The 56,696-nt window shown below is 72.5% G+C and carries 56 protein-coding genes (2 of these 56 running past the window's edge); 31 read left to right on the top strand and 25 right to left on the bottom strand.

Going from position 1 to position 56,696, the window contains the following annotated elements; translation table 11 throughout:
* On the top strand, positions 1-51 hold the final stretch of the coding sequence (locus O7614_RS09405) for a DUF2332 domain-containing protein (RefSeq protein ID WP_278138079.1). 885 nt of this gene lie to the left of the window's left edge; the window shows 51 of its 936 coding nt (coding positions 886-936); the start codon falls outside the window, past its left edge; it ends in the stop codon at positions 49-51.
* Positions 52-71: 20 nt separating this feature from the next.
* Here O7614_RS09405 and O7614_RS09410 read toward each other — a convergent pair whose 3' ends face one another.
* The gene (locus O7614_RS09410) at positions 72-938 is read right to left on the bottom strand and encodes an alpha/beta hydrolase (RefSeq protein ID WP_278138080.1); all 867 of its coding nucleotides are present in this window, start codon (positions 936-938) and stop codon (positions 72-74) included.
* A gap of 119 nt (positions 939-1,057) precedes the next feature.
* Between O7614_RS09410 and O7614_RS09415 the strand changes: the two genes are divergently transcribed.
* Together O7614_RS09415 and O7614_RS09420 are read left to right on the top strand one after the other, a co-directional pair.
* Positions 1,058-1,312, top strand: a complete 255-nt coding sequence (locus O7614_RS09415) for a DUF5522 domain-containing protein (RefSeq protein WP_278138081.1) — start codon at positions 1,058-1,060, stop codon at positions 1,310-1,312.
* A gap of 98 nt (positions 1,313-1,410) precedes the next feature.
* Entirely contained in the window at positions 1,411-1,959 is a 549-nt protein-coding gene (locus tag O7614_RS09420) for a hypothetical protein (protein WP_278138082.1), read from the top strand.
* A gap of 19 nt (positions 1,960-1,978) precedes the next feature.
* Here the strand turns inward: O7614_RS09420 and O7614_RS09425 are convergent, their stop codons facing one another.
* Positions 1,979-2,668, bottom strand: coding sequence for a metal-dependent transcriptional regulator (locus tag O7614_RS09425; RefSeq protein WP_278138083.1), 690 nt, complete (start codon positions 2,666-2,668; stop codon positions 1,979-1,981).
* A gap of 100 nt (positions 2,669-2,768) precedes the next feature.
* Here O7614_RS09425 and O7614_RS09430 point away from each other — a divergent pair, with 100 nt between their 5' ends.
* From O7614_RS09430 to O7614_RS09440, 3 genes are read left to right on the top strand one after another with little or no spacing between them, the layout of a single operon-like run.
* Positions 2,769-3,629: a sulfurtransferase gene (locus tag O7614_RS09430; protein WP_278138084.1), complete on the top strand. Its 861-nt coding sequence runs from the start codon at positions 2,769-2,771 to the stop codon at positions 3,627-3,629.
* A 48-nt stretch (positions 3,630-3,677) separates the two neighbouring features.
* Positions 3,678-4,859, top strand: coding sequence for an acetoin utilization protein AcuC (locus O7614_RS09435; protein ID WP_278138085.1), 1,182 nt, complete (start codon positions 3,678-3,680; stop codon positions 4,857-4,859).
* Between the two features lie 14 nt (positions 4,860-4,873).
* The gene (locus tag O7614_RS09440) at positions 4,874-7,429 is read left to right on the top strand and encodes a bifunctional GNAT family N-acetyltransferase/acetate--CoA ligase family protein (protein ID WP_278138086.1); all 2,556 of its coding nucleotides are present in this window, start codon (positions 4,874-4,876) and stop codon (positions 7,427-7,429) included.
* Positions 7,430-7,438: 9 nt separating this feature from the next.
* Here the strand turns inward: O7614_RS09440 and O7614_RS09445 are convergent, their stop codons facing one another.
* The 4 genes from O7614_RS09445 to sigB all read right to left on the bottom strand — a co-directional run bounded on the left by O7614_RS09445 (position 7,439) and on the right by sigB (position 9,853).
* Entirely contained in the window at positions 7,439-7,846 is a 408-nt protein-coding gene (locus O7614_RS09445) for a VOC family protein (RefSeq protein ID WP_278138087.1), read from the bottom strand.
* The gene (locus O7614_RS09450; RefSeq protein ID WP_278138088.1) at positions 7,846-8,349 is read right to left on the bottom strand and encodes an SRPBCC family protein; all 504 of its coding nucleotides are present in this window, start codon (positions 8,347-8,349) and stop codon (positions 7,846-7,848) included. Before O7614_RS09450 ends, O7614_RS09445 begins: the two co-directional genes overlap by 1 nt.
* Entirely contained in the window at positions 8,346-8,723 is a 378-nt protein-coding gene (locus tag O7614_RS09455) for a metalloregulator ArsR/SmtB family transcription factor (RefSeq protein ID WP_278138089.1), read from the bottom strand. The genes O7614_RS09450 and O7614_RS09455 overlap by 4 nt, the downstream gene beginning before the upstream one ends.
* Positions 8,724-8,848: 125 nt before the next feature.
* A complete protein-coding gene (gene sigB, locus O7614_RS09460; RefSeq protein WP_278138090.1) occupies positions 8,849-9,853 on the bottom strand; it encodes an RNA polymerase sigma factor SigB in 1,005 nt (334 codons plus the stop codon).
* Positions 9,854-10,097: 244 nt separating this feature from the next.
* Between sigB and O7614_RS09465 the strand changes: the two genes are divergently transcribed.
* Positions 10,098-10,886 carry a sporulation protein gene (locus O7614_RS09465; protein WP_278142200.1) on the top strand — a complete coding sequence of 263 codons (789 nt, stop codon included), beginning with the start codon at positions 10,098-10,100 and terminating at the stop codon, positions 10,884-10,886.
* A 138-nt stretch (positions 10,887-11,024) separates the two neighbouring features.
* On the opposite strand, the gene dtd is transcribed toward O7614_RS09465, so the two are convergent.
* Together dtd and O7614_RS09475 are read right to left on the bottom strand one after the other, a co-directional pair.
* Entirely contained in the window at positions 11,025-11,447 is a 423-nt protein-coding gene (gene dtd, locus O7614_RS09470) for a D-aminoacyl-tRNA deacylase (protein WP_278138091.1), read from the bottom strand.
* A gap of 58 nt (positions 11,448-11,505) precedes the next feature.
* The gene (locus tag O7614_RS09475) at positions 11,506-12,990 is read right to left on the bottom strand and encodes a methyltransferase (protein ID WP_278138092.1); all 1,485 of its coding nucleotides are present in this window, start codon (positions 12,988-12,990) and stop codon (positions 11,506-11,508) included.
* Between the two features lie 252 nt (positions 12,991-13,242).
* Between O7614_RS09475 and O7614_RS09480 the strand changes: the two genes are divergently transcribed.
* Both O7614_RS09480 and O7614_RS09485 read left to right on the top strand, forming a co-directional pair.
* Positions 13,243-13,710, top strand: coding sequence for a hypothetical protein (locus O7614_RS09480; protein WP_278138093.1), 468 nt, complete (start codon positions 13,243-13,245; stop codon positions 13,708-13,710).
* 84 nt (positions 13,711-13,794) lie between these two features.
* Positions 13,795-14,379, top strand: a complete 585-nt coding sequence (locus tag O7614_RS09485; RefSeq protein ID WP_278138094.1) for an HhH-GPD-type base excision DNA repair protein — start codon at positions 13,795-13,797, stop codon at positions 14,377-14,379.
* Between the two features lie 3 nt (positions 14,380-14,382).
* Here the strand turns inward: O7614_RS09485 and O7614_RS09490 are convergent, their stop codons facing one another.
* A complete protein-coding gene (locus O7614_RS09490; RefSeq protein WP_278138095.1) occupies positions 14,383-14,694 on the bottom strand; it encodes a hypothetical protein in 312 nt (103 codons plus the stop codon).
* A gap of 13 nt (positions 14,695-14,707) precedes the next feature.
* A complete protein-coding gene (locus O7614_RS09495; protein WP_088946797.1) occupies positions 14,708-14,995 on the bottom strand; it encodes a hypothetical protein in 288 nt (95 codons plus the stop codon).
* A 104-nt stretch (positions 14,996-15,099) separates the two neighbouring features.
* On the opposite strand from O7614_RS09495, the gene O7614_RS09500 reads away from it, so the two are divergent.
* Positions 15,100-15,459, top strand: coding sequence for a DUF3099 domain-containing protein (locus O7614_RS09500; protein WP_278138096.1), 360 nt, complete (start codon positions 15,100-15,102; stop codon positions 15,457-15,459).
* Positions 15,460-15,487: 28 nt separating this feature from the next.
* On the opposite strand, the gene O7614_RS09505 is transcribed toward O7614_RS09500, so the two are convergent.
* Complete coding sequence (locus O7614_RS09505) at positions 15,488-16,387, bottom strand: PfkB family carbohydrate kinase (protein WP_278138097.1); 900 nt, start codon at positions 16,385-16,387, stop codon at positions 15,488-15,490.
* Positions 16,384-17,319 carry a pseudouridine-5'-phosphate glycosidase gene (locus tag O7614_RS09510; RefSeq protein WP_278138098.1) on the bottom strand — a complete coding sequence of 312 codons (936 nt, stop codon included), beginning with the start codon at positions 17,317-17,319 and terminating at the stop codon, positions 16,384-16,386. Before O7614_RS09510 ends, O7614_RS09505 begins: the two co-directional genes overlap by 4 nt.
* 88 nt (positions 17,320-17,407) lie before the next feature.
* Here O7614_RS09510 and O7614_RS09515 point away from each other — a divergent pair, with 88 nt between their 5' ends.
* The 3 genes from O7614_RS09515 (at position 17,408) to O7614_RS09525 (ending at position 20,224) form a co-directional block, all read left to right on the top strand.
* On the top strand, positions 17,408-17,626 hold the full coding sequence (locus tag O7614_RS09515; RefSeq protein WP_007456912.1) for a DUF3039 domain-containing protein: 219 nt from the start codon (positions 17,408-17,410) through the stop codon (positions 17,624-17,626).
* A 40-nt stretch (positions 17,627-17,666) separates the two neighbouring features.
* Positions 17,667-18,311 (top strand): trimeric intracellular cation channel family protein, encoded by a 645-nt coding sequence (locus O7614_RS09520; RefSeq protein ID WP_278138099.1) that lies wholly within the window; start codon positions 17,667-17,669, stop codon positions 18,309-18,311.
* 179 nt (positions 18,312-18,490) lie between these two features.
* Positions 18,491-20,224 (top strand): DEAD/DEAH box helicase, encoded by a 1,734-nt coding sequence (locus O7614_RS09525; protein ID WP_278138100.1) that lies wholly within the window; start codon positions 18,491-18,493, stop codon positions 20,222-20,224.
* 412 nt (positions 20,225-20,636) lie between these two features.
* On the opposite strand, the gene O7614_RS09530 is transcribed toward O7614_RS09525, so the two are convergent.
* Positions 20,637-20,870, bottom strand: coding sequence for a hypothetical protein (locus tag O7614_RS09530; RefSeq protein WP_030337431.1), 234 nt, complete (start codon positions 20,868-20,870; stop codon positions 20,637-20,639).
* Between the two features lie 245 nt (positions 20,871-21,115).
* The gene (locus O7614_RS09535) at positions 21,116-22,711 is read right to left on the bottom strand and encodes an RNA polymerase sigma factor (RefSeq protein ID WP_278138101.1); all 1,596 of its coding nucleotides are present in this window, start codon (positions 22,709-22,711) and stop codon (positions 21,116-21,118) included.
* Positions 22,712-23,000: 289 nt separating this feature from the next.
* Here O7614_RS09535 and O7614_RS09540 point away from each other — a divergent pair, with 289 nt between their 5' ends.
* Positions 23,001-23,822 (top strand): inositol monophosphatase family protein, encoded by an 822-nt coding sequence (locus O7614_RS09540; RefSeq protein WP_278138102.1) that lies wholly within the window; start codon positions 23,001-23,003, stop codon positions 23,820-23,822.
* 25 nt (positions 23,823-23,847) lie between these two features.
* Here the strand turns inward: O7614_RS09540 and O7614_RS09545 are convergent, their stop codons facing one another.
* Complete coding sequence (locus O7614_RS09545; protein WP_278142201.1) at positions 23,848-24,363, bottom strand: LytR C-terminal domain-containing protein; 516 nt, start codon at positions 24,361-24,363, stop codon at positions 23,848-23,850.
* Between the two features lie 433 nt (positions 24,364-24,796).
* On the opposite strand from O7614_RS09545, the gene O7614_RS09550 reads away from it, so the two are divergent.
* Both O7614_RS09550 and O7614_RS09555 read left to right on the top strand, forming a co-directional pair.
* Positions 24,797-25,093 (top strand): DUF4193 domain-containing protein, encoded by a 297-nt coding sequence (locus O7614_RS09550; RefSeq protein ID WP_007075406.1) that lies wholly within the window; start codon positions 24,797-24,799, stop codon positions 25,091-25,093.
* 116 nt (positions 25,094-25,209) lie between these two features.
* A complete protein-coding gene (locus tag O7614_RS09555; RefSeq protein ID WP_278138103.1) occupies positions 25,210-26,061 on the top strand; it encodes a hypothetical protein in 852 nt (283 codons plus the stop codon).
* 93 nt (positions 26,062-26,154) lie between these two features.
* On the opposite strand, the gene O7614_RS09560 is transcribed toward O7614_RS09555, so the two are convergent.
* On the bottom strand, positions 26,155-26,682 hold the full coding sequence (locus O7614_RS09560) for a DUF3093 domain-containing protein (RefSeq protein ID WP_278138104.1): 528 nt from the start codon (positions 26,680-26,682) through the stop codon (positions 26,155-26,157).
* Between the two features lie 90 nt (positions 26,683-26,772).
* On the opposite strand from O7614_RS09560, the gene dut reads away from it, so the two are divergent.
* From dut to O7614_RS09580, 4 genes are all read left to right on the top strand, one after another.
* Positions 26,773-27,309, top strand: a complete 537-nt coding sequence (dut, locus tag O7614_RS09565) for a dUTP diphosphatase (protein WP_278138105.1) — start codon at positions 26,773-26,775, stop codon at positions 27,307-27,309.
* A gap of 25 nt (positions 27,310-27,334) precedes the next feature.
* Complete coding sequence (locus O7614_RS09570; protein ID WP_278138106.1) at positions 27,335-27,997, top strand: DUF3710 domain-containing protein; 663 nt, start codon at positions 27,335-27,337, stop codon at positions 27,995-27,997.
* A gap of 116 nt (positions 27,998-28,113) precedes the next feature.
* A complete protein-coding gene (locus O7614_RS09575; protein WP_278138107.1) occupies positions 28,114-28,494 on the top strand; it encodes an OB-fold nucleic acid binding domain-containing protein in 381 nt (126 codons plus the stop codon).
* A gap of 25 nt (positions 28,495-28,519) precedes the next feature.
* Positions 28,520-29,203, top strand: coding sequence for a DUF3159 domain-containing protein (locus O7614_RS09580; protein WP_278138108.1), 684 nt, complete (start codon positions 28,520-28,522; stop codon positions 29,201-29,203).
* A gap of 35 nt (positions 29,204-29,238) precedes the next feature.
* On the opposite strand, the gene O7614_RS09585 is transcribed toward O7614_RS09580, so the two are convergent.
* Together O7614_RS09585 and O7614_RS09590 are read right to left on the bottom strand one after the other, a co-directional pair.
* The gene (locus tag O7614_RS09585) at positions 29,239-29,928 is read right to left on the bottom strand and encodes a TrkA family potassium uptake protein (RefSeq protein WP_278138109.1); all 690 of its coding nucleotides are present in this window, start codon (positions 29,926-29,928) and stop codon (positions 29,239-29,241) included.
* A 3-nt stretch (positions 29,929-29,931) separates the two neighbouring features.
* On the bottom strand, positions 29,932-30,597 hold the full coding sequence (locus O7614_RS09590; RefSeq protein WP_278138110.1) for a TrkA family potassium uptake protein: 666 nt from the start codon (positions 30,595-30,597) through the stop codon (positions 29,932-29,934).
* 164 nt (positions 30,598-30,761) lie between these two features.
* Here O7614_RS09590 and O7614_RS09595 point away from each other — a divergent pair, with 164 nt between their 5' ends.
* The 4 genes from O7614_RS09595 (at position 30,762) to dxs (ending at position 37,295) form a co-directional block, all read left to right on the top strand.
* Positions 30,762-32,858, top strand: coding sequence for an APC family permease (locus O7614_RS09595; RefSeq protein WP_278138111.1), 2,097 nt, complete (start codon positions 30,762-30,764; stop codon positions 32,856-32,858).
* Positions 32,851-34,092 (top strand): class I SAM-dependent RNA methyltransferase, encoded by a 1,242-nt coding sequence (locus tag O7614_RS09600; protein ID WP_278138112.1) that lies wholly within the window; start codon positions 32,851-32,853, stop codon positions 34,090-34,092. The genes O7614_RS09595 and O7614_RS09600 overlap by 8 nt, the downstream gene beginning before the upstream one ends.
* 13 nt (positions 34,093-34,105) lie before the next feature.
* Complete coding sequence (locus O7614_RS09605) at positions 34,106-35,266, top strand: anhydro-N-acetylmuramic acid kinase (protein WP_278138113.1); 1,161 nt, start codon at positions 34,106-34,108, stop codon at positions 35,264-35,266.
* Between the two features lie 82 nt (positions 35,267-35,348).
* Positions 35,349-37,295: a 1-deoxy-D-xylulose-5-phosphate synthase gene (gene dxs / locus O7614_RS09610; protein WP_278138114.1), complete on the top strand. Its 1,947-nt coding sequence runs from the start codon at positions 35,349-35,351 to the stop codon at positions 37,293-37,295.
* Between the two features lie 357 nt (positions 37,296-37,652).
* On the opposite strand, the gene O7614_RS09615 is transcribed toward dxs, so the two are convergent.
* Positions 37,653-38,807: a hypothetical protein gene (locus O7614_RS09615; protein WP_278142202.1), complete on the bottom strand. Its 1,155-nt coding sequence runs from the start codon at positions 38,805-38,807 to the stop codon at positions 37,653-37,655.
* A 191-nt stretch (positions 38,808-38,998) separates the two neighbouring features.
* Here O7614_RS09615 and O7614_RS09620 point away from each other — a divergent pair, with 191 nt between their 5' ends.
* Both O7614_RS09620 and O7614_RS09625 read left to right on the top strand, forming a co-directional pair.
* A complete protein-coding gene (locus O7614_RS09620; RefSeq protein WP_278138115.1) occupies positions 38,999-41,176 on the top strand; it encodes a hypothetical protein in 2,178 nt (725 codons plus the stop codon).
* Positions 41,176-42,978: a hypothetical protein gene (locus tag O7614_RS09625; RefSeq protein ID WP_278138116.1), complete on the top strand. Its 1,803-nt coding sequence runs from the start codon at positions 41,176-41,178 to the stop codon at positions 42,976-42,978. Before O7614_RS09620 ends, O7614_RS09625 begins: the two co-directional genes overlap by 1 nt.
* Here the strand turns inward: O7614_RS09625 and O7614_RS09630 are convergent, their stop codons facing one another.
* Entirely contained in the window at positions 42,979-44,871 is a 1,893-nt protein-coding gene (locus O7614_RS09630) for a hypothetical protein (RefSeq protein WP_278138117.1), read from the bottom strand.
* An 82-nt stretch (positions 44,872-44,953) separates the two neighbouring features.
* Here O7614_RS09630 and O7614_RS09635 point away from each other — a divergent pair, with 82 nt between their 5' ends.
* Positions 44,954-46,240 (top strand): PQQ-binding-like beta-propeller repeat protein, encoded by a 1,287-nt coding sequence (locus O7614_RS09635; protein ID WP_278138118.1) that lies wholly within the window; start codon positions 44,954-44,956, stop codon positions 46,238-46,240.
* A 4-nt stretch (positions 46,241-46,244) separates the two neighbouring features.
* Positions 46,245-47,531, top strand: coding sequence for a PQQ-binding-like beta-propeller repeat protein (locus tag O7614_RS09640; RefSeq protein WP_278138119.1), 1,287 nt, complete (start codon positions 46,245-46,247; stop codon positions 47,529-47,531).
* Here O7614_RS09640 and O7614_RS09645 read toward each other — a convergent pair whose 3' ends face one another.
* A complete protein-coding gene (locus O7614_RS09645; protein ID WP_278138120.1) occupies positions 47,532-48,644 on the bottom strand; it encodes a peptidase C39 family protein in 1,113 nt (370 codons plus the stop codon).
* Between the two features lie 142 nt (positions 48,645-48,786).
* Here O7614_RS09645 and O7614_RS09650 point away from each other — a divergent pair, with 142 nt between their 5' ends.
* The 3 genes from O7614_RS09650 (at position 48,787) to O7614_RS09660 (ending at position 51,200) form a co-directional block, all read left to right on the top strand.
* Positions 48,787-49,455 (top strand): response regulator transcription factor, encoded by a 669-nt coding sequence (locus O7614_RS09650; RefSeq protein WP_278142203.1) that lies wholly within the window; start codon positions 48,787-48,789, stop codon positions 49,453-49,455.
* Positions 49,452-50,615 carry a HAMP domain-containing sensor histidine kinase gene (locus O7614_RS09655; RefSeq protein ID WP_278138121.1) on the top strand — a complete coding sequence of 388 codons (1,164 nt, stop codon included), beginning with the start codon at positions 49,452-49,454 and terminating at the stop codon, positions 50,613-50,615. The genes O7614_RS09650 and O7614_RS09655 overlap by 4 nt, the downstream gene beginning before the upstream one ends.
* 165 nt (positions 50,616-50,780) lie before the next feature.
* Complete coding sequence (locus O7614_RS09660; RefSeq protein ID WP_278138122.1) at positions 50,781-51,200, top strand: VOC family protein; 420 nt, start codon at positions 50,781-50,783, stop codon at positions 51,198-51,200.
* Between the two features lie 57 nt (positions 51,201-51,257).
* Here the strand turns inward: O7614_RS09660 and O7614_RS09665 are convergent, their stop codons facing one another.
* From O7614_RS09665 to O7614_RS09680, 4 genes are all read right to left on the bottom strand, one after another.
* Complete coding sequence (locus O7614_RS09665; RefSeq protein WP_278138123.1) at positions 51,258-52,058, bottom strand: hypothetical protein; 801 nt, start codon at positions 52,056-52,058, stop codon at positions 51,258-51,260.
* Between the two features lie 169 nt (positions 52,059-52,227).
* A complete protein-coding gene (locus O7614_RS09670) occupies positions 52,228-54,288 on the bottom strand; it encodes a 3-hydroxyacyl-CoA dehydrogenase NAD-binding domain-containing protein (RefSeq protein WP_278138124.1) in 2,061 nt (686 codons plus the stop codon).
* Positions 54,285-55,481 carry a thiolase family protein gene (locus tag O7614_RS09675; protein WP_278138125.1) on the bottom strand — a complete coding sequence of 399 codons (1,197 nt, stop codon included), beginning with the start codon at positions 55,479-55,481 and terminating at the stop codon, positions 54,285-54,287. Before O7614_RS09675 ends, O7614_RS09670 begins: the two co-directional genes overlap by 4 nt.
* Positions 55,482-55,755: 274 nt before the next feature.
* On the bottom strand, positions 55,756-56,696 hold the 3' portion of the coding sequence (locus O7614_RS09680) for a ribonuclease D (protein WP_278138126.1). 379 nt of this gene lie beyond the right edge of the window; 941 of the gene's 1,320 nt are visible here — the last part of the coding sequence; the start codon falls outside the window, past its right edge; it ends in the stop codon at positions 55,756-55,758.

Raw genomic sequence — 56,696 nt, forward strand, 5'->3', positions numbered from 1 at the left:
CCGTTGGCCTGGACGAGAGGCCACGGCCAGGCGATGACCTGGTTCGGCTGAGCGACTTCTCCCCGCTCATGTCACCACCGTCGCGTCTCCCCCCGGTGGAGACTCAAGAACGCCGCCACCGGCGCCGTGAACGCCTCGGCGTCGTCCAACCACGGGTAGTGCCCCGCGCCCGCCTGCACGACCAGCTCGGCCTGTGGGATCAGCTCTGCCAGCTGGGCGATCAGACCCGGCGGCGCGCCCAGGTCGACCTCACCGGTCAGCAGCAGCACGGGGCCCCGATGTGCGGCGAGCGCGGCACGGGTGGCCGGCGGGTCGAAGGCACCGTCGGCGGCGAAGATCTGCGCCGCCTCGTCGTTGCGCTGGCCAGCCTCGGCGGCCTGGTGCGCTTGCGCCGACGTGTCCCAGCGGCCGTAGAAGAACGGACCTATCGCCTGCCAGGCGTGCCGGCTGGACCGGCCGGCCACCATGGAGTCGAGTGCCGCCGCGGCCGCCGGGAACCACGGCTCGGCCGCCCGCACCCGGGTGACCTCCTCGCGTAGCGCGGCCGTCGCCGTCAGCCCCACCGCCCGGGTGCTGGGATTGACCAACGCGAGCCGATCCACCCGCTCGGGGTGTCGGGTCACGTACTGCATCGCCAGGTTGGCGCCCGCGGAGTGCCCGAGCAGATCGAGCCGGTCCAACCCCAGGTGTACGCGCAGCGCCTCCACATCGTCGACCATCCGGTCGCAGCGGTAGGTGGACACGTCTGCCGGGACGGCCGAGCGGCCGGTGCCGCGCACGTCGAGGATGACCAGCGTCCGGTGCGCGCCCAAACCGCCAAGATCACCGAGGTACGCCGAGTCGCGCATCGGGCCGCCGGGCAGGCAGACCAGTGGTTCCCCACCCCCGATCGTCCGGTAGGCGAGCGTGGTCCCGTCGAACGCGGCGAACGTGGTCATGAGCGCACCATTCCAGAACACCACGGTCCGCGTGAACCGATCCGGACCGCCCTGCGTTCGACCAACCACCTCTCGGTCCTGCCCCGTCACGGAGGGGGGCCTGTCCCTAGACTGCGGCGGTGACCGGAGAGCGGAAACCCCTGGCCGGCAGGCCGCTCACCGAGCCGCACCCGTCCCGGCTGTCGCCGGAACACCCCGACCGGGCCCGGATCCTCGCGGCGCACGCCGCCGCACTCGACGCCGGGGAGGCCGGCTACCTCGACCCGGCGAGTGGGCTGTTCGTGCTCAGCGCCGGCTTCCTGGCCCGTCGCGGCACCTGCTGCGGGCGGGGTTGCCGGCACTGCCCGTACGTGGACGATCCACCGTCGGAATAGGCGTCGGCGGGGGCTTCCGCCCGACACCGACACCCCGTACGGTTTCCGACGGACATCCGGCGGGCGCCGTCCGCCGTCGGTCGGCGAGAGGGTGGGACGTGCGCAGTCGGATCGTGGTCGCCGGGCTGGCCGGGCTGCTGGTGAGTGGCTGCGCGGACGAGGCCGAGCCGGTGGCGGTGCCGCCACCGGTGCCGATCGCCGTGGACGTGGCCGCGGCCTCCTCGGGCGGGGCCTGCCGACTGCTGGACTTCGCGGTCATCGAACAGCTGGTCAAGGTGCGCTTCGACGTGGCGGCGGCCAGCGAACAGGGCGACACGCACACCTGTGTGGTCCGGGCTGCGGGAGCGACGCTGCCGGAGCTGACGTTGAGTGTGTCCGAGACCACGATCGACAAGACCACCTTCGGTGCCGACGTGGTGCCCGACAAGGCGGCGAAGGTCACCGGGCTGGGCCAGCAGGCGTACCGGCGGACCACCGCCGCCGCGAGTGGGCACGGTCCGGTCGCCGAGGTGGGTTGGCTGGCCACCGACGGGCGGTTGGCCACGGTGAGCTGGACCTCGGCCCGTGGCAGCGAACGCTCGGCAGCGGAGAAGCTGACCGGCGACCTGACCGCACTCGCGAAGAAGGTCGACACCAGGGCGTTGTGACGCCCGGGTGCCCGGTTGGTCAGTTGGCGGCGACGAAGACCCGGGAGGCGACCTCGCGGGGCAGCCGCACCCGGTCCCCGGAACGGTCGATGGACACCCCGTCGCGCTCCTGCGCCACGGTCACGGTCGCGCCGGGGTCGACACCGGCGGCGTGCAGCTGGCGCAGCACGTCACCGTCGGTCTGCACGCTCTCGCAGATCCGGCGGACCACGACCGGCCCGGAGAGGCCCGGGAAGGCCAGGTTGCGCTCGCCCTCGGCGGCATCGGTGGCTTCCGCCTCCGGCGAACCCAGCTCTTCCAGACCCGGGATCGGGTTGCCGTACGGGGAGCGGGTCGGCCGGTTGAGCAGGTCGTAGACCCGCTTCTCCACGGCGTCGCTCATCACGTGCTCCCAGCGGCAGGCCTCTTCGTGGGCCTCCTCGTAGGGCATCCCGATGACGTTCACGAGCAGCAACTCGGCGAGGCGGTGCTTGCGCATCACCGACACGGCCGTGCCGCGACCCAGCGCGGTGAGCGTGAGGTGTCGGTCACCCTCGACGGTGAGCAGGCCGTCGCGCTCCATCCGGGCGACGGTCTGGCTCACGGTGGGGCCGCTCTGCCGTAGCCGCTCGGCGATGCGGGCACGCAGCGGCGGCACCCCCTCCTCTTCCAGCTCGAGGATGGTGCGCAGGTACATTTCGGTCGTATCGACCAGGTCGTGAGACTTCATAACGTCAGCGGCCCTCCGATGCACGATGTTACCCCGGTGAACGACCGGCGACCGCCGCCGAACCGCGAGCCGTCGACACGGATGGTGTTTGATGGTCGCCATGTCCGGTCCCCAGGAGCCGTTGGTCGAGGTCGATCGCCTTGCCGCCGCGCTCGACGATGTCGATCCGCCCACCCTGCTCGACGTCCGCTGGCGGCTCGTCGGCCCGCCCGGCCGTGACGACTACCTCGCCGGCCACCTACCCCGCGCGGTCTTCGTCGACCTGGACACCGTGCTCTGCGGCGCTCCGGGTGCCGGTGGTCGGCACCCGCTGCCCGACCCGGCGGCCCTGCAGGCCGGGCTCCGGGCTGCCGGCGTCCGCGCCGGTCACCCCGTCGTGGTGTACGACGGCGGCGATGGTCTTGCCGCCGCCCGGGCCTGGTGGACGTTGCGCTGGGCGGGGCACTCCCCGGTGAGCGTGCTGCACGGTGGCTACCCGGCCTGGGTCGCGGCCGGTCTGCCCGTCTCCACCGACGTGCCCGCCCCGCCCCCCGGCGATGTCGTGGTACGTCCCGGTGGTCTTCCGGTCCTCGACGCGGGACAGGCCGCCACGCTGGCCGCCACGGACGACGCCGTGCTGCTCGACGTACGGGCGGCTCCCCGTTACCGGGGTGAGGTGGAGCCGATCGACCCGATCGCGGGGCACGTGCCGGGGGCGGTGAACCTGCCCGCCGCCGAGTACGTCGGCCCGGACGGGCGCTTCCCGGCCGCCGACGTGTTGGGCGAGCGGTTCGCCGCCGCCGGGGTGACCGGGGAGCGGGCCGTCGGGGCGTACTGCGGCTCCGGGGTGACCGCCGCGCAGGCGGTGCTCGCGCTGCACCTGGCCGGTCGCGCGGACGCGGCGCTCTACGTTGGATCGTGGAGCGACTGGGTGGCCGATCCGGCTCGCCCGGTCGCCGTCGGGCAGACACCTGGCCGTTGACCAGCGCGTGCGGTGGGCCTGCGGCGGTCCCCGTGCGACGATGGGCTCATGTCCGACGACACGGTGGTGGTGTGGGACGAGTCGCTGCTCGCCTACGACATGGGTGACCATCCGCTCGACCCGGTCCGGGTGGAGCTCACCTTCGCGCTCGCCCGCGAGTTGGGCATCCTGGATCGCCCCGGGGTGCGGATGGTCAAGCCGGAGATCGCCGACGACGCGGTGCTCACCCGGGTGCACGACCCCGCCTACCTGGCCGCGGTGCGGGCCGCGCCGCGCGACCCGCTCTTCGCCGGTTACGGGCTGGGCACCTCGGACAACCCGGTGTTCGAGGGCATGCACGAGTCCAGTGCGTTGATCGCCGGTGCGACGGTGGCTGCCGCCGAGGCGGTCTGGCGCGGGGACGCGCGGCGGGCGGTGAACGTGGCCGGTGGCCTGCACCACGCGATGCCCGCCCGGGCCTCCGGCTTCTGTGTCTACAACGACCCCGCGGTGGCCATCGCCCACCTGCTCGACCTCGGTGCCGAGCGGATCGCGTACGTGGATGTCGACGTGCACCACGGCGACGGTGTGCAGCAGATCTTCTGGGACGACCCCCGGGTGCTGACGGTCAGCCTGCACGAGACCCCACTGGCGCTCTTCCCGGGCACCGGGTTCCCGGACGAGACGGGTGGGCCGGGCGCGCAGGGCACCGCCGTCAACATGCCGCTGCCCCCGGGTGTCGACGACACCGCCTGGCAGCGGGCCTTCCACGCGATCGTGCCGTCGGTGCTGCGCGCGTTCCGGCCGCAGGTGCTGGTCAGCCAGTGCGGCGCGGACGGGCACCGACTGGATCCGCTCGCCGACCTGAACCTGACGGTGGACGGGCAGCGGGTCACCTACCTGGCGATGCGGGCACTCGCCGACGAGCTGTGCGACGGTCGCTGGGTGGCCACCGGCGGCGGCGGATACGCGCTGGTCGAGGTGGTGCCCCGGGCCTGGAGCCACCTGCTGGCCGTGGCCACCGGCGCGCCGATCGACCCGGCCACGCTCACCCCGCCCGCGTGGCGGGACCTGGTCGCCTCCCGTCGGCTCGGCCGGGAGGTGCCGTTGCGGATGACCGACGACGCGGACCCGTCGTACGAGCCGTGGCAGCCGACCGGCGAGCCGAACGCGGTGGACCGGGCGATCGCGGCCACCCGCAAGACGGTCTTCCCGCTGCTCGGGCTCGACCCGCACGATCCGCGGGACTGAGCCGGGCCGTTTCGGTGACGATCCTGGACCAGCCCGTCGACGTGCTGCTCAGCGACGGCAGCACCGTCCAGTTACGACCGATCGACCCGGCCGACGCGCCGGGCATCGTGGCCATGCACAGCCGGTTCTCCGAGCGCACCCGCTACCTTCGGTACTTTTCGCCGTACCCGCGCATCCCGGAACGGGATCTGATCCGTTTCGTCACCGTCGACCACCGCGACCGGGAGGCGTTCGTGGTGCTGGCCGCCGGTCAGATCGTCGCGGTCGGCCGGTACGAGCGGCTCGGCCCGCAGGCCCCGGAGGCGGAGGTGGCCTTCGTGGTGGAGGACGCCTACCAGGGCCGGGGCATCGGCTCGGTGCTGATGGAGCACCTGGCCGACGCGGCCCGTCGCAACGACATCATGAGCTTCGTCGCCGAGGTGTTGCCGGCCAACGGGACGATGCTGCGGGTCTTCGCCGACTTCGGCTACCAGGTCCAGCGCGAGTACGCCGACGGCGTGGTGCACCTGAGCTTCCCGATCGCGCCCACCGAGGCGACCCTGGAGGTGCAACGCGGCCGGGAGCACCGCACCGAGGCCCGCTCGATCGCCCGGCTGCTCGCCCCACGGGGCATCGCCGTCTACGGTGCCAGCGCCACCGGTCAGGGCGTCGGCGCGGCGGTGCTCGGGCACCTACGGGACGGTGGTTTCACCGGTGCGGTGGTGCCGGTGCACCCGAGCGCGTCGACAGTGGCCGGCCTGCCCGCGTACCCCTCGGCTGTCGAGGCCGGCACGCCGGTGGACCTGGCGGTGGTGGCGGTCCCGCCGGAGGCGGCGACCGCGGTCGTCGCCGACGCCGCCGCGGCGGGGGTGCACGGCCTGGTGGTCATCTCGGCCGGCTTCGCCGAGGCCGGAGCGGAGGGCGCGGCCACGCAACGGGCGCTGGTCCGCGCGGCGCACGCCGCCGGTATGCGGGTGATCGGCCCGAACTGCCTGGGCGTGGCCAACACCGACCCGACGGTACGCCTCAACGCCACCCTCTCCCCGGCACTGCCGCCGGCCGGACGGGTGGGCATCTTCAGCCAGTCCGGCGCGTTCGGGGTGGCGTTGCTCGCCGAGGCGGACCGGCGTGGCCTCGGGCTGTCCAGTTTCGTGTCGGCCGGAAACCGGGCCGACGTCTCCGGCAACGACCTCCTCCAGTACTGGCAGGACGACCCCGGCACCGACGTGATCATGCTGTACCTGGAGACCTTCGGTAACCCGCGCAAGTTCGCCCGGTTGGCCCGGCGCATCGGCCGCGCCAAACCGGTCGTCGCGCTCGCCTCGCCGGCCCGCCCGGTGGGGGTCGGTGACACCGCCGGGCCGGACGAGGTGGCGGTGGCCGCCCTCTTCGCCCAGTCCGGGGTGATCCGGGTGGACACCGTGCCGGAGTTGCTCGACGTGGGTGTGCTGCTGGCCAACCAACCGTTGCCGGCCGGCGGTCGGGTCGGCGTGGTCGGCAACTCCTCGGCCCTGACCGGCCTGGCCGCCACCGCCTGCGTCGGGCAGGGCCTCACCGTGGTCGACGGTTATCCCCGCGACGTCGGGCCGAGCGCCGGTGCCGCCGAGTTCGCCGCCGCTCTCGCCGAGATGGCCGGCGACGAGCGGGTGGACGCCCTGGTCGTGGTCTTCGCTCCGCCGCTGCCCGGGCAGCTGACCGAGGTGGACGCCGACGTGACCGCCGCGCTACCGGCGGCCCTGGCACTGGGTAAGCCGACCGTGGCGACGTTCCTGGTCGGGCGGCTGCCGCCGGGCGTGCCCGCGTACGGGGGAGTGGAGGAGGCCGTGCGGGCCCTCGCCCGGGTGCACAGGTACGCCGAGTGGTTACGCCGTCCGCCCGGGGTGGCGCCCGAGTTGCCCGGCGTCGACCGGGCCGCCGCCCAGGCCGCGCTCCGCGCCGACGGCACCGACCCGGGCGCGCTGTTGGCCGCGTACGGCATCGACGTGGTGGCCTCGGTGCCCGTCGACTCGGCCGACGCGGCGGTCGACGCGGCCGCGCGGCTGGGCTTCCCGGTGGCGCTCAAGGCGGCCGCCCCCGGGCTGCGGCACCGGCTCGACCTCGGCGCGGTCCGGCTCGACCTGCCCGACGAGCCGACAGTGCGTCGGGCGTACGCCGAGCTGGCGGCGACCTTCGGAGCGGACGCGCTGGTCCAGCCGATGGTGCCGCCGGGGGTGGCCTGCGTGGTGGAGTTGGTGGAGGACCCGGCGTTCGGGCCGGTGGTCGGCTTCGGTCTCGGCGGTGTCGCCACCGAGTTGCTGGGTGATCGGGCCTGGCGGGCGGTTCCGCTGACCGACACGGACGCGGCCGAGCTGGTCGACGAGCCCCGGGCGGCGCCGTTGTTGCGCGGGCACCGGGGTGCCGCACCGGTCGACCGGGCGGCCCTCGCCGACCTGCTGCTGCGGGTGGGGCAGCTCGCCGACGAGCAGCCCCGGGTGCGTTCGTTGACCCTCAACCCGGTGCTGGCCCGCCCGGATGGCATCTCCGTCCTGCACGCCCAGGTACGCGTCGGCGGTGTGGCCGCCCGCCCCGACACCGGCCCCCGCCGCCTCTGAGTGCGCCGGTCAGGCGCGGCTGGAGATCTGTTGGACGCCCCACGAGTTGCCGTCCGGGTCGGTGAAGAAGACGAAGCCGACGTTGTCCAGCGGGTCCGGCACCGGCCGGGGGTTCTGCCCCACCGTCTGGATCTCGCTGACCTCCACGCCGCGTTCGACCAGCTCCGCGTGGGCGCGCTTGAGGTCGGGCACCACCAGTTGCAGGCCCTTGAGGGAACCCGGCGGCATCTCCGGGACGACGCCCTTGCCGATCACGATCGAGCAGCCGGAGCCGGGCGGGGTCAACTGCACGATGCGCGCCTCGTCGCTGATCACCGTGTCGTGGTCCACGGTGAAGCCGAGCTGGTCGGCGTAGAACTTCTTGGCCCGGTCCAGGTCGGTGACCGGCACGATCACCACTTCCAACGTCCAGTTCATCATTGCTCTCCTCGTGTCGTCGTTGTCGATCGCAGCAGGTCGGCGAGCCGCGTGAAGCTCTGCCCAACGCCCCGGGTCATCGGGTAGCGCAGCACGACGTCCCGCCCCTGAGCGGTGGCGTAGCGCAGCGTTGTGGTGACCGTCGTCCGGCCGGCCAGCTCGGTGAACTCGTGGCTGACCAGCGTCTCGCCCGGGTAGGACTGGTCGTCGAACAGCTCGGTGCAGACCAGCCGGTGCGGTGCCTCGACCTGCCGGTAGGCCCCAGCCTGGACCATCCGGGCGCCCTCTGGGCCCTGCGACACGAACCGCCACCGCCCGCCGACGCGCAGGTCGACGTCGCACTCCACCAGGTTCCAGCCGCGCGCGCCGTACCACCGGACCAGCAGTTCGGGTTGGGTGAAGGCGGCGAACACCAGCCGCGCCGGTGCCTCGAACAGCCGACTCAACACGATTTCCCGGTCACCCGGAGTGTGCACGACGAGCGGGTCGTCGACGGCGCTCACCCGCGCGACCCGTTCGGGTGGGAGTGTCGACCGGTGGTGTCGGTCTGGTCGGTGGCCTGGATGTCATCGAGCAGCGCGTCGAGGCGCTGATAGCTCTCCGCCCAGTAGCCGCGGTAGTCGGCGAGCCATGCTGTCGCCTCCCGGAGCGGGCGGGCCTCCAGCCGGCACGGCCGGCGCTGGGCATCGCGCCCTCGGCTGACGAGGCCAGCGCGCTCCAGCACCTTGAGGTGCTTGGAGATCGCCGGCTGGCTCATCGCGAAGGGTTCTGCCAGCTCCGTCACGCTCGCCTCCCCGGCCGCGAGCCGAGCCAGGATGGCCCGTCGGGTCGGGTCGGCCAACGCCGCGAACGTCGCATCCAGCAGTTCGGTGCTCACCACGTATAACCTCCCGGTTTCATAACCATGTGGTTTGTATCGTGGATCGACGTCACCGGTCAAGCACCCCGACAGCATGGAAGGCCCCGGCGAACCGCCAGGGCCTTCCATGGGAACCGGGTGCGTCAGCAGGCGTACGCCTCCAGGCGCTGGGCGCGCTCCGGTGCGCGCAGCTTGAGCAGCGTCACCTTCTCGATCTGCCGGATCCGCTCCCGGGACAGCCCGAACTCCCGGCCGACCTCGTCCAGCGTGCGCTGCCGGCCGTCGTCCAGACCGAACCGGAGCCGGATGACCGCCTGCTCCCGCTGGGACAGGGTGGCCAGCACCACACTGACCTCGTTGCGCAGCTCACCCTGGGCGGCGGCGTCGCCCGGCTCGGTACGCGGATCCACCGATGCCACGAAGTCACCCAGCGCGCTCTCGCCGTCGTCGCCGACGGCCTGGTCCAGGCTGACCGGCTCCCGGTCGTAGGAGATCAGCTCGATGACCTGGATCTCGGGGATCTCCAGGGCGCGGGCGACCTCGGCGACCGTGGGTTCGCGACCCAGCGTCACCGACAGCTCGCGGCGGGCCCGGACCATCCGGTTGACCTGCTCGACCATGTGCACCGGGATGCGGATGGTGCGGGCCTGGTCGGCCATCGCGCGGGTGATCGCCTGCCGGATCCACCAGGTCGCGTACGTGGAGAACTTGTAGCCCTTGGCGTAGTCGAACTTCTCCACCGCCCGGATCAGGCCGAGGTTGCCCTCCTGGATCAGGTCCAGGAACGCCATGCCGCGACCGGTGTAGCGCTTGGCGATGCTGACCACCAGCCGCAGGTTCGCCTCCAGCAGATGGTCCTTCGCGGCCCGGCCCTCCGCGACGATCAGCTCCAGATCGGCCCGCAACTCGGCGGAGACCGGCGTGCAGGTCGCCAGCTTCTCGTCGGCGAACAGGCCGGCCTCGATCCTCCGGGCCAGGTCGACCTCCTGCGCGGCGGTCAACAGCTTCGTCCGGCCGATCCCGTTGAGGTACGCCCGGACCAGGTCGGTGGAGATGCCACGCTCGTCGGTGGCGTCCAGGTCGGTGAGGACCTCGGAGGCCCCGTCGGTGTCGGTCGTGGTGGCCGGGCGCGTATGGTGTTCCGTCATCTGCAGGACCATCTCTGTCTCTCCCCGTTTCCACGTCTGTGCCGTGTCTCCGGCCCAGCGGTGCCGGTGTGAGACACAGCTTGGCGGGCGGGGCGTAAAACGGGAGTGAGGCGATCGGGCACCCGACAGGAATTGGGTCGGGTCGCTGGTGCGGTGTGTCGTCCGGGTGTGCGGTTGCCCGCCACGGTTACGTTGCGGACGGTCGGCCAGCTCGGGTCGGCGAGGACGACAGATGGAGGACGGCGTGGTCTTCAAGCGGCTCATGAAGGCGATGGGCGTCGGCGGCCCGTCGGTGGAGACGGTGCTGGCCAACCCGAACTGCCGCCCGGGCGGCGAACTGGAGGGCCGCATCCAGGTGATCGGCGGCGACCACCAGGTCGACATCGACCAGGTGCACCTCGGCCTGGTCACCCGGGTCGAGGTGGAGAGCGGCGACAACGACTACGACACCACCCAGGAGTTCCACCGCCAGCAGGTCACCGGCGCGTTCCGGCTGGAGCCGGGGCAGCGCCACGACATCCCGTTCCGCTTCGCCGTGCCGTGGGAGACGCCGGTCACCGAGCTGTACGGGCAGCACCTGCACGGCATGACGATGGGACTGCGTACCGAGTTGGAGGTCGCCCGCGCGGTCGACAAGGGCGACCTGGATGCCGTGTCGGTGCATCCACTGCCGGCGCAGGAGCGCCTGCTCGACGCGTTGCTGCGACTGGGCTTCCGTTTCGCCCGCGCCGATGTGGAACGTGGGCACATCTACGGCGTACGGCAGACGTTGCCGTTCTACCAGGAGATCGAGTTCAACCCCGCGCCGCAGTACGCCCGCTCGATCAACCAGTTGGAGGTCACCTTCATCGCCGACGCCCAGCAGATGCAGGTGGTGCTGGAGGTCGACAAGCGCGGCGGCGTCTTCAGCGAGGGCCGCGACGCCTTCGGCCGGTTCACGGTGGACCACGCCACCGCCGACCGCACCGACTGGACCGCCGAACTCGACAACTGGCTCCGCCAGTCCCTGTCCCGCCGAGGCCTCTTCTCCTAACCCACCCCACCCCACCCCACCCCACCCCGGCCCCCAGACCCCCACCGCACCCGTTGACCATGAAGTTATTGCCCACCGCTGCGGCGTGTCGTGGCAATAACTTCATGATCAACGCAGCGGGGTGGGGGTGGGGGTGGGTTAGAGGTCTAGGAGGAGGGTTTGGGGGCCTATGTTGACGCTTTCCACGAGCATGTGGGCGCGGAAGCGGCCCGTCTCGACGGTGGCGCCCCGCTGGCGGAGCGCATCGACGACCGCTGTCACCAGTGGTTCGGCCACCTCGGCCGGGGCGGCTGCCGTCCAGCTTGGACGGCGTCCCTTGCGGGCGTCGCCGTAGAGGGTGAACTGGCTGACCACCAGGATCGGCGCGCCGGTGTCGGCGGCGGACCGCTCGTCGTCCAGGATGCGCAACTCGTGCACCTTGCGGGCCATCGTCTGAGCGGTCTGCGCGGTGTCGGTGTGAGTCACCCCGAGCAGCACCAGCAGACCGTTCTCGATCGCGCCGACCACCTCGCCGTCCACGGTCACGCTGGCCCGCCCGACGGTCTGCACCACCGCCCGCATCAGCCGACCACCGCCGCGCTCATCGCCGCGCCCACCGCCGAGGCATCCGCCGCCCGCGTCACGCGGTCACCACCTCGATGAAGCCGCGCTCGACCAGGTGCGCCACGATCGGCCCGGCGGCCTCGGCCATCTCGTCGGGCTCCACGTCGTGCGCGGCGGCGAGCAGGGCGAGCTGGTCACGCAGCGGCAACCGGCCGTCGGCGCCACCGACCAGCGCCAGCACCAGCGGGTCGATCTCCTCGGTCCAGCGCAGGCCGTGCGGCATCGCGAGGACCTGCCGGTCCACCCCCCAGCCCTCGTCGCCCATGGTGGCCTCCTGCCGCAGTTGGAGGCCCTCGGCGGCCCGGTAGCGCTCGGCGAGCAGCGCTTCGGTGTCGCGTACCCGGAGGAAGTCCTGGCGGTCGAACCAAGCCGCGATCTGGTCGCCCAGCGGTGGCTGCACCCGCTGGCGCAGATCCTCCACCCGGACCACCGGGTCGGCGTGCCCGCCCCGGCGCAGCGACACGATGCCGAAGCCGATCCCCTCCACCTTGTGCGCGTCGAACCAGTCCAGCCAGGCGGCCATCCGCTGCGGGTCGGGGGTCTCGCCGACGTCGGTGAGCCACAGGTCGACGTACGCCATGGGGTCGGCCACCTCACGCTGGATGACCCAGGCGTCCAGGCCGGTCCCGGCGAACCAGCCGGCCACCCGTTCGTCCCACTCCTCACCGGCGACGTGCACCCAATTCGCCAGGTACTGCATGGTGCCGCCCTCGGTGAGCAGCCCCGGGGCGGCGGCGGCCAACTCGGCGCCGATCGCGTCACCGACCCGGCCGGAGTCGCGGTAGACGTGCGTGGTCGTGCCCGGGCCGACCACGAACGGCGGGTTGCTCACCACCAGGTCGAAGCGCCGGCCCGCGACCGGGGCGACCAGGTCGCCGCGCAGCAGCTCCCAGTCCTGACCGTTGAGGGCGGCGGTGGTGGCGGCGAAGCGCAGCGCCCGCTCGGAGAGGTCGGTGGCGGTCACCGAGTCGGCGTGGGTGCCCAGGTGCAGGGCCTGGACGCCGGAGCCGGTGCCCAGGTCCAGCGCGGTGCCGACCGGTCGGCGCATGGTCGCGCCGATCAGGGTGTGGGTCGCCCCGCCGATGCCGAGCACGTGCTCAGCGTGCAACGGGCGACCCGGCCGCGCGCTGGCCGGCACGTCGGCGAGCACCCACCAGTCGTCCCCGTACGGTTCCAGGTCGACGCCGGCTCGCAGACCGTCGGCGTACCGCACGACCAGTCCGCCGGCCAGCGCCTCCTCCAGGCTCAGTGGTGCCAGCGCCGCCGCCACCGCTGCCTCCGGCTCGGTCTGGTCGCAGATGAACACCCGGATCAGGGTGCCCAGTGGGTCGCCGTCCTCGGTGGCGCGCAACGCGGCGCGATAGTCGTTGCGGGCGACCGCGGCGGTTGCCTGCGCGCCCAGCCTCTCGGCGATGCCGTGGCTGGTGAACCCGGCCCGGGTCAGCGCGGTTCGCAGCGCGTCGACGCCGGCGGGGGAGAGCAGCATGTCGTGTTCGTCCACGCCGCCATCCTGCCTTCCACCGCGACGTCGGGCGCGGCCACCCGCCGGATCGAACCCGGAGCGTCGGTGGTCGTCCGCAACAGACGGCCGGGCAGGATGGTGTCATGACGCTCGTACTCCCCATCGACCCCGAGGCGAACCGGCTGCTGGAGCGCAGCCCGCTGGCCCTGCTCATCGGCATGACCCTGGACCAGCAGGTGCGCTGACCATGGAAACGCCTGACCCCAGCTCAACGGGCACCTGGCCAGTCCTGTGAGCGATCACTACATCCGGCTGGTGCCCACGGATCCGAACTGGCAGCCGGATCCCCAGGCCGCAGCCGCCGTCGTCGCCTACGTGGCGAACTTGTTCTCCGGGCCCGGCGACGCGGTCGACGAGGTGAAACAGACCTTCTACGACAGAGTGACCTTGATAGACGCCGGCATGTACACGGAACGGATCACATGCCCGCGCTGCGCCGGGTCCATCAGCATGGAGTGGCTCGGCGACCTGGTCCGCGAGAACGGCACGGGTTTCGACCACCTGAACGTGGCAGTGCCCTGCTGCGGTAGGTTCGTGGGATTGCACACCCTGCATTACGAGGAGCCGATCGGCTTCGCTCGCTTCGAGGTGAGCGCCTTGAACGCGACCAGGGCGAGATACGAACTCGACACCAACGAACTGGCCCGCGCGGCCGACCTTCTGGGTCACCCGGTCGCGCAGACCCTTGCGCACTACTGACCAACTATCGTCTCCCTCCTACTGACAAGACACCCACGCGCCGTCCCGCAAGGATGTGCCCGGAGCCGCCCGATCGACGGCAGGATGGTCCCCATGACGCTGTCACTGCCCATCGATCCCGAGGCGAACGAGCTTCTCCAGCGGAATGCGCTGGCACTTGTCCTTGCGCTCGTCCTCGATCAGCAGGTGCCGATGGAGAAGGCGTTCTCCTCGCCGTACGTGCTGGCGCAGCGGCTCGGCCACGAGCTGGACGCGGTCGAGTTGGCCGGGTACGACCCGGAGGCGCTCGTCGCGCTCTTCGCCCAGCCGCCCGCGTTGCACCGGTTCCCGAAGGCGATGGCGGCCCGGGTGCAGGAGGTCTGCCGGGTGCTGGTGGAGCGCTACGACGGTGACGCGGCGCTGCTCTGGTCCGACGTCACCGACGGGCCGGAGCTGCTGCGCCGGGTTTCCGGGCTGCCCGGCTTCGGCAGGCAGAAGGCGCAGATCTTCGTGGCCCTGCTCGGCAAGCGGTTCGGGGTGACCCCGCAGGACTGGCGGAACGCGGCCGGGGACTACGGCGACCCGGGCGCGTACCGGTCGGTGGCCGACGTCACCGACGCCGACTCGCTGCGCCGGGTGCGGGAGTACAAGCAGCAGATGAAGGCCGCGGCCAAGGCTGCGGGGGGATGAAGCTCAGGCGGCGGTGGGATGGGCCAGGGAGGCCAGCGCGCGCCGGACGTCGGCGAGCGAGACGGTCGCCGAGTCGTCCAGGTCGGCCAGGCCGGCCTCGATCCACTGGCGCATCAGGGTGGTGACCCCGATGCCCCGGGCGTCGGCGGCGGCGCGGACCCGCTCGTAGGTATCCAGCGGCAGCCGGACCGACCGGCTGACCATCGGCACGTCGGTGTCGGGGGTGGGGAGGTCCACCGCCGGGCTCTCGTCGATCAACTCGGCGATCCGGTCGTCGCCGCTGTGGAACTGCTTGGTCGCGTCGTTCCGGTGCATCGTCACGGCCTCCTCATCGGCGAGATCTCCGCACGGCCTCGTCGTAGCGCTTGGACTCGGCGTCGCTCAGCTCACGGGCGGAGAGGATGTCCCAGTCGTTGTCGGTGCCATCGGCCTCGGCGAGCAGCACTGCCAGTCGGCGGCCCCGACGGGCGGCGGCGTAGACCACCATCACGTCGTCGCCCAGATGGCGGATGACCCGGCGGGCGCTGTGCAGCGCCTCCCAGACTTCCCCGGGCGTGACGTCGTAGACCCGCAGGTTGGCCAACGCCTCGTCGGTGAAGCTGAACCTGCTGCCCACGCCGGCGAGCGTACCACGCACGTAACACGTGCGTGATGACTCGAAGTTCGCTGATCACGGCATCGCGGTGACAGGATGAGGGGTAATCCCCTCGTAGGAGGTCCATGGTGAAGCGTCAGGCGTACCAGCCGATTCTGATCACCGACGCCTCGCGCAGCCAGGACGATCAGCTCAACAGTCGCCAGCGCCGTTATGTCCTGATGATGGGCATCCGAGTGCTGTGCATCATCGCTGGCGCGATCCTGGTCGGTGCGAACGCCCCACTGCTCTGGCTCTGGCTGCCGTTGTGCGGCCTCGGGATGGTGCTCATCCCCTGGTTGGCCGTGCTGCTGGCCAACGACCGGCCGCCCAAGGAGGAGCACCGGCTGGCCAACCGGTTCCACCCTCGCCAGCAGGACGACACGCCACCGATGAGCCTCACCGCCGAGGAACGCCCGCACAAGGTCATCGACGCCGAACCCTGACCCGCGAACGGGTCAGGGTTCGTACCCGTCAGGGCTGTGGACGTGCGCCCGCGGTGGAGACGGCCAGCGCCCCCAGGTCGGTGGCGCGGCCCAGCGCCGCGGCCGGGGTGGCGCCCGCGAGCCACGCGGTGAGCAGGCCAGCCGCGAAGGCGTCGCCGGCGCCCGTGACATCCACCACCGCCACCCGGCGGGCCGGAGCCACGCAGACCGCCGCGGTGCGGTCGACCCAGACCGCGCCGGCCGCCCCACGCTTGACCACGACCCGCCGGGCCGTCGCCGACAACACCCGCCCCTGCGCCGCCGGGTCCAGCCCGCCGGCCAGCACCGTCGCCTCGTCCGCGTTGACCAGCAGCAGGTCGACGTCGCGTACCCAACCCAGGAACGCCGCCGCGCCGACGCGCCGCAGCGGCGCCGCGGAGGCCGCGTCGACGCTGATGGTCAGCCCACGCTCGCGCGCGGCGGCCAACGCCCGCAGCCCCGCGCCGCGCGACGCGGCGTCCAGCAGGGTGTACGCGGACAGGTGCAGATGCCCAGCGTCGGGTGCCGCCGCGACGGCACGCTCGACGTGCGCGGCGGTCAGCCGCAGGTTCGCGCCCCGCTGGCTGACCATGGTCCGTTCGTCGTCGTCCGCCAGCACGATCACCGTGCCGGTCGGTACGCCCTCGATCCGCTCCACCGCGCAGTCGACGCCGGCCCGGGTCAGCTCGGCCACCCGGTCCCGCCCCGCGTCGTCGTCACCGACCGCGCCGACGAGCGTGACGTCCACCCGCTGCGCGGCGACCCAGGCAGCGGTGTTGGCCGCCTGACCGCCGCCGCCGAGACTGATCTCCGCTCCGGTGTCCGAGCCGGCCGCGAGGGGCCCGGACAGCACGGCGACCACATCGGTGATCACGTCGCCGACGACGACCACCCGGGCCGGTCGCGTCACGCCGGGACGGCGGTGCTGCGGGCCGCCGCGGCGACCGCGATCCGCGCGGCCAGGTCGGCGTTGCGCAGGATGATCCGGACGTTCACCGCCAGGCTCGCGCCCTCGGTGGCCGAGTGGAAGTGCGCCAACAGGTACGGCGTGACGGCCTTTCCGGTGACGCCGTCGCGCTCCAGCAGGGCCAGGCCGTCGGCGAGCGTCCGGTCGTGCAACTCCGGGTCGAGTTGCTCGTCGACCGGCAACGGGTTGGCGACGAGCAGCCCGCCGGTGTGCACGGCGTGCTCGTCCCGGGCGGCGAGCACGGCGGCGACCTGCTCCGGTGAGTCCACCGACCAGTCCAGGTCGAAGCCGGCGTCGGTCAGGTAGAAGCCGGGGAACCGGCGGGTGCGGTAACCGACCACGGCGACGCCGAGGGTCTCCAGGCGCTCCAGCGTCGCGCCCACGTCGAGGATCGACTTGACCCCGGCACAGACCACCGCGATCGGGGTCTGGGCCAGGGTGGTCAGGTCCGCCGACTCGTCGAAGGTGTGCGCTGCCTCCCGGTGCACCCCACCCAGCCCGCCGGTGGCGAACACCCCGATCCCGGCCGCCGCGGCCACCGCGCTGGTCGCGGCCACTGTCGTCGCACCGTCCGCGCCGGTCGCCGCCGCCACCGCGAGGTCGCGGACCGAGAGCTTCGTCACTCCGTCGACGGTGGCGAGGCGGGTCAGCTGGGCGTCGTCCAGGCCGACCACCAGCTCGCCGCGGATCATTCCGATCGTCGCCGGAACGGCACCGGCGCCCCGAACCGCTTGCTCGATCTCCCTGGCCACCCGCAGGTTCTCCGGGCGGGGCAGGCCGTGCGAGACGATGGTGCTCTCCAGCGCGACGACGGGTCGGCCGTCGCGGAGGGCTTCGGCGACCTCGGTGCCGTAGCTGATGCGAAAGTCAGTCACATTGGCACCGTACGGGGTCGGGTGCCCGCCGGCCTCAAGTGGACCCGGCCGTGATGACCTGCCAAACTTGTTGGTTGGAGGTGCAGACGTGAGCACAGAGGTTCTCGAGCGTCCGGAGCTGAAGGACGCCGACACCGGTCCCGAGATGTTCCACTACGTCCGCAAGGAGAAGATCGCCGAAAGTGCCGTCATGGGCACCTTCGTCGTCGCGCTCTGCGGTGAGACCTTCCCGGTCACCAAGGCGGCCAAGCCGGGTTCGCCGGTCTGCCCCAAGTGCAAGGAGATCTACGACTCGTACCGCGAGTGAACGCGGGCCGGCGTCCCGGCCGGCGACGTAGCCTGCGGCGGTGACCACCTCCACCGCCCTGCTCCTCGCCGACCTGACCGGGGTGGCGGTGTTCGCCGCATCCGGGGCTTCGGCGGCGGTGGCGAAGCGACTGGACCTGTTCGGCGTCGCCTTCGTCGGGTTCGTGGCCGCCCTCGGCGGTGGGATCTTCCGGGACCTGGTCATCGACGAGGTCCCGCCGCTGGCCTTCGCCGACTGGCGCTACGCGGCCACCGCCGCGATCACCGCGCTCGCCGTCTTCTGGCTGCACCCCCAACTGGCCCGACTGCGCACCACCGTCCTGGTGCTGGACGCGGCCGGTCTGGCGCTGTTCACCGTCACCGGCACGCTCAAGGCCCTCGACGCCCGGGTGCCGGCGGTCGGCGCCTGCCTGATCGGCATGCTCACCGCGATCGGCGGCGGGCTCGGCCGCGACCTGCTCACCGCCGAGATCCCGGTGGTGCTGCGCCGGGAGATCTACGCGGTGGCCGCGCTGGCCGGCTCGATCCTGGTGGTCGTCCTGTACGGCACCGACCAGACCGGGCCGGTGTCGCTCACCGCCGCCGCCGTCCTGGTGTTCGGGCTGCGCCTGATCGCCCTACGTCGACGGTGGTCCGCTCCGGTGGCCACGCTACGTCCGCCACGCACCGGTGACCCGGAGTGGTGAGGCGCGTTCCGCAGGGGTGACAGATGTGACCAGCGTGGCGTCGCCTGGGACGTCGGGCCCGCGCTGGTTATGCTGAGTCGGCCTTCGCGGCAGCTTCTGCGCGGAGGCGTTTTCATGGGCGGCGGCCAACGTGGCCCTCGCCCCGGATCCGCCGTCGTGCGGTCGGAGAGGAGCTTCGCGTGGCAGCCCGGACGCCGGTGCTCGAGACGTTCCCGGCACTACGCGCCTGGCAGCGTAAGGCCCTGGTCGAATACCTGCGTCGGCGTACCGAGGACTTCACCGCGGTCGCCACCCCCGGCGCCGGTAAGACCACTTTCGCCCTGCGGATCGCGGCCGAACTGCTCGCCGACGGCACCGTCGAGGCGGTCACCGTGGTCGCACCGACCGAACACCTGAAGAACCAGTGGGCCGAAGCCGCGGCCCGGGTGGGCATCCAGCTCGACGCGGCGTTCCGCAACGCCGACGTGCACTCCGCGGCCGACTTCCACGGCGCGGTGGTCACCTACGCGCAGGTGGGCATGGCCCCGCAGGTGCACCGGCGGCGCACCATGACCCGCCGCACCCTGGTCATCCTCGACGAGATCCACCACGCGGGCGACTCCCGATCCTGGGGCGACGGGGTGAAGAACGCCTTCGAGCCCGCCGTACGCCGGCTGATGCTCACCGGGACGCCGTTCCGCTCCGACGACAACCCGATCCCGTTCGTCAGCTACGAGCGGGGCGGAGACGGGCTGCTGCGCTCCCGCGCCGACTCCGTCTACGGCTACTCCGACGCCCTGCGCGACGGCGTGGTCCGGCCGGTGCTGTTCCTGGCGTACTCCGGGGAGACCCGCTGGCGCACCAACGCGGGGGACGAGTTGGCCGCCCGGCTGGGCGAGCCGATGACGCAGGACCTGGTGGCGCAGGCGTGGCGTACCGCCCTGGACCCGGCCGGCGACTGGATGCCACAGGTGCTGCGGGCCGCCGACGCCCGACTGACCGTGCTGCGCAGCGCGGGCATGCCCGACGCCGGCGGTCTGATCATCGCCACCGACCAGCAGACCGCCCGCTCGTACGCCAAGCTGATCGAGCAGGTGACCGGCGAGAAGGCCGCCGTGGTGCTCTCCGACGACCAGGGCGCTTCCGCCCGGATCGCGACGTTCGCGGCGTCCGACCAGCGGTGGCTGGTCGCGGTGCGGATGGTGTCCGAGGGGGTCGACATCCCGCGGCTGGCCGTCGGGGTCTACGCCACCAGTGCCAGCACCCCGCTCTACTTCGCCCAGGCGATCGGCCGGTTCGTCCGGGCACGCCGGCCCGGGGAGACCGCGTCGGTGTTCCTGCCCAGCGTGCCGCACCTGCTCGGGCTGGCCAGCGAGATGGAGACCGAGCGGGACCACGTCCTGGGCAAACCCAAGGAATCCGACGGCTTCGACGACGACCTGTTGGAACGGGCGCAACGCGACGACCAGGCCAGCGGGGAGCTGGAGAAGCGTTTCGCCGCGCTCTCGGCCACCGCCGAGCTGGATCAGGTGATCTTCGATGGCGCGTCGTTCGGCACCGCGGCTCAGGCCGGCACTCCCGAGGAAGAGGAATACCTCGGCCTGCCCGGTCTGCTCACCGCCGACCAGGTCTCCCTGCTGCTGACCAAGCGGCAGGCCGCGCAACTCGCCGCCCAGCGTCGTCGTACCGCCGACGGGCCCGCTCAGCCGGCCGCTGCGCCCACAGCGGCGCCACCGGCACCCATGAGCGCCGCCCAGCGCCGTGTGGCGCTCCGGCGTCAACTGAACGCTCTGGTGGCGGCCCGACACCACCGCACCGGCCAACCCCACGGCAAGATCCATGCCGAGTTGCGTCGTCTGTGCGGCGGCCCGCCCAGCGCCCAGGCCACCATCGAGCAGCTCGAGGAACGCATCGCCACCGTCCAGACCCTCTAGACCCACCAACCTCACCGACACCCGCCGCCCCGCCCCCGCCCCCGCCCCCGCCCCCGCCCCCCGCCGCCCGGCTCCGCGCCAAGATCCGCACAAGTTCGGGGATGTTGCTGCCTCGAACGTGCGGGAGGCAGCAACATCCCCGAAAGTGCGCGGATCTTGGCGACAACCCGGCCGTCTGGCCCCGGGGAGTGCGCGCCGGGCGCGCGGGTGGTGGGTGGCACGGCCCAGAGGGTCCAGGGCGCAGGGGTGGGCGCGAGGGGCGTGACGGGGCACGAAGCCGTCGCGCGGGGCCTCCGACTCGCGTCCGGGTGTGGGCCCGCCCGGCTCGCGTCCGAGGCGTGGGTTCGGGCACGAAAAAGCCGGCCGGAGACACCCTCGGGGTGCCTCCGGCCGGCTATGTCGGTTTGCGGATTTAGTTCGCCATCAGATCGGCGCCACGCCAGCTGAAATCGGGCTCCGTCGCGAACCGCTCGGTGATCTTCACGAGATCCTCCGCGTACTTGTTCGCATGGTGCCCGCAGAACACCAGCTCGCTCCCACCCGCCAGAGTGATCCGGAGCTTCCCGGCAGCATTGCAGCGGTCGCACCGTTCATCGGCAGCTGGGGGCGCCACCGTCTCGGGCGGCGGCGTGAGGGTCGGGGTCATCGCCTTCCTCCTCTGGTCGTCACCGATGAACAATCTCTTCGGTCGTTGCTCACCTATGGTGCAACACCCTTGCTAGGCACTGCCTTCCCTGTGTGCCCGCGGGGGACCGAGGTCACACCTGGCAGGGACAGTGTGCCGTGCACCCAGGGTGCCACGTCAACGATCACATTCGTGCATCCGGACGATCACCATCTGGTGTTGCACACCAGGTGGTCAAAACGACACGTTCGGTTGACGAAACCCGGTCAGTCCAGGTAATCCCGGAGGACCTGCGAGCGGGACGGGTGGCGCAGCTTGGACATCGTCTTGGACTCGATCTGCCGGATCCGCTCCCGGGTCACCCCGTAGACCTGGCCGATCTCGTCCAGCGTCCGTGGCTGGCCGTCGGTCAGGCCGAAGCGCAGGCGTACCACACCCGCCTCACGCTCGGAGAGCGTCTGCAGCACCTGCTGGAGCTGGTCCTGCAGGAGCGAGAACGAGACCGCGTCCACCGCGACCACGGCCTCGGAGTCCTCGATGAAGTCACCGAGCTGGCTGTCGCCCTCGTCACCGATGGTCTGGTCCAGGGAGATGGGCTCCCGGGCGTACTGCTGGATCTCCAGCACCTTCTCCGGTGTGATGTCCATCTCCTTGGCCAGTTCCTCCGGAGTGGGCTCGCGGCCCAGGTCCTGGAGCAGCTCGCGCTGTATGCGGCCAAGCTTGTTGATGACCTCGACCATGTGCACCGGGATGCGGATGGTGCGGGCCTGGTCGGCCATCGCGCGGGTGATCGCCTGCCGGATCCACCAGGTGGCGTACGTGGAGAACTTGTAGCCCTTGGTGTAGTCGAACTTCTCCACCGCGCGGATCAGGCCGAGGTTGCCCTCCTGGATCAGGTCGAGGAAGGCCATGCCGCGGCCCGTGTACCTCTTCGCCAGGGACACCACCAGTCGGAGGTTCGCCTCCAGGAGGTGGTTCTTGGCCCGCTCGCCGTCGCGGGAGATCCAGCCCAGGTCACGGACCATCTCCCGGACGAGCTTCTCCTCGCCCTCGTCGGCGGCCCGCAGCCGCTCGGCGGCGTAGAGCCCGGCCTCGATCCGCTTGGCCAGCTCCACCTCCTGCTCGGCGTTGAGCAGCGGAACCTTGCCGATCTGCTTCAGGTACGCACGAACCGAGTCGGCGGAGGCGGTCAGCTCGGCGTCTCGCCGGGCCTGCTTGAGGGCCTCGGACTCCTCGTCGTCCCACTCGAAGTCGTTGTCGGTCGCCGAGGCGGCCGCGTCGGTCTCGGCGGCCTGGGTCAGCTCGGCCGGCTCCTCGACCACCACGTCCTCGATGGCGGCGGCCAGCTCCTCCGGGTCGATCTCGCCCTCGGCGCCCTCACCCTTGGCCTTGGTGCCGGCCTTGGCGCCAGCGGCGGCGACCGTCGCCTTGGTGGCCCGGGTCGCCTTGGTGGCCTTCGCCGGCGCGGCAGCGCCGTCGGCGGAGGCGCCGGTGGCCTTGCGGGCGGCCACCTTGCGTGGGGCCGGCGTGGACGGCGTGTCGTCGGAGGCGGGCGCCTGCTTCGGGGCGGGCGCGGCGGCCTTCTTGGTGGTCTTGGCGGTGGTGGCCCGGGACGCCGGCGTGGTCGAGCGGGCCGCGGCGACACGGCGGCGGGTGCTCGCCGAGCCGTCCACCACTACGGTCACTCCCGCCTCGGAGAGCGCCCGCAGAATCTTCTTGGCCTGGGCCGGAGTCACCTCGGCGGACTCGACGGTGCGCGCGAGCTGGGCCGACGTGAGCTGACCGCCGGCGCTCTGCGCGTGGGCGATCAGGGTGTCGGTGAGCGAGCGAACGTCGGCGCCGGTCTGGCGGGGTTCTGTCACGAATGACCTTCCGGAGGCGAAGAGCGGGCACGGCCGGGTTGTCCGGCACAGCGTGGGGCAACCGGGCCGGGCAATGTGGTTGAGGGACCCTCGTGTCCCGGACCGGCCGGTGGTCGGCGGTCCGTGGCGCGTGGGCAGGGGTGAATTGTAACGCCGTCTGCGGCGATCATCCTGCGCCGCACTGCGTAATGGCAGTGGGACCGCCGATTCGGCGCTGATGTGGACTTTGTAAGGATGATACTCGCGCGGGGCCCCGAACGCCCCGGTCGTGCGGGAAGGGGACGTTGGGATGGACCGGTCGGCGCCGTCACCTCGGGAACTTCTGGCGGTCGCGCTCGGCGTCGCCCGGGATGCGGCGGCCACCGCGTACCGGATGCGGGTCGAGGGTGTTTCCGTCGCGGCGACCAAGAGCACCGTCACCGACGTGGTCACCGCGGCGGACCGGGCGGTCGAGCGGCAGGTGCTGGACGCGTTGAAGGAGCTGCGACCGGACGACGCGGTGCTCGGCGAGGAATACGGTACGCGCGACACCGGGCCGGTCGCCCCGGGCGGCGTGCGCTGGATCGTCGACCCGATCGACGGGACCGTCAACTACCTCTACGGGCTGCCGTACAGCGCGGTGTCGCTGGCTGCCGAGGTGGACGGCGTGGTGGTCGCCGGCGTGGTGCGCAACGTGAACACCGGCGAGGAGTGGACTGCCACCGTCGGGGGCGGGGCCTGGCGCGACGGCGTCCGGTTGCGCTGCTCCGGCGAGGTCGACCTGGGGCAGGCGCTGGTCGGCACCGGCTTCGGGTACGACGCTGGTCGTCGCGCCCACCAGGCCCAGGTGGTCGCCGGGCTGATCGCGCACGTACGGGACATCCGCCGGCTGGGCGCCGCCGCGTTGGACCTGTGTCTGGTCGCGGAGGGCCGGCTCGACGCGTACTTCGAGAAGGGTCTTGCGCCCTGGGACCTGGCGGCGGGCGGGCTGGTGGCCGCGGAGGCGGGGGTCCGGGTCGCCGGCCTGGCCGGTGGGCCGCCGGGGCCGGACCTGGTGGTCGCGGCCCCGGCGGCACTGTTCGGGTCGCTGCACGACCGGTTGGCCGAGCTGGATGCCGCCGGCGGCCCCTGACCGGACGATCAGACCGGCCCGGTCGTCACTTGGCGACCGGGGAGGGGCAGGAGCCCTTGGGGGCGCGGGGCGCGCCGATGTCGCCCAGGGACTGGTTGACCTCGGTCGTGGTGGCGAGCTGCTGGAAGCCGTTGCCCAACACCACGTCCACGACGTCGTCGGTGCGCGCCGGGTCGTAGCCCGGCTCGGCGTTGTTCAGGAAGTACGCCTGGAGCAGGTGCGCGGAGCCGACCCCCTTCGGGCCGTACCGCAGCACCGCCACGTCGTCGATCCCCTTGGGCTCGTTGCCGATCTTCTTGACCTGGAACTTGCGGTTGCGGAAGTCGTCCGCGACGCTGCCGGCCCGGCCGGGCTCGTCGGTCGCGTTGAACACGTTGATCTTGACGTCCTTGGGCTCGTGCAGAGTCACGTCGGCCAGCGGCCAGCCCTCCGGGCAGCCCTCGGCCGTGCCTGCCTTCCCCTGGGTGTCCCGGATGATCGCGGTCACCACGAATGCCAGGGCCAGCACCCCCAGCAGGCCGACGACGACGAGTGCTCGCACCCGCGCAAAACTCATCTGAGCACTCCCGGGACCTCAGGTGGATGACGGCGGCAGGCAGCTGTCGGACCGGCCGCCGGCCGTCGAATACGCCGCTGAGGTTAACGGTTGTCCGGCCGTCGCGTGGAAACAGCCCGACATGCCGGCGCGCCGACCGCGAACCAGGTACTACTACCCCTATCTTCGTGTCGCCTGAATCACATTGGGAACAACTTCGCGTGCGGGGGCGTACATCTCAGCCGCAAGGGCGGTATACATGCCTCGCCCAAGGGGGGGTAAGGTTCCGCGCTCGCGGGGGAGTCGCCCCAGCGAGCTCGACCCGTTCGGTCCTCGGGTCGGGTGCCCGACACAAGTGGTGGCCGGCCAGCGGAACCGAAACAGCGTCGTCCGGCGTTACAACCGGAAGCGACAACATCGATATGGGAGAGTGAAACCGATGGCCACCGACTACGACGCCCCGCGTCGCGACGAGGTCGACCTCGGCGAGGACAGCCTGGAAGAGCTCAAGGCACGGCGCGTCGACTCACAGTCGGGCGCGGTGGACGTCGACGAGGCCGAGGTGGCCGAGAGCTTCGAGCTGCCCGGTGCCGATCTGGCCGACGAGGAGCTCACGGTCAAGGTGCTTCCGATGCAGCAGGACGAGTTCCGGTGCGCCCGCTGCTTCCTGGTCCACCACCGTAGCCAGCTGGCAGTCGAGCGTAACGGCGAGTTGATCTGCCGCGAGTGCGTCTGACATCCACGACACCAGCGGCGGCCTCCTGAACGGGGCCGCCGCTGCCGGTGTAGGCATGCGCCACCGGTGGGTACCTGCTTGACTCGTAACGGGTAGCCACAGCACCGGGAGGTCCGATGAGCGATCGAGGCGGCACCACCGACGGCGGCACGGGCGACCTCGGTGCCGCCGGTGGCACGGGCGACCTTGACGCCACCGGCGGAGCAGGCGACCTCGGGTCCACCGTCGCGGCGTTGACCGCGGACGACATCGCGCCGGCCCGACGCCGCCAACTGCTGACCCGGATGGTCGGGCAGGCCCGCGCACGGGGCATCTCCGACCTGTTCAAGCCCCGTGCCGCCGTGCGCTGGATGGTCGACACGGTCGCCGAAATCGCTCCGCACGTCCCGGTTAGGGACCTGGACACCCTGCGTCGGCATTTTCCCGGTCTCGACGATGCTGCCCTGGCCGACCGGCTCGTCCGTAACGCGTCCCGGGCCACCGCCGCTATCGGCGCGGCCGGCGGGGGAGTCGCCGCCGTCGAGTGGACTGTCGCACCGACCCTGCTCTCCGCGCCGGTGCTGCTCGCCGCCGAGACCGTCGCCGTGGTGGCGGTGGAGCTGAAGCTGGTCGGCGAGCTGCACGAGATCCACGGTGTGGCGCTGCCGGTCGGCAGCAGCCAACGGGCGGTCGCCCTGGTGCACTCCTGGGCCACCCAGCGGGGCGTCAACCCGATGGTGCCCGGCGTGGGAGTGGGCGCGGTGCTCGGCACCGCGGCTCGCAAGGAGCTACGGGAGATGCTGCTGCGGCGCTTCGGTCGCAACCTCACCACGCTCGGGCCGTTCCTCACCGGCGCGGCGGTGGCCAGTTTCCTCAACCGCCGAGCCACCCAGCAGATGGCCGAGCAGCTTCAGGTGGACCTGCGACGGCGGGGCATCGCCCGGCCCGCGCCACCGGCTGCCCTGCCGGGACCGCCGACGGGTACCTGAGCGGGTCGGCCGGCAACAGATCAGCCCGGCCCGCGCCACCGGCTGCCCTGCCGGGACCGCCGACGGGTACCTGAGCGGGTCGGCGGCAACAGATCAGCCCGGCCCGCCCGCCGTCGGAGCGGAGAGCGTCAGGGCGTCCCGTGCGGCCAGCACCGCCTCGGCCAGCTCGACCGGGTGCCGCGTGCTCACCACCCAGAACGGGGTCGGGTCGGCCGGGTCGTCGAGCACCACCTGCACCGCGCCGCCGATCCACGGGCGCTGCACCACGAACGCGAGCGGGTCCGCACCGACCCCGAGCACCTCGCGACGGCCGGCCACGTCCAACGGCACCACGTCGGCCACGAAGCGGACCGGCAGGCGTGCGTCGTCCACCCGCAGCTCGGAGCCGACGACCCCGACCCGGATCCGGCCCAGCCACCACAACCCGACCACGGTGAGTGGCAGCAGAACGGCGAACGGCAGCCAGGCGCGGACGCCGGCGGCGCCCATCCAGATCTCGACGGCCAACAACGCGGCGGCAACCAGCCCGGCCAGCCACAGCCACCAGGGCAGGTCCAGCCGTTCGGTGTACGCCGGGCGGGCGTCGACCGGCGGCTGATCGGCGGACGGAGAGGGCGACATGCTCACTCCTGCGAGGGTACGGCGCACGGCGGCTCGACGAACCGGCAGGATGGCAGGGTCACCCCGAGAACCGGACGGAAGAGGGGACCCGTGACCGACGTCGTACCCGTGCCTGTGCAGCTGCTCGACTCCGAGCTGCCGCTGCCCACGTACGCCCATCCCGGCGACGCCGGGGCCGACCTGGTGGCGGCCAGGGACGTGGAGCTGCCACCCGGCGGCCGCGCCCTGGTGCCGACCGGCGTGGCCATCGCGTTGCCGGAGGGGTACGTGGGCCTGGTCCACCCCCGTTCCGGTCTGGCGGCGAGGCTCGGCGTGACGGTGCTCAACGCGCCCGGTACGGTCGACGCCGGCTACCGGGGTGAGATCCTGGTCAACCTGATCAACCATGATCGGGATGTGCCGGCGAAGATCTCCCGCGGCGACCGGATCGCACAGCTCGTGGTGCAACAGGTAGCACGGGCGCGGTTCGAGCCGGTGGCCGAGCTGCCCGCGTCCCGGCGCGGGACCGGCGGACACGGTTCCACCGGCGGGCACGCCGGGCTGGTGCCGTCGCCGACGGGCCAGGACCGGGTCGAGCGGCGGCCGGACGAGCCGGGCCGCAGGCAGACGGAAGACATGGCAGGGTGAGTGTGAACAGCGGAGGGTGGGCGCAGTGATCTTCTCCCGAAAGCGGGCCGATGCCGAGCGGCAGACCCGTGACGAGCGGGCCACCCAGGTCCCGGACCAGGGCGACGCGGCGCCGTCGTTGGTGCGTGGCCCGTACGACATCTCCGAGAGCTACGACGACGTGCAGCGGCTCGACCTGGGCAGCCTGCACATCCCGGCGATCGCCGACGTCGAGGTGCGGGTGCAGGCCGACCCGCAGGGCGTGATCCAGCAGGTCGTGCTGGTGCATGGCGACAACGCGCTCCAGCTGGGCGTCTTCGCCGCTCCCCGGTCCGAGGGGATCTGGGACGAGGTGCGCGAGGAGATCCGCCAGTCGCTGCTGCGCGACGGTGCGAGCGCGCAGGAGGTCGACGGCGAGTACGGCCCGGAGCTGCACGCTCAGGTGCGTACCCCGGACGGTCCGACGAACCTGCGGTTCGTCGGCATCGACGGGCCGCGCTGGATGGTCCGCGGCGTGTTCCAGGGCCCGGTGGCCACCGACCCGGCTGTGGCCGGACCGCTCGTGGAGTGCCTGGACGGCCTGGTGGTCGACCGTGGCCAGGAGGCGAAGCCGGTCCGCGAGCCGCTGCCGCTGCGGCTGCCCCGGGAGGTCGCCGACCAGGCTGCCGCCGAGGCGGGCGACGTGGCCGCCGAGCCGCGCCAGGTCTGACTCCACGCCCCGCCGGCCCGCCGGAACCGGCCTCGTCGGCGTACGCTGGCGGCACGGTTCCGGCGCCGCCGGCGCCGGCCGGGGACGGCGAGCGTGGAGAGGGTGACGCGGAGGTCATGATGACCGACGAGGGCGGGGTTTCGCTGCGGCGGCTCCTGCAACGGTTCACCGCCAGCGAGGCCGAGATCGACGCGCAGGAGCTGCGTCGGGAGAGCGCCGAGTGCGGCGGGATCCCGGCCCAGATGTGCTCCCGGGGTCAGTTGGTGTCGGTCGCCGGTCGGCTGCGCACGGTGGTCTACACGCCGCGCACCAACCTGCCCACCCTGGAAGCCGACCTGTACGACGGCAGCGACGTGGTCACCCTGGTCTGGTTGGGTCGACGGCACATCGTCGGGATCGAGCCGGGCCGGCACCTGACCGCTCGGGGTCGGGTTGCCGTGCGGGACGACCGCAAGGTCATCTACAACCCCTACTACGAGCTGGACTCGCCCAAGTGACAGCACTGCGGACGGAAGGCCGGCGATGACGACGGGACAGGACCGGGCGGCACAGCCGGAGACCGACCCCCAGGGCGAGGAGCCGCTGCCGACGATCGCCGAGCAGATGGCCGACCAGCTCGGCGGGTGGCGCGGGTTGGTCGAGTCCAGCATCCCGGTCGTGGTGTTCGTCGTCGCCAACATCATCGGCGAGCTGCGACCGGCGGTGATCGCGTCGATCGCGGTCGCCGTGCTGATCGCGGGGTTGCGGCTGGCCCAGCGTCGGCCGATCCGGCACGCCGTCAACGGGCTCTTCGGCGTCGGCATCGGCGCGGCCATCGCGTGGCGTACCGGCGACGAGCGTGACTTCTACCTCCCCGGCATCCTCTACGGCATCGGGTACGGCGTCGCCCTGCTGATCTCGGCGGCGATCCGGCAGCCGCTGGTCGGCTGGATCTGGTCGGTGCTGGTCGCGAAGGGCCGCTCGGAGTGGCGGGCCGACCCGAAGCTGGTGCGCACCTTCACCCAGCTCACTGTGCTCTGGGGTGTGGTCTGGCTGGCCAAGGTGGGCGTGCAGGCCGGGCTGTACCTCGCCCACCAGGACACCGCGCTGGGGGTGGCCCGGCTGGTGCTGGGCTACCCGCCGTACGCGCTGCTGCTGCTGATCACGGTCTGGACGGTGCGCCGGGTCACCCGGGAGGCTCCGCCGACCCCGGTGCCCGGCACCTGAGCGAGGCGGGGCAGGCCGGCGAGCGGCTGCCAGGCTCAGTGTGAGCTGCGGGTCCGTTCGACGCTGTCCGGCCCGAGGACCACCACGCGGACCTGGTCCTCCACCTCGGCGGTGCAGACGAAGATCAGCTCGTCGCCGGCCTCGATGGGGTCGTCCGGGCTGGGCACCAGGACCCGCTTACCGCGCAGGATGGCCACCAACGCGGCGTCGCGGGGCAGTGGTACGGCGTGGATGGGCTGACCGACGTACGGCGCGGTCGGCGGCAGGGTGATCTCGACCAGGTTCGCCTCACCCTGGCGGAAGGTCATCAGCCGGACCAGGTCGCCGACGGTGACCGCCTCCTCGACCAGCGCGGCCATCACCCGCGGCTTGCTCACCGCGACGTCGACGCCCCACTGCTCGGTGAACAGCCACTCGTTCTCGGCCCGGTTGACCCGGGCCACCACGCGGGGCACCGCGAACTCGGTCTTGGCCAGCAGCGACAGCACCAGGTTGGTCTTGTCGTCGCCGGTCGCCGCGACGACCACGTCGCAGCCGGCGATGTTGGCCTCCTCCAGGCTCGCCACCTCGCACGCGTCGGCGAGCACCCACTCGGCGGCCGGCACCCGGTCCGGGCGCAGCATCTTGGGTTGGCGTTCGATGAGCATCACCTGGTGGCCGTTGTCGATCAACTCCTGGGCGATCGAGCGGCCCACGTTGCCCGCGCCCGCGATGGCGACCCGCATGGCTCACTGCCCCCCTTCCGGCGGCGCCGCCGCCACCGACGTGACCGTCGCCACGATGTCATCGCTGACCAGCATGAACACCTGGTCACCCTCCTGCACGACGGTGGAGCCGGTGGGCAGCGTGCCGATGCCGAAGCGGATCAGGTAGGCCACCCGTGCGCCGGCCGAGTCCTCCAGGTTGCGCACCGATCGGCCGATCCAGTCCTTGTGCACCGGCACCTCGACGATCGACACCGTGCTCGTGGGGTCGCGGAAGATCTCCACGTTGCCCTCCGGCACCAGGTGCCGCAGCATCCGGTCGGCCGTCCAGCGCACGGTCGCCACGGTGGGGATGCCCAGTCGCTCGTAGACCTGCGCGCGGCGCTGGTCGTAGATGCGGGCGGCGACCCGGGACACGCCGAACGTCTCGCGCGCCAACCGGGCCGAGATGATGTTGGAGTTGTCGCCGCTGGAGACCGCGGCGAAGGCGTCCGCGCGCTCGATGCCGGCCTGCCGGAGCACCTCGCCGTCGAAGCCCGCGCCGGTCACCGTGATCCCGGCGAAGTCGGGGCCGAGCCGGCGGAAGGCGTCGGCGTCCTGGTCGATCACCGCCACCGAGTGCCCTCGGGACTCCAGGCTGTGCGCGAGGGTCGACCCGACCCGGCCACACCCCATGATCACGACGTGCACGCTGTCCCTCCCAAGGTGCGTACCGCCCCCGCTGCCGGTGGCCTTCCGAGTGCGAGCCTGCCATGTCTCGGTGGGGAGCGGGGACCGACCGTACCCCGTCGTCGCGGCGGGCGGTGATCGCCCACCCCCGCGGTCCCGCCGTGGTGGTCGTACTCTTGGCGTTCGTGGCCAGTCCCACCTCGCTGCTGAAGCGGCTCCTCCTCGGTCGACCGTTCCGGTCCGACCGGCTGCAGCACACCCTCCTGCCGAAGCGCATCGCGCTGCCCGTGTTCGCCTCCGACGCGCTGTCCAGCGTCGCGTACGCGCCCGACGAGATCCTGCTGACCCTCTCCATCGCCGGGGCCTCGGCGTACCTGTTCTCGCCGTGGATCGCACTCGCGGTGGTCGTGGTGATGCTCACCGTGGTGGCGAGCTACCGGCAGAACGTGTACGCCTATCCCTCCGGCGGCGGCGACTACGAGGTGGCCACGGTCAACCTGGGTCCGAAGTTCGGCGTCGGGGTGGCCAGCGCGCTGCTTGTCGACTACGTGCTCACGGTCGCGGTGTCGGTCTCCTCCGGGGTGGCCAACCTCGGCTCGGTGGTGCCGTTCGTGGCCACCCACAAGGTCCTGATCGCGGTGCTCGCGGTGGTGCTGTTGACCGCTGTCAACCTGCGCGGGCTGCGCGAGTCGGGCACCGCGTTCGCCATCCCCACCTACGGCTTCGTGATCGTGATGCTCGGGATGCTGCTCACCGGGCTGTTCCGGGTGTTCGTGCTGGGTGACGAACTCCGCGCGCCAAGTGCCGACCTGGTGATCCAGGCCGAGCACAGCGTGACCGGTTTCGCACTCGTCTTCCTGCTGCTGCGGACGTTCAGCTCGGGTGCCGCGGCGCTCACCGGCGTGGAGGCGATCTCCAACGGGGTGCCGGCGTTCAAGGCGCCGAAGAGCCGTAACGCCGCCACCACCCTGCTGCTGCTCGGCACCATCTCGGTGAGCATGCTGGTCGGGATCATCTGGCTGGCCCGGCTGACCCACCTGCAGTTCGTCGAGGATCCGGGTCTCCAGATCGTCTCCGGCCCGGACGGGTACGTGCAGAAGACGGTCACCACCCAGCTCGGCGAGACGGTCTTCGGTTCCGGGTCGATCCTGCTCTACGTGCTGGCCGGGGTCACCGCCCTGATCCTCTTCCTGGCCGCTAACACCGCGTTCAACGGTTTCCCGGTGCTCGGGTCGATCCTCGCCCAGGACCGCTACCTGCCCCGCCAGTTCCACACCCGGGGCGACCGGCTGGCCTTCTCCAACGGCATCAGCTTCCTCGCCCTCTTCGCGATCGTGCTGATCGTCGGCTTCCAGGCCGAGGTGACGAAGCTGATCCAGCTCTACATCGTCGGGGTCTTCGTCTCGTTCACCGTCTCCCAGGCCGGCATGATCCGGCACTGGAACCGGCGACTGCGTACCGAGCGGGACCCGGAGGCGCGCCGCCGGATGCACCGCTCCCGGGCGATCAACACGTTCGGCGCGGGCCTGACCGGTACGGTGCTGGTGATCGTCCTGATCACGAAGTTCCTGCTCGGCGCGTGGATCGCGATCGCCGCGATGGCAGTGATCTACCTACTGATGCTCGGCATCCGCCGGCACTACGACCGGATTGCCGTGGAGCTGACGCCGCCGGACGAGGGCCGGGCGGTGCTGCCCGCCCGCAACCACGCGATCGTGCTGGTCAGCAAACTGCACCAGCCGACGCTGCGGGCCATCGCCTACGCCCGGGCCACCCGGCCCGACACGCTGACCGCCGTGACCGTCAACGTGGACGAGAACGACACCCGGGACCTGCAGGCCGACTGGGAGCGGCGGGAGATGGCCATCCCGCTCACCGTGATCGACTCGCCGTACCGGGAGATCACCCGGCCGATCCTGGACTTCGTGGCCTCCACCCGCCGCAAGTCACCCCGGGACGTGGTCACCGTCTTCATCCCGGAGTACGTGGTCGGCCGCTGGTGGGAGAACCTGCTGCACAACCAGAGCGCCCTGCGCCTCAAGGGCCGGCTGCTCTTCGAACCGGGGGTGATGGTGGTCAGCGTGCCGTGGCAGCTCGCGTCGACGGCCAGCAAGAACCTGGACCGGCTCGACGCCACGCTGTCCCGGACACCGGCACGCGGGCCACGCGGCACCGCCCCGCCGGTCTCCGCCCCGCCGGTGGTCTCGGCGGCGCCGGTCTCCGCCCCGCCCGGCGAGGGCGGCCCGGCGGGCAGCGGTACGGGGGACGGTGGCCGTGACTGAGTCGAACGAGCGTGGACTGGCCGAGGCGGAGCGGGTCGAGCTCACCGTCGACGCGGTCGCCCCCGGCGGGCACTGCGTGGCACGGGTCAACGGGCAGGTGGTCTTCGTCCGGCACACGCTGCCCGGTGAACGGGTGATCGCCGAGGTGACCGAGGTGCACCGCGGGTTCGTCCGGGCCGACGCGGTGACCGTGCTGGACCCCTCACCGGATCGGGTCGAGCCGCCCTGCCCGTACGCGAAACCGGGCGCCTGTGGTGGCTGCGACCTGCAACATGTCGCCCCGGCCGCGCAACTGGCCTGGAAGACCGCCGTGGTGCGCGAACAGTTGGTCCGTCTCGGCGGTCTTTCCGACGTCGAGCTGGACCAGCTCGACGTCCGGGTCCAGGCGTTGCCCGGCGGACTGCTCGGCTGGCGCTCCCGGGTCCGTTACGCGGTGGACGCCGCGGATCGGGCCGGTCTGCTCAAGCACCGTTCGCACGAGGTGGTGCCCATCGACCGCTGCCGGATTGCCCACCCGGCCATCCAGCAGTTGCCGGTGCTCACCCCCACCGGTGCGCGCTGGTCGGCCGCGGAGGCGGTGGAGACCGTCGCCAGCACCGGTGGGGACGTGACCGTCACGGAGATCCGCGAGGGTGTGCCCACCCCGGTGAGCGGGCCGGCCGAGGTCCGCGAGGTGGCCGCCGGGCGGGACTGGACGCTGCCCGCGTCCGCGTTCTGGCAGGTGCACCCGGCCGCGGCGGACACCCTCTCCACGGCGGTACTGGAGTTGCTGGACCCGCAGCCGGGCGAGATCGCGTGGGACCTCTACGGCGGCGCGGGGTTGTTCGCCGTCGGGTTGGCCGGCCGCGTCGGCGCGACCGGCCGGGTGACCCTCGTCGAGGCGGCCGGGCAGGGCGTCGCCGCAGCCCGGGAGAACCTCGCCGACCTGCCCACCGTCGAGGTCGTGTCGGCCCGGGTGGAGACCGCGCTGGCCCGTCGGCGGATCACCGGCCCGGTCGACGTGGTGGTGCTCGACCCGCCGCGCTCCGGCGCCGGCGCCCCGGTGGTGCGCGCGCTGGCCGCCGCCGGCCCCCGGGCGGTCGCGTACGTGGCCTGCGACCCGGCGGCCTTCGCCCGGGACGTACGCACCTTCACCGACCTCGGGTGGCGGCTGGCCGCGTTGCGGGGCTTCGACCTGTTCCCGATGACGCAGCACGTCGAGCAGGTGGGGCTGCTGCTCCCTCCGACCGCCTGACTACCCTGGCCCGATGAAGATCGTCGGGTTGATGTCCGGGACGTCGTACGACGGCGTGGACGTGGTCGCGGCGGAGTTCGAGGTCGACGGGGACACCCTCTGGCTGCGACCGTTGGGGCACCGTGGCCTGGACTACGACGAGGAGCTGCGCGCCGAGATCGCGGCGCTGCTGCCCCCGGCGGTCACCACCGTCGACGCCGTCTGCCGGCTCGACAACCGTCTCGGCGAGGTGTTCGCCGAGGCGGCGGCGATCGGCCTGGAGCTGGCCGGTGGGCGGGCCGACGCGGTGGTCTCGCCCGGCCAGACGGTCTTCCACTGGGTCGCCGACGGGGTGGCCCTGGGCACCCTGCAACTGGGCGCGGTGGCCCGGGTGGCCGCCCGGGTCGGCGTACCCGTGCTGAGTGACCTGCGCTCGGCGGACATCGCCGTCGGCGGGCAGGGTGCGCCGCTGGTGCCGGCCTTCGACGCGTTGCTGCTCGACGTCGCCGCCGGGCCGCGCGCGGCGCTGAACCTCGGCGGCATCGCCAACCTCACCGTGGTCGCCCCGGGGGCCCCGGTCCTCGGGTACGACGTGGGCCCGGCCAACGCCCTGCTGGACGCGGCCGCCCGCCGCTTCCTGGACCAGCCGTGCGACATCGACGGCGCGCGGGCGGCGGCCGGCCGGGTGCACACCAAGCTGCTCGCCGCGTTGCTGGCCGAGCCCTATTACGCGGCGGCCCCGCCCAAGTCCACCGGCAAGGAGCTGTTCCACGCGGGTTACCTGGACCGGCACCTCGCCGCGCTCGGTACGCCGGTGCCGGTGGACGACCTGCTGGCCACACTCACCGAGCTGACCGCACGGGTGGTGGCCGCCGAGTGCGACAGGCACGGCGTGGCCGAGGTGATCGCCGCCGGCGGTGGTGTGCGTAACCCCACCCTGCTGCGGCGGCTCGCCGCCCTGGGCGGCGGCCGGTGGCGGCTGCGCGGCACCGACGAGTTGGGCGTCCCGGCGCAGGCCAAGGAGGCGTACGCCTTCGCGCTGCTCGGCTGGCTGTCCTGGCAGGGGCTACCCGGGTCGATCCCGTCGGTGACCGGCGCCACCCGGGGCGCGGTGCTCGGCTCGTGGACACCCGCCGGGCCGGCGTATCCGGGTCGCCCGACCGCCCCGCCCCGACGGCTGCGGATCCGGCCCTGATCAGGCACTCAGTCGGCAGGCGTGGGTGCGTCGGGCTCGGCCCGGGCTGCGGAGTACCACCGGGCCGATAGACTCTCCGGTCATGAGTGTTGAAGAGGACACGGCCAACCACGGCCGGCTGCTCGGGACGGTGCGCGGGCCGCAGGACGTCAAGCGGATGTCCGGCGAGGAGCTGGACGTCCTCGCCGCCGAGATCCGGGACTTCCTGATCGCCAAGGTCTCCCGTACCGGTGGGCATGTCGGGCCCAACCTCGGTGTGGTCGAGCTGACGCTGGCCATGCACCGCGTCTTCGACTCGCCCCGGGACCGGCTCCTGTTCGACACCGGCCACCAGGCGTACGTGCACAAGATCCTCACCGGGCGCCAGGCCGGCTTCGACAAGCTCCGCCAGCGCGGGGGCCTCTCCGGCTACCCCAGCCAGGCGGAGAGCGAGCACGACCTCATCGAGAACTCGCACGCCTCCACCGCGCTCTCCTACGCCGACGGCCTGGCCAAGGCGTACGCCCTGCGGGGTGAGCAGCGCAGCGTCGTGGCCGTGGTCGGCGACGGCGCGCTCACCGGCGGCATGTGCTGGGAGGCGCTGAACAACATCGCCACCGCCGGCAACTCGCTGGTGATCGTGGTCAACGACAACGGCCGGTCCTACTCGCCCACCATCGGCGGGCTGGCCGACCACCTCTCCTCGCTGCGGCTCAACCCGGGCTACGAGAAGGTCCTCGACACGGTCAAGGACGCCCTCGGCTCCACCCCGCTGGTCGGCAAGCCGATGTACGAGGTGCTGCACGCGGTCAAGAAGGGCATCAAGGACGCCGTCGCCCCGCAGGCCATGTTCGAGGACCTCGGCATCAAGTACGTCGGCCCCGTGGACGGGCACGACGTGGCGGCGGTCGAGGCGGCGCTGCGCGCGGCGAAGGGCTTCGGCGGCCCGGTGATCGTGCACGCGGTCACCCGCAAGGGCTACGGCTACCGTCCCGCCGAGGAGGACGACGCGGACTGCCTGCACGGTCCGAGCAGCGCCTTCGACGTCGAGACCGGCGCCCTGCTGGCCGCGCCGTCGGTGAAGTGGACGCACGTCTTCGCCGACGAGCTGCTGGCCATCGCCGACGAGCGCCCGGACGTGGTGGGCATCACCGCCGCCATGGCCGAGCCGACCGGCATCGCGAAGCTGGCCCGTAAATACCCCGAGCGGGTGTACGACGTGGGCATCGCCGAGCAGCACGCCGCCACCTCGGCGGCCGGGCTGGCGCTCGGCGGCCTGCACCCCGTGGTCGCGGTCTACGCCACCTTCCTCAACCGCGCCTTCGACCAGGTCCTGCTGGACGTGGCGATGCACAAGCTGCCGGTGACCTTCGTGCTGGACCGGGCCGGCATCACCGGCCCGGACGGTCCCAGCCACTACGGCATCTGGGACATGTCGGTCTTCGGGGTGGTGCCTGGTCTGCGGATCGCCGCCCCCCGCGACGCCGCCACGCTGCGGGAGGAGCTGCGCGAGGCGATGGCCGTCGACAACGGCCCCACCGTGCTGCGCTTCCCGACCGGTTCCGTCGCCGCGGACCTCCCGGCGCTGCGCCGGGTCGGCACCGTCGACGTGCTGGCCGAGTCGGCGCGTACGGACGTGCTGCTGGTCGCCGTCGGGTCGTTCGGCCAGTTGGGTATGGAGGTCGCCGCCCGGGTCGCCGAGCAGGGCTACGGGGTCACCGTCGTCGACCCGCGCTGGGTGCGTCCGGTCCCGGCGGAGCTGGTCGACCTGGCCGCCCGGCACCGGCTCGTGGTCAGCGTCGAGGACGGCGTGCGGGTCGGCGGGGTGGGCGACGCGCTCGCCCAGGCGATGCGCGACGCCGACGTCCGGGTGCCGCTCAAGGATTTGGGCGTACCGGCCGACTGGCACCCGCACGGCACGCGCGCGCAGATCCTCGCTGACCTGGGCCTGACCGCCCAGGACGTGGCCCGCAACGTCACCGGCTGGATCTCCGGTCTGGACGCCACGCCGGACCGCCTGACCCCGAGCGACGCGGCCGCGCAGAACTGACCCGACGACGAGGCGGGCGTCCCCCACGCGGGGAACGCCCGCCTCGTCGCATCCGCATCTCCCGCCCCCGCCCCGCGCCCCGCCCCGCCCGGCCCCGCCCGGCCCCGCCCGGCCCCGCCCGCCCCCGCCCCGCGCCCCGCCCCGCCCGGCCCCGCCCGGCCCCGCCCGGCCCCGCCCGGCCCCGCCCGGCCCCGCCCGGCCCCGCCCGGCCCCGCGCCCCCGCCCGCGCCCCGCCCGCGCCGTCGATCATGGACTTGTGGTGGGCGGTGAGTAGTGAATTGCCCCTTATGTGGGGCACCACAACTCCATGATCGCCCGGGTGGGTGGGGGGTGGGTGGGGGGTGGGGGGTGGGGGGGTTAGTTCGGCTTTACCGAGCGGTAGTGGGTCTTGTCGATGTTGGCGAGGCTGTAGGTCTGGGAACGGGACGGGCTGGGGATGATCGCCAGACCGGGTCGTTCGACCAGCAGGGGGGTGCCCGGCGGCACGGACAGGGAGCCGTCGCGGGTGGGCCGCCAGCTGAGCACCACCAGCGGTTGGCCGGGCATCGGGAGCTGGTACGCCTGCAACGGGGTGGCCCGGTCGGCGGGTGAGACGACGGGCGCGCTCCCGTCGGCCGGCCGGTAGACCACGGCGGTCATCGCGCCGGCGTCGGTGTCCCAGCTGAGCTGCTGCAACTCGGCTGGCTTGCCACCGCCGAGGGCGACTTCGCCGAGCGAGCGGACGGTGAGCTTCGCCATCGGCCAGGACGTCGGCACCGAGCGCGGCGCGTCCCGGTCGCCGATCCGGCGCGGGATGCTGCCGAACGGGCCCCGGTCGCCGGCCAGCACGCAGGTGTCCAGGCCGGTGAGTGCCCGCCGTCCCGTGCCCGACTCGTCGCGGACCAGCGGATACCGCGGATCGACGGTGCCGGTGCCCAGGTCGAGCAGCCGGTCCGCGGCCCGACCGCGGGGCAGCGACTCGGTGGTGCGCAGGGTCGTGGTCACCCCGACCGCCGTGCAGGACGGTACGTCGACCGGCGCGCTGAGGCCGTCCGCGACGGCCAACGTCCGATCCTGGGGCCCGACCAGCGTCTGCACCCGGGCGGAGACCAGGTAGCGGCGGCCGGCGGCGGTCTGCACCGGCAGCACGTCGGAGTAGACGAGGTAACCCGGGTCGGTGTACTCGGCGGCGCGGGTCACCGCGTACCGGTCGCCGTCGCGGGTGAGTTGCAGCAGCCAGGAGGCGCTCTCGCCGGGCACGTCGGCGGCCACGAGGGCCACCGGGGCACCGTCCACCCGACCGGAGTAGAGGATGCCGGACGAGGGCAGGTGCGCCCGGTCGTCGTCCGGTGAGCGCCAGTCCCGGACGGCCCGGGTGACCGCGGTCGTCGCCGTGGCGTCTTTCGACAGGTCACCCCGGGGCGGCCACACGACCAACGCCCCGTCCAGGCTGTCGTACCCGACCCGCAGGTCCTGCGACTTCCGCTCGGCCACCGGACCGCAGGCGGTGCTGGCCAGCAGCGCGCTGAGCAGGACGGGGAGCGCCCTGCCGTACCGGCCTGGAGTCACCTGGCCCGCCCCCGATCGCCTCACCGTCGCTGTCGGAAAGCGCCATAGTACGAGATGTCGGATGCGAGGCCCCAGTTGCCCGCCGCCGAACCCACCACATTGGACGACACCGGGGCTTTAGTGCGTTTTCGTTGCTCCGGTAGACTCCGCCGACTGTGACGCCTGCCGAGTCCCGCGCCCTGCCCGCGCCGCACCCGGAGGCCGCCGCCGGCCCCGACGAACTGGTGAGCTATCGCACACCGGTCGGCATCCTCGCCGGCCCCGCAGCCCTGACCGGCACGTCCAGCGCCCCGACCAACTCCCCGACCACCCCCGGCGGCACGCCCACCGCACCGGCCGAGGCCGCCGCACCGGCCCCCACCAAAGCGCCGGCTGAGCCTGACGCACCGGCTGACGACGCGGCACCGGTCGAGGCCGCCGCACCGGCCCCCACCAAAGCGCCGGCTGAGCCTGACGCGCCGGCTGACGATGCGGCACCGGCTGAGGACGCGGCACCGGCTGACGACGCGGCACCGGCTGAGGACGCGGCACCGGTCGAGCCCGAAACGGCTGCCGACGACGCGGAGGCGGTACCGACGACGGGGTGGTGGCGTCACTGGACCCGACGGCGACAGCACCTCGCGGTGGGCGGGTTGTTCCTGCTCGCCGCGCTCTGGGTCACCAGCCGCATCTGGCTTGACCCGTCCGGCCGGGTGGCCTCGCTCTACACCGGTGACCCGGCCCAGGTGCAGTTCTTCCTCGCCCACTCGGTACGCGTGGTGCTGCACGGGGAGTACCCGTTCTACACCGAGCAGTTCAACTACCCCGACGGCGTCAACCTGATGGCCAACACGGCCGTGCTGGCGCTGGGTATCCCGATGGTCCCGGTGACGTTGCTCTTCGGGCCGGCGGTCTCCTTTGTGGTGCTGGTGACGCTCGGGCTCGCCGGCACCGCGATGGCCTGGTATCTCATGCTGTCCCGTCATCTGGTGCGTACCCCGCTCGCGGCAGCGGTGGGCGGCTGGTTCTGCGGCTTCTCGCCCGCGATGTTGTCGCACGCGAGTTGGCACCCGAACATCATCAGCCAGTTCCTGCTGCCGTTCATCATCTGGCGCGTGCTGGTCCTCACCCGGTCCCGCCGACCGATCCGGGACGGGGCGTTGCTCGCCCTGCTGGTCACCGCGCAGGCGTTCATCAACGAGGAGATCCTGCTCTTCACGGCCCTGGCCTGTGGGGTGTTCCTGCTGGCGGTGCTCGCTCAGGAGCCGGCCCGCTGGTGGGCGGCATGGCGACCGCTCGGCGCCGGCGTGGTGACCTGCGCGCTGCTGGCCGGGGCGCTGCTCGCGTACCCCTTGTACGTGCAGTTCGCCGGACCGATGGCGTACCACGGGCTCAGCGACGCGGTGCGGGACTACGGCAACGACATCGCCGCGTTCTTCGCCCCCGGCTCGCCCACCCTCGGCGGCAACCAGCGGGCCAACGTCAACCTGGCACCGAACTACTCCGAGGAGAACGCCTTCTTCGGTTGGAGTCTGTCGCTGCTCGCCATCGGCATCGTGGTCTGGCTGCGCCGGGAGTTGATCGTGCGGGCGCTCGCGGCGACCGGCGTGTTCTTCGCCGTGCTCTCCCTCGGCGAGCGGGTCTCCTGGTGGGACCGGGAGTTGTTCACCGGGCCCTGGCAGTGGTTGGTCCACCTGCCACTGTTGGACGCGGTGGTGCCGACCCGGTTCGGTCTGATCACCAGTGTGGTGATCGGTCTGCTGCTCGCGCTCGCCGTCGAGCGGGCCTGGGTGCTGCGCCCGGCCGACCGGCGCACCGTCCGGACGCTCACCGCCGCAGGGCTGGCGTTCGCGCTGCTACCGATCGCCCCGATGCCGTTGCGGATGGTCTCCCGACCTCCGGTGCCGGACTTCATCACGGCCGACCGCTGGCGGGCGTACGTCGGACCGGACCAGACGCTCGTGCCGATCCCGGTGCCCAGCATGGGTAACACGCACGGCATGCGCTGGGCGGCGGCCACCAACCTCGACTTCAAGATCCCCGGCGGTTACTTCCTCGCGCCGCGAAACGGAAACACCGGTGACGCGGGTCGGTTCGGCGGCCGACCCAGCGGTGTGGGTCAGATGCTGGAGGAGGTGGCGACCACCGGGCGTACGCCGAAGCTCGACGACCGGCAGCGCCGTCGCTTCACCGACGAGCTGCGCCACTGGCGGGCCGCGATCCTGGTGCTCCCGGTCCGTCAGCAGAACTCCGAACCGCTCCGGCGTACCGTCGAGGACCTGGTCGGCCCCGGCCGCCAGGAACTGGACGTCTGGGTGTGGGACGTCCGGGCGCTGACCGACCGTTCGGTTTGATGACCACCGGGACGACGTCCCCGACCACGGCCGCCCCGGCGGCGGCCCGCGCCCCCGGCCCGGACCGGCTCCGGGACCTGCTGGTGGTGGCCGGTTATCTGGCCCTGGCCGTCGTGCTGACCAGCGCGCAGTGGGGGCACCCGTGGCGGCTGTTCCACCAGGCGGGCGACCAGATCCTCTTCGAGTGGATGCTGGCCCACGCGGCGCACGCCGTCGTCGAGGGGGAGAACCCGCTCTACAGCAGCGGGTTGAACGCACCCGACGGGGTGAACCTGATGGCGAACACCTCGGTGCTCGGCCTGGGTGTCCCGTTGACCCCGGTGACCCTGCTCTTCGGCTCGCAGGTCGCGTTCTGCGTGGCGGTCGTCTGCTGCCTCGCCGGCACCGCCGCGGCCTGGTACGCGCTGCTGCGCGCCCGGCTGGTCACCACCCGGTCCGCGGCCGCTGTCGGTGGCCTGGTCTGCGGCTTCGCGCCGGGCATGATCGCCCAGGCTGGCGCGCATCTGCACATCGCCGCGCAGTTCCTGGTGCCCGCGATCCTCGCCCTGGTGTTCCGGCCCGCCCCGGACGCGGCGCACCGCCTCGTCGGAGTGTGGCGGCCCGGCGTCGTCCTCGGGCTGCTGCTCGTCTGGCAGGTCTTCATCGGCGAGGAACTGCTGGTCTTCCTGGCGCTCGCGGCCGGGGTGTTCGCGCTCGGCTACGCGCTCGCCGACCGGGCAGCCGCCCGGCGGCTCGCTCCGGCCCTGTTCGGCCGCCTGGCGGTGGCAGCCGGGGTGGCGGGCGTGCTGTTGGCGTACCCGCTGTGGTTCCAGTTCTACGGCCCGCAGCACTACTCGGGGATGGCGTTCGCCGCGCACGCGTTCCAGTTGGACGCCGCGTCGTTCACCGCGTCGGCCCGGCAGACCGTCCTGGGTGACGACTGGTTGCCGGGGTTGCTCTCGCCGAACCCGACCGAGGAGAACTCGTTCTTCGGCCCGGGCTTGCTGGTGCTCGCCGTGGTGATCGTGGTCTGGCTGTGGCGGCGGCCGTTGGTCCGCGCCCTGGCCGGCTGCGGGCTGGTGTTCGCGCTGCTCTCCCTCGGCACCGAGCTGCGGGTCGACGGCACCGCCACCGGTATCCCTGGGCCGTACCGGCTGGTCGCCGGGCTGCCCCTGCTCGACCTCGCGGTGCCGGCCCGGTTCGCGCTGGTCTGCGTACCGGTGCTGGGGGTGCTGGTGGCGCTCTCCCTGGACCGGGTGCGGGCGGCGCGCCGCAGGTCGGCCGCCCCCGGGGTGCCGGTGCGGTTGCTGTGGGCCGGCGCGGTGGCTGCCGCGTTGCTGCCGCTGGCGCCGACGCCGATCCGGGTGGTGCCGGTCATGCCGGTGCCGGGGTTCGTCGCGGACGGCGGGTGGCGGTCCCTGGTGCCGCCGGGCCGGACGGTGGTCGCCGTGCCGCCGGTCACCGGCGCGGCGCGGAGCCCGGTGATGCTCTGGTCTGCCCGTACCGGCCTGGCGTTCACCGCACCGGGCGGCTACTTCATCGGGCCGAGCGGACCGGACGACCCGGCGGCCCGCTGGGGCGCGCCGGACCGGCCCACCTCGGTGCTGCTGCGGCGGGTGGCCCAGACCGGTGCGGTGCCGGTGCTGACCGACGTCGACCGCCGCCGGGCCGTCGAGGACCTGCGGCACTGGCGGGCCGCCGTGGTGGTGCTCGGCCCGCTGACGAACGGCGACCCGGTCCGTCGGACCGTCGACGACCTGCTCGGGCCGGGCCGCCCGGTGGACGGCGGTTGGGTGTGGGACGTCCGGGACCGGGTCGGCTGATCAGCCCACGAGAGCGCGGACGTCCCAGATCCAGACGTCGTCGACCCGCTGCGGCGGCCCGATCAGGCCGGTGACCAGCTCGCGCAGCACCGCCTCGCGCGGGTGCGCACCGAGCACCACCACCGACGCCCGCCAGAACCGCAGGTCCTCGACGGCTTGGCGGCGGTTCTCGTCGGTGAGCGCCGGGACGGCGTCCTTGTCCATCGTGGAGTAGATGAGGGTGCTGGTGGGCCGGTTCGGCGCGCCGAAGACGCCTTCGCCGACCTCGTTCGGGCCGATGAAGTAGCCGCCCGGGATGGGGAACTCCTGCCCGGTCAGCGCGCTCCAGCGCAACGTCGGCAGGCCGTGCACGTTGCTCGGGATCGGCACCGGCACCAGGGTCCGGCCCGCCGGCACGTACGGTCGCCAGCCGCCCGCGGTGATGAAGTGCGGTGGTGGGTCGATCTGCTGGGCGGGCAGCGGCCGGGGGAAGAGCGGCAGGACGGCGAGGGCGACCGCCGCGTACCCCACCGGGCGCAGCCACCGACGGCGCGTCGCGACGGGCGCGGGCTCGTCGGCGACCGCCGGGGCCGCGTCGCCCGTGCGTTGCGCCGGCACCCGGGGCCGGTCGACCACCGGGCGTCCCTGGCGGTGCGCGGCGTCCCAGGTCAGCGCGAGCAGTACGCCGACCGCGGCGGTCACCACCAGCGTCAACCGGGTCGGCATCATCATCTCGACCAGCGGCAGGTCGTCCGGCACGTACGACCAGGGGCCGCGCACATCCGTCTCGACGCCGTTGAACCGCACCCGGGGCCCGATCGACGCCACGGTGAAGACGACGATCAGCACTGCGGCGATCCGGGCGGGAAGCGAGCGGCGCACGAGCAGCACCAGGGCGACCACCGAGAGCAGCACCAGCGGCCAGCCGAACCAGGTGTTCTGCTCGGTCAGCCCGATCGTCTTCTCCACTGCAGGGTCACCGGCCCAGGTGTCGCGGGCGAAGGTGACGAAGGCGACCAGGTCCTCACCCCAGTTGTGGAAGACGCCGCCCTGCAGACCCCGGTAGGACTGCGGGCCGTTGAACTGGAACCAGATCGGATACGCCGCGAGCGCCAGGGCCAGCCCACCGGCGACGCCGAGCCCGGCCAGGAACGTGCCCGCGGCGGCCCGGGTGGCCGCCGGGCGCTGCACGGCGTACGCCAGCACGACGACCAGACAGGCCAGGGCGGTGAGCAGCAGCATCTCCTCGTTGATGAAGATCTGGTACGTCACCAGCGCACCGAGCACCAGCCCGTTGCGCCGCCACCGTCCCGGCTCGCCGAGGCGGAGCACCCGCACCACGATCAGCGGTAGCAGGAAGTTGGACACGAAGTTGGGTTGGCCGTTGGCGTGGTGGATGATTCCCGGCGCGAAGCCGAGGAACGCGCCGCCGACGAAGGCCGCCGCGCGGGAGCGCACCAGGTGGCGGGAGAGCATCCAGTAGCCGGTGCCGGCGGTGGCGGCCAGCGCCCCACCCAGGTAGAGCGCGTACATCACCTGGGGGCCGAGCACCATGGTCAGCGGGGCCAGCGGCAGGGTCACCCCGAGCAGCGAGGTGTTGGCGATCATGTTCACCCCGTCCGGGGCGTTCTGCCGGGCCGTGAACAGCGGGTTCTCCAGGTGCCGCACCGAGTACGCGCCGTGCGCGAACAGCCATTCGAACCAGCTGTGGTCGGTCGGCAGGTGCGAGGAGACCCGGCCGTTGATGTCACCCCAGTAGTTGAGGCAGACGAAGACGCCCAGCAGCACATAGGCTCCGAGGGCCAACAGGTCGGCTCGGGCCGGGCGGCGTCGAGGCCGTCGAGTCGACTCGGCCTCGGCCGGGTCGGCGTCGGTCAGGGAATTCAGCGAAGGGTCTACCACCGGCACGGCCACGACGGGCCATCGTACAGGCGTGGTTCCGTCGCTTTTGCCGGCCCGGTGCACACACGGCCGGTTTGCCGGACGGTGACCAGCGGTGACGGAAGGACGATCGTTGTCGATCATCGAGCTGGGCGAGGTGCGGGACGAGCCCGCGTCGACGCCGGTGGCTCGCCGGCCGCGTGCCGCCGGCCGACCGCTGCGCAGCGCGGCGGTGTTGGTCCTCGCCCTGGCGGTGCTGAGCGCTGCGACACCGCAGCCGCAGCGGGCGGTGAGCGTGGTGCCGGCGTCGCGGACGTCCACTGCCTACCTCGGCGGGGACAGCGTCTTCGTGGTCGACCCGCCGGCACCCGAGGGGGACCGGTACCTGACCGCGTACGCCCAGCCGTCGCCGGCCGGCACCGAGGTGCGCCGACGGTGGCAGGCCCCGCTGGCCCGCCTCGGTGACTACCTCGACGTCCGGGTCGAGCGGGGACTGGTGTTGGCGATGGCGGTCAACGCGCCGAACCGGGTGTTCCAGACCACCGCCTTCGACACCGGCTCCGGCCAGCAACGTTGGCAGCTCCCCGGGGCGCCCCAACCGATCGCCGACGGCGGCCTGCTGCTGGCCGATGTCGGAGAGGACGGGTCGGGCGCGCTGAACCGGGTCGAGCCCGATACCGGCCAGGTGCTCTGGTCGGTGTCGATCCCCGCCGCCGCCAACCTCTCCCACCATCTCCGGGAAGGCCGGGCCGACCGGTTCGTGCTGCTCCTGGCGACCGGCGAGGTGCAGGTGCACGACGCCGTCACAGGCCGCCTGCTGCGCAGCGTCGACACGCTGCCCGCCGACCGGGCGGCGTACCAGCGGGTGCAGGTCGTCGACGACCTGCTGCTGGTCGTCCCACCAGGCAGCACCCGGCTGGTGGGCTACGGGCTGACCGACCTGGATCCACTGTGGACGGCCGAGGTGCCGTTGGTCGCCTACGTGGTCAGCTGCGCCGGTCTGCTCTGCGCGGTGCCGCAGACCGGTGGCCTCCAGGTGCTCGATCCGGCCACCGGCCTGCTGCGGTGGTCGGACTCCGGCCAGGTCAACCTGGCGGATGTCCGGCATGGTCAGTTGCTGATGGCCAGGCCCGGCCGGGGGTACGAGGTGTGGGATGCGGCGACCGGTCAGGTGCGCACCGGGTTGGGTGAGTGGGCTCTGATGCAGGTGCGCGGGCCGGGCACCCCCTGGTCGGGGTGCGGTCGGGTGACGACGGCCGGATGGTCGTCGCCGAGCTGGATCTCGTCGCCCGCCGGCCACGGATCGTCGACGTGTTGCCGGCCGTCGCCGGCAGCTGCCAGGCGTCCCTGCCGATGCTGCTCTGTCAGCGTCTCGACGGCACCACCGCGCTGTGGCGGTTGACCCGGTGAGCGACTCGGTGATCGACCTCGGTGTGCTGCGGCACGGCCCGGACCCGGACCCGTTGCCCCGCCCACCCCGCGCGAACGGTCGGCAGTTGCGTGCCGCGCTGGTCGTGCTGCTCGCGCTGCTCACCCTCGCCGCCGCCGGCACGCCGCCGCCCCCGCGGGTCGTGGTGACGCTGCCGGTGCGGTCCGGGGCCGACGTGCTCGTCGACGGCGACCTCGCCGTGGTCATCGAGCCGACCAGCACGTCCAACCTGCAACAGCGACGACTGGTGGCGTTTCGGCTGCCCGGCGGCGAGCCGGTCTGGCAGCTGCCGCTGCCGGCGGAGGCCCGGTACTGGGGAGTCTTCCCGCTGGGCGAGCTGCTGATCCTCACCGGGTACGAGATCGGCCCGCAGGGCCGGGACACCACGACCATCGCCGTGGACCGGGCGACCGGCGCGTACCGGTGGCAGCAACCGGCGAGCGCCGACAAACTGGTCGACGGCAACCTGCTGCTGCGCTCCGGCGGCGAGAGCGAGCCGAGCGTCCTGCGGGTGGTCGACCCCTGCTGCGGCACCGTGCGCTGGCAGTTGCCCGCCACCACCGCCGGAATCAGCCCGCGCGAGACTGAGCGCGGGGTGGACCGGCTGATCCTCAGCCCGCCGGACGGGCCGATCGAGGTACGCGACGCGACCACCGGAGCGGTGCTGGCCCGCGCCGACCTACGACCGGCCGACGGTGGGCGATTCGGCCTCGAGGTGATGGACGACCTCCTGCTGGTCGTCGACCGAGGCTCGGGCACTGTCACCGCGTACGGCCTGGACCAGCTCGACCGGCGCTGGATCCGCCCGAACGTGAACATCGACTTCGCGCTGGACTGCGGCCTCGTCCTGTGTCTGCGCACCGGTTCCAACGCGCTGCAGGCGCTCGACCCGGCCACCGGCGAGGTGCGCTGGCGCAGCAGTCGCTGGGGGTGGGCGTGGGCGACCGGGGATCGGCTGCTGGCCAACGTGCTGGGCGGCGGGGACTCGCCGGACCAATTCGTCGTGCTGGACGCGCTCACCGGCCAGGAGGTGGCCGACCTGGGCCGGTGGGACCTGTACCAGCTGCGTCAAGGCGGCCGGCTACTCGGCACCCGCAAGCATCCCGACGGCGGGGTGCTCGTCGGCGAGGTCGACGTCGCGGCCGGCAAGGTACGCGTCCTCGACGTGCTGCGCGACGCCTCCGGAGAGTGTCAGGTAATCAACTACCGCCTGCTGTGCGTGGGCCCCGACGGCACGTACCGGCTGTGGCAGCTGCCCGACTGACTACCAGTTCGCCTGCGCCGGCGGCGGGGGCAGCGGCACCGACGGGGGCCGCAGCACGTACGCGACGCCGCCGCTGCCGCGCTGCCAGACCGCCTCGAACCGCTGCCGGGGCACGGTACGGCGGACCGCGTCGTCGTCCGGGGCGTACGGGTCGTTGAGGACCGGGTCACCGTCGACGGTGAAGCCGACCAGCACCATGAGGTGCCCCCTGGTGTCGTAGGCGAGCCCGGGCACCTCGTCGGCGCGGAACGCGGCGGACACGATCAGCGGGATGCCGGCCGCGACGAACGCCTCCGCCTCGGCCAGCGACCGGAGCCGGGTGACGAACGCGTCCACCCCGAACCGACCGGCGTACGCGGTGTTGAACGGCCAGTTGCCGGCCCCGGCGTACGCGTGGTCGTAGCAGTGCCGGGCGGCGTGCACCACCGCCGGGCGCGGGCCGGGCGGCTCCACCCAGGCGTACTGCTCCTCCGTCGGCCCGACACCCCAGTAGGCGAGCACCATCGAGGTGCAGGTGGGGCTGCACCAGGAGTCGCCGCCCCCGCCCCACTGCGGGTACTGGCCGGCGTGCAGCCGCTGCGAGTAGCGGGGGACGTCCAGCACCCGCCCGTGGGCAGCGGAGGAGGCGGGCGCCGGCGCATCGGTCGGACCGGTCAGCGCGGGGCCGGTGGCGACCGCGCCGATGCTGCGCAGCACCGGGCCGCGTGGGCTGCCGGCCGGTCGGCACAGGGTCACCCGCGCCTGCCAGCCGGTGACGGTGGCACCGGTCACGATCAGGGTGTCGGTGTCGACAGCGGCGTCGCCGTCGCGCTGCCCGGGGATCGAGGCGCGTCGTACCGTCTGATCGTCGGCTGCCCACCGGCCCAGCCGGTACCAGCCGGTGGCGGGCGCGTCGTCGTGCCAGCCGCGCAGCTCGACCTCGATCCAGCACCCCGGCGGGGTGTCGGCGGTCCAGGATGGCACCACCTCGGCGACCCGGAAGCCGACCGGCACCGGCGGCGACGTCCAGGTGTGCCGCCCGTCGTCGCCGAGGACACCGGCACCGGCGTCGGCCGGCCCGTGGAAACCCCGGTAGGCGATGTCCCGCCGGGTGGGTGGTGCCGCGATGGTCATGCCAGGTCCGTCCGTCGCTCGGTGCCGCCGGACAGCATCGCGTACGCCGACCTGGCCCGCAACGCCGACCGGCGCGGGCGGCGAGGGACGATGGTTGCCGACCGGCACTAGGTTGTCGGTGGTCAGCAGCGAGGAGGCCGGGATGCGGGTACTGGTGGTGGAGGACGAGCGCAACCTCGCCGACGCGATCGCGCGCGGGTTGCGCAAGCGGGGGATGGCGGTCGACGTGGCGTACGACGGGGACGCCGGCCACGAGGCGGCGTTCGTCACCCGGTACGACGTGGTGGTGCTCGACCGTGACCTGCCGGGCGTGCACGGTGACCAGATCTGCGCCGACCTGGCCGCCTCCGGCGCGCTGACCCGGGTGCTGATGCTCACCGCGAGCGGCACCGTGGCCGACCGGGTGGAGGGGTTGCAGCTCGGCGCGGACGACTACCTGCCCAAACCGTTCGCCTTCGACGAACTGGTCGCGCGGGTGCAGGCGCTGGGCCGGCGGGCGACTCCGGCCGCGCCGCCGGTGCTCGAACTGGCCGACCTGGTGCTCGACCCGGCCCGTCGGGTGGCCACCCGCGCCGGCGTGCCGGTCGACCTCACCAACAAGGAGTTCGGGGTGCTCAGCGAGCTGCTCAAGGCTCGTGGCGCGGTGGTCTCCAGCGAGGAGCTGCTGGAACGGGTCTGGGACGCGAACACCGACCCGTTCACCACTATCGTCCGGGTCACCGTGATGACGCTGCGCAAGAAGCTCGGCGACCCGCCGCTGATCGAGACGGTGGTCGGCGCGGGTTACCGCACCGCCGAGCTGAGCGCATGAGCCGCCGGTTGCGGCCCACCCTGCGGCTGCGGCTGACACTGCTCAACGGGGTGCTGCTGATCGGCGCGGGGGCGACCCTGGTGCTGCTGGCATGGCTGCTGGTCCGGGACGCGCTGCGCCCCACCGACGAGCTGCTGCCCGGCACTGTCGTGTTGCTGGCCGACGGCGAGTCGATGGACGCCGCCCAGTGGCAACGGCAACTCGTCGACGCCGCCTCCGGGGAGCTGCTGGCCAAGGGCCTGGTGGCGCTGCTGGCGATCAGCGTGGTCGGGGTGGCCGGCGCGTACGCGGTGGCCGGTCGGGCGCTGCGCCCGCTGCACCAGGTCACCGCGACCGCCCAGCGGCTCGGTGAGGCCACCCTGGACCAGCGGATCGGCTACTCGGGCGCGGACGACGAGGTGGCCGAGCTGGCCAAGACGTTCGACGCCATGTTGGACCGGATCGCGTCCGCCTTCGAGGCGCAGAAGCGTTTCGTGGCCAACGCCTCGCACGAGCTGCGTACCCCGCTCGCCGTGATGCGCACCGAGATCGACGTGACGCTCAGCGACGACGATGCGGACGCCGCCGAATACCGTCGGATGGCGACAGTGGTCCGCGACGCATCGGAACGGGCCAACGGCCTGGTCGACGCGCTGCTGGTGCTGGCCCGCAGCGAGGCGCAGGCCGGGCGGCAACTCGGTCGGCGGACCGAGTGTGACCTCGCCGCCGGCACCGCCAACGCGTTGTCGGCGATGCGCCGCGAGGTGGAACGGATCGGCCTGCGGGTGCAGACGTCACTGGAGTCCGCGCCGGTCGTCGGTGATCCGGGGTTGCTCGACCGGCTGGCCGGCAACCTGATCGAGAACGCGGTCCGCTACAACCACCTGCACGGCCGGCTCTGGGTGCGTACCGGCACCGACGGCGTCCGGTCCTGGTTGGTGGTGGGCAACACCGGGTTCGAGGTGGACCAGGCCGACGTACCGGGGCTGTTCGAACCGTTCCGGCGCGGCGGCCGGGAACGCACCGGGGCGCGCGGTTCCGGCCTGGGGCTGTCCATCGTCCGGGCGGTCTGCACGGCGCACGGCGGGACGGTACGGGTGATCGCGCAGCCCGGCGGTGGCCTGGAGGTGACGGTGACCCTGCCGTCGGCGGACGCCCCGGTGGTGCCCGCCGCCGGCTGAACGGGGTTGCCGAGTGTGCGCAGTCACTGGCAAGATCGTCGGGGTCAGCTCGGAGAGTGAGAGGGGGTGCGTCGATGTCCACCAGCCAAGGCTCCGCACCCACGGCCTTCGCAGGCTGACCCCGGGGCGGCGGAGCGTCCTCATCCGAACGTGGAGGGACCACCCGTGAGTTCGACCATCCACAACATCAGCATCGACTGCCACGACACGTACGCCCTGGCCGGTTTCTGGGCGCAGGTCTTCGACTGCCCCCGGCAGCCCGACGACTTTCCCGGTGACCCGGAGGCGATGCTCCTGCCGCCGGGTGGCCCGGAGGTGCTGTTCATCAAGGTGCCCGAGGGCAAGACGGTGAAGAACCGGCTGCACCTCGACCTGCAACCCGCCGACCGGACCCGGGCCGAGGAGGTCGAGCGGCTGCTCGGCATCGGCGCGACCCTCGTGGACGACCAGGTAAGCCCGACCGGTAGCGGGTGGGTGGTGCTCGCCGACCCGGAGGGCAACGAGTTCTGCGTACTCGGCAACAAGGCCGAGCGGGCGGCGGCAGCGGCGGCACGGGCCGCGGCGCAGGGCCACGAACCGGCCTGATCGTCGGCACGAGGCCCCGACCACCGGCGGGTGGTCGGGGCCTCGGTCGTGGACGGCTCAGGAGCGCTGCTCGACCTGGCCCCGGATCGTGACGAACTCGGCCTTCGTCTGCTCGGCGGTCTTGAAGTACATGACCACCATGCCCACGCTGCCCCGGTCGGCCCACACGCAGACCCCCAGCGGCACGCTCTCGACCTTGCCGTCACCGCACTTCGCGTCACCGCCGAGCGGGCCAGGATCGACGGTCGCGAGGTTGGTCAGCGCCAGCTCGGTGGAGAGCCCGTTGATCGCGTCGTCCAGTTCCTTCTTCGGTTCCGTCATCAGGCCGGACGCGCCCGCGATCATGACGAGGTCCTGCTTGGCCGGGTCGCCGTAGAAGGCACCGACGGTGCTGGTCTCGTTCTGCACGTCCGCCTTCATCTGGGTGACCATCTCGTCGGCGGCCGCCTGCAACTCCGGATCCGTGATCTTCGGCCGGCCGGCGAGGGTGGCCGGCGCGACCAGCCGGGTCTTGGTGGCGTCGACGACGTCGCCCACGTCGTCCTTGACCGTGAACCAGATGGCGGCGGCACCGCCGAGGCAGCACACCAGCAGCACGGCCAGCACGATCAGCACGATCTTGCCGACGTTCGACTTCTTCTTCGCCGGCGGCGGGCCCGCGAACTGCTGGGGATCGCCGTACGGCTGACCCGGCTGTGCGGGCGGGAACCCCTGCTGCTGCGGGGGCGGCCAACCACCGGGCTGCTGCGGCTGGCCCGGCTGGCCGGGCTGCTGGGGCTGGCCCGGCTGGCCGGGCTGCTGCGGCGGGTTGGAGGAATCGTGCGGCGGGCCGTAGGGACTGGCCGGCGGCTGGGACATTCAGTCAACTCCAAGGTGGGGTGCGAAGCGCGTGATCCTAACCCGCTGAGGAGCCCGGCGTTGTCCCTGCTGAAGGCACCTCCAGCCGTGATTGATCACAAACGGTCGCGGTGGCCGGGCCGCCCACGAGGGACGGTCCGACCACCGCGACCGGTGATACTGCGATCGGTCAGGCCGGCAGGCTCGCCGCCCCACGCGGCAGGAACCGCTGACCGGTGACCCGCTCGGACGTGCCGGTCCGGTCCAGGTACGGCGTGACGCCGCCCAGGTGGAACGGCCAACCAGCGCCCAGGATCATGCACAGGTCGATGTCCTGCGCCTCGGCGACCACGCCCTCGTCCAGCATCAGCCGGATCTCCTGGGCGAGCGCGTCGAGCGCGTTCTGCCGTACCTGCTCGGCGGTCAGCGGCTGGTCACCGACGACGAGCAGCTTGGCCACCTCGTCGTTGACCTGGTCGTCGACCACGATCGGCTGCCCCGAGTCGGCGATCCGCTTCAGGTTCTCGCTGACCCCGAACCGGTCCGGGTACGCGGCGTGCAGGGTGCCGCCCACGTGGTACGCGACGGCCGGCCCGACCAGTTGGAGCAGGGCGAGCGGACGCATCGGCAGGCCCAGCGGGTCCAGGGCGCTGTTCGCCACGTCCAGCGGGGTGCCCTGGTCGACGGCGGCGAAGACGGTGCCCAGGAACCGGGTGAGCAGGCGGTTCACCACGAACGCAGGAGCGTCCTTCACCAGCACGCTCGACTTCTTGAGCTGCTTGCCCACCGCGAACGCGGTCGCGAGGGTGACGTCGTCGGTGCGCTCACCCCGGACGATCTCCAACAGCGGCAGCACGGCGACCGGGTTGAAGAAGTGGAAGCCGACCACCCGCTCCGGGTGCTCCAGCTCGGCGGCCATCTCGGTGATCGACAGCGAACTGGTGTTGGTGGCGAGCACCGCCTCCGGGGAGACGATCTTCTCCAGCTCGGCCCAGACCTGCTTCTTGACGCCCAGGTCCTCGAAGACCGCCTCGATGACGAAGTCGGCGTCCGCGAAGGAGCTCTTGTCGACCGAGCCGCTGACCAGGCCGTACAGCTTGGCGGCGGTGTTCTTGTCCATCCGGCCCTTGGTGACGGCCTTCTCGATCTGGGTGTGCACGTAGCCGACGCCCTTGTCCACCCGGGACTGGTCCAGGTCGGTCATCACCACCGGCACCTGGAGGCGGCGGGCGAACAGCAGTGCCAGCTGGCTGGCCATCAGGCCGGCGCCGACGATGCCGACCTTGGTGATGGTGCGGGCGAGGCCCTTGTCCGGCGCGCCGGCCGGGCGCTTGGCCCGCCGCTGCACCAGGTCGAACGCGTACAGGCCGCTGCGCAGCTCCTCGGAGAAGACCAGGTCCGCGAGGGCCTCGTCCTCGGCGGCGGTGCCGGCGGCGAAGTCGCCGTCCTTCGCCGTCTCCAACAGGTCGAGAGCCTTGTAGGCGGCCGGAACAGCGCCGTGCAGCCGCTGGTTGAGGGTCTCCCGGGCGAAGTAGAGCACGCCCGCCCACATGTCCTTGTCGACCTCCGGCCGGGTCACCGTGACCTGACCCCGGACGACGCCGGCGGCCCATTCGAGGGACCGCTCCAGGAAGTCGGCCGGCTCCAACAGGATGTCCGCGATGCCCAGCTCGGCGGCCTGCTTCGGCTTGAGCATCTTGTTCTGCATCAGCGGGTTCTGGATGATCACCTGAGTGGCGGCGGGGATGCCGATCAGGTTCGGCAGCAGTTGGGTGCCGCCCCAGCCCGGTACCAGACCGAGGGAGACCTCGGGCAGGGCCAGCGCCGCAGCCCCACCGGACAGCGTCCGGTAGTGGCAGTGCAGGGCCAACTCCAGGCCGCCGCCCATCGCCGCGCCGTTGACGAACGCGAACGTGGGCACGGTGCTGTCCTTGAGCCGGGCGAAGACCCGGTGGCCGAGCCGGCCGATCTCCAGCGCCTGCGCCCGGTCGGCGAGCTGCGGCAGACCGACGATGTCCGCACCCACACAGAAGATGTACGGCTTGCCGGTCACCGCGATGAACGCCGGGTCGGCCGCGAGGGCGGCGGTGATCGCCTCGTCCAGGCTGGCCAGCCCACCGGGGCCGAAGGTGTTCGGCTTGGTGTGGTCGAAGCCGTTGTCGAGGGTGATCAGGGCGGCCGGGCGGTCCAGCCCCGGCACGTTCACCGAGCGCAGCAGCGCCTTGGTGACGACCTCGTTCGCTGCCTTCACTTGTCGCCACCTTCCCAGTTCGGGTTCTCCCAGATGACAGTGCCGCCCATGCCGATGCCGATGCACATGGCGGTGAGGCCGTAGCGAACCTCGGGGTGCTCGGCGAACTGGCGGGCCAACTGGGTCATCAGCCGCACGCCGGACGACGCGAGGGGGTGACCGATGGCGATCGCGCCGCCCCACGGGTTGACCCGCGCGTCGTCGTCGGCGATGCCGAAGTGGTCGAGGAAGGCGAGCACCTGCACGGCGAACGCCTCGTTCAGCTCGAACAGGCCGATGTCGTCGATGTTGAGCCCGGCGAGGCGCAGCGCCTTCTCCGTCGACGGGATCGGGCCGACGCCCATCACCTCCGGCTCCACCCCGACGAACCCGAACGACACCAGTCGCATGGCGATCGGCAGCCCCAGCTCGCGGGCGGTGGCCTCGTCGGCGAGCAGGCTCGCGGTGGCGCCGTCGTTCAGGCCGGCGGCGTTGCCCGCGGTGACCTTGCCGTGTGGGCGGAACGGGGTCTTCAGGGTGGCGAGCTTCTCCAGCGAGGTGTCCCGGGGGGCCTCGTCCACGGTGGCCAGGCCCCAGCCGCCCTCCGCGTCGCGGATCGACATCGGCACCAGGTCGTCCTGGAGCTTGCCGTTGGCGTACGCCTTGGCGGTCTTCTGCTGCGAGGCGAGCGCGAACGCGTCGGTGCGCTCCTTGGTGATGTGCGGGACCAGGTCGTGCAGGTTCTCCGCGGTGGCGCCCATGACCAGGGCGGACGGGTCGACCAGCTTCTCCGCGACGATGCGCGGGTTGGGGTCGACGCCCTCGCCCATCGGGTGACGGCCCATGTGCTCGACGCCGCCGGCGATGGCGACGTCGTACGCGCCCATCGCGATGCCGCTGGCCACGGTGGTGACCGCGGTCATCGCGCCGGCGCACATCCGGTCGATGGCGAAGCCGGGAACGGTCTTGGGCAGGCCGGCCAGGAGCGCGGCGGTGCGGCCGATGGTGAGGCCCTGGTCGCCGATCTGGGTGGTGGCCGCGACGGCGACCTCCTCGACGCGCTCCGGGGGCAGCTGCGGGTTGCGTCGCAGCAGCTCACGGATGCAGCGGATCACCAGGTCGTCGGCGCGGGTGTTGGCGTACATGCCACCCGCCTTGCCGAACGGGGTACGGACGCCGTCGACGAAGACGACATCTCGAACTTCACGGGGCACTTGAGCCTCCTTCTCGACCACCATTCGGCCCGCGCCGCCGGGCGGCGCTCGGGACTGAACAAGGGTCGGCCAACACGGGCATGTTCCCCCGAATGCTACTCGCCAGTAACCAACCCGTCCCGACCCCCCGCTGTGGCCCACCCCACACCGTGACCCCGAGCCGGCCGCCCTCACCCGTCGATCATGAAGTTGTTGTCGGGACACGCCGGTCCCGGTGGCGCTAACTTCATGGTCAACGGCGAGGGGCGGCGAGCGGTCGGGTGGGTGGGTGGGGTTAGGGGGTCGGGTCCAGGGCCTCGGTCAGGTCGCGGGTGAGCAGGCCGATCTGCCACTCCCGGGCGTTGAGGCCGCGCAGGGTCTCCGCGACCGACTCCTCGGTCACCACCTCTGGTGGGGTCCACGCCAACCGGCGAACCGAATCCGGCGTGATCAGGTTTTCCGGCGGCAGGTTGTACTCGCCCGCGATGCGGATGACCACCTCCCGGCAGCGGGCCAGCCGACCGGCCGCCACCGGGTCGCGCTCAGCCCACCGGTGCGGCGGGGGTGGGCCCTCGACCGTCGGCGCGACCGGCAGCGAATCCTCCGCGAGCTGCCGGGCGTCGTCGAGAGCGGCAAGCCAGGTACGGGCCAGCCGACGCACCGACCGACCACCGAAACCGGGCAGGGTCAGCAGCGTCTTCTCGTCCTTCGGGTCCAACTCGGCCGCGGCGATGATCGCCGAGTCGGGCAACACCCGACCGGGCGCGGCATCCCGCCGGGCTGCAATCTGGTCCCGGGCGTACCACATCGAGCGGACCCGGGCCTGGGCGCGCGCCCCGCGCAGGCGGTGGATGCCGGACGTGCGCCGCCAGGGCTCGGCGCGGACCCGCGGCGGGCGTGCCCCGGTGCGGACCAGGGCGGCGAACTCCTCCGCGGCCCAGGCCGACTTGCCCTGCCGGGTCAGCTCGGCGTCGAGCGCGTCGCGCAGGTCGGTGAGCAGTTCCACGTCGAGAGCGGCGTACGTCAACCACGACTCGGGCAGCGGTCGACTCGACCAGTCGGCGGCCGAATGGTGCTTCTCCAGGGTGAACCCGAGCAACTGCTCGGTCAGCGCGGCCAGCCCGACCCGCTCGAAGCCGGCCAACCGGGCAGCCAACTCGGTGTCGAACAGCCGGCGTGGGCGCAGCCCCACCTCGGCCAGGCAGGGCAGGTCCTGACTGGCCGCGTGGAGGACCC

The organism is Micromonospora sp. WMMD961, assembly GCF_029626145.1.
GTDB lineage: Bacteria > Actinomycetota > Actinomycetes > Mycobacteriales > Micromonosporaceae > Micromonospora.

What these genes read in the sequence shown, in the direction of transcription:
- O7614_RS09410 (WP_278138080.1), bottom strand. Translation starts at nt 938, where the DNA reads ATGACCACGTTCGCCGCGTTCGACGGGACCACGCTCGCCTACCGGACG.
- O7614_RS09425 (WP_278138083.1), bottom strand. Translation starts at nt 2,668, where the DNA reads ATGAAGTCTCACGACCTGGTCGATACGACCGAAATGTACCTGCGCACC.
- O7614_RS09430 (WP_278138084.1), top strand. Translation starts at nt 2,769, where the DNA reads ATGTCCGGTCCCCAGGAGCCGTTGGTCGAGGTCGATCGCCTTGCCGCC.
- O7614_RS09435 (WP_278138085.1), top strand. Translation starts at nt 3,678, where the DNA reads ATGTCCGACGACACGGTGGTGGTGTGGGACGAGTCGCTGCTCGCCTAC.
- O7614_RS09445 (WP_278138087.1), bottom strand. Translation starts at nt 7,846, where the DNA reads ATGAACTGGACGTTGGAAGTGGTGATCGTGCCGGTCACCGACCTGGAC.
- sigB (WP_278138090.1), bottom strand. Translation starts at nt 9,853, where the DNA reads ATGACGGAACACCATACGCGCCCGGCCACCACGACCGACACCGACGGG.
- dtd (WP_278138091.1), bottom strand. Translation starts at nt 11,447, where the DNA reads ATGCGGGCGGTGGTGCAGACCGTCGGGCGGGCCAGCGTGACCGTGGAC.
- O7614_RS09485 (WP_278138094.1), top strand. Translation starts at nt 13,795, where the DNA reads ATGGTCCCCATGACGCTGTCACTGCCCATCGATCCCGAGGCGAACGAG.
- O7614_RS09490 (WP_278138095.1), bottom strand. Translation starts at nt 14,694, where the DNA reads ATGCACCGGAACGACGCGACCAAGCAGTTCCACAGCGGCGACGACCGG.
- O7614_RS09500 (WP_278138096.1), top strand. Translation starts at nt 15,100, where the DNA reads ATGGTGAAGCGTCAGGCGTACCAGCCGATTCTGATCACCGACGCCTCG.
- O7614_RS09530 (WP_030337431.1), bottom strand. Translation starts at nt 20,870, where the DNA reads ATGACCCCGACCCTCACGCCGCCGCCCGAGACGGTGGCGCCCCCAGCT.
- O7614_RS09540 (WP_278138102.1), top strand. Translation starts at nt 23,001, where the DNA reads ATGGACCGGTCGGCGCCGTCACCTCGGGAACTTCTGGCGGTCGCGCTC.
- O7614_RS09550 (WP_007075406.1), top strand. Translation starts at nt 24,797, where the DNA reads ATGGCCACCGACTACGACGCCCCGCGTCGCGACGAGGTCGACCTCGGC.
- O7614_RS09555 (WP_278138103.1), top strand. Translation starts at nt 25,210, where the DNA reads ATGAGCGATCGAGGCGGCACCACCGACGGCGGCACGGGCGACCTCGGT.
- O7614_RS09560 (WP_278138104.1), bottom strand. Translation starts at nt 26,682, where the DNA reads ATGTCGCCCTCTCCGTCCGCCGATCAGCCGCCGGTCGACGCCCGCCCG.
- O7614_RS09575 (WP_278138107.1), top strand. Translation starts at nt 28,114, where the DNA reads ATGATGACCGACGAGGGCGGGGTTTCGCTGCGGCGGCTCCTGCAACGG.
- O7614_RS09580 (WP_278138108.1), top strand. Translation starts at nt 28,520, where the DNA reads ATGACGACGGGACAGGACCGGGCGGCACAGCCGGAGACCGACCCCCAG.
- O7614_RS09585 (WP_278138109.1), bottom strand. Translation starts at nt 29,928, where the DNA reads ATGCGGGTCGCCATCGCGGGCGCGGGCAACGTGGGCCGCTCGATCGCC.
- O7614_RS09605 (WP_278138113.1), top strand. Translation starts at nt 34,106, where the DNA reads ATGAAGATCGTCGGGTTGATGTCCGGGACGTCGTACGACGGCGTGGAC.
- dxs (WP_278138114.1), top strand. Translation starts at nt 35,349, where the DNA reads ATGAGTGTTGAAGAGGACACGGCCAACCACGGCCGGCTGCTCGGGACG.
- O7614_RS09625 (WP_278138116.1), top strand. Translation starts at nt 41,176, where the DNA reads ATGACCACCGGGACGACGTCCCCGACCACGGCCGCCCCGGCGGCGGCC.
- O7614_RS09645 (WP_278138120.1), bottom strand. Translation starts at nt 48,644, where the DNA reads ATGACCATCGCGGCACCACCCACCCGGCGGGACATCGCCTACCGGGGT.
- O7614_RS09650 (WP_278142203.1), top strand. Translation starts at nt 48,787, where the DNA reads ATGCGGGTACTGGTGGTGGAGGACGAGCGCAACCTCGCCGACGCGATC.
- O7614_RS09655 (WP_278138121.1), top strand. Translation starts at nt 49,452, where the DNA reads ATGAGCCGCCGGTTGCGGCCCACCCTGCGGCTGCGGCTGACACTGCTC.
- O7614_RS09665 (WP_278138123.1), bottom strand. Translation starts at nt 52,058, where the DNA reads ATGTCCCAGCCGCCGGCCAGTCCCTACGGCCCGCCGCACGATTCCTCC.